Origin of the sequence: Paucisalibacillus globulus DSM 18846 (genome assembly GCF_000482485.1) — a bacterium.
GTDB lineage: Bacteria > Bacillota > Bacilli > Bacillales > Amphibacillaceae > Ornithinibacillus > Ornithinibacillus globulus.
In genome coordinates, this window is the sequence record NZ_AXVK01000026.1 from 1 (window position 1) to 57671 (window position 57671).

Genomic DNA, 57671 nt, shown 5'->3' on the forward strand with positions numbered 1-57671 from the left:
ACGATTAAACGGCCTTAGCCCTAATGAATACAGAGCTAAAGCCGCTTAAGTCCTTTTTTATTATTTCCACTGTCTACTTGACAGGGGGCAGTTCATCTCGGACCACCTTTTTTAAGAATTGCACCGTTTGTTTTAAGATTCATTCTTTTTCTTATCTTCAAATGCCATTTCTAATAAAGTAATTAAAATTGCAATTATAATCCCTGTTTCCCAAGATAATGTGATACTACTCATAAATTCATCAACTATAAAAAGGCATAACCAGTTGGTTAGACTTTGTAAACTAGATTGGATAAACAAAGCTTCAAATTTCCCGGTTATTTTTTCTGTTAGTAATTCAGAAATTGGCTTAGAAAACAATTCAACAATGGAACCCAAAATAAAAAAACTAACAACAAAAATAATCAATGACCAAAACGATGTATATTGAACACCAAGTAATTCAAAAATACCTATCATCCCAAACAGGTAAATCCCTATAATAAATCCTAATATCAAAACTATGAAAATTGTTATTCCTACAATTGTTCCTAGCTTTTGTTTCATATTCATATCACGAAATGAATCATGATTATCTTCAGGCATTTAAATACAACCCTCCTTAACCCAAACAGAAACAATCACTATGATTATAGCAAAGCACCATAGTGATCGTGTTATTCGTTTTTGAGTTTCACACTATAAAACCTCATTGCTTTTGGAACACCTTCTATCTCAAAAACACCATTTATGATTAGATGTCTTACTCTATATTCAACATACGAGTCACCTATGTACTGATCTAAATAGCCAATAACTTCACCGATAAGACGTGCTGATTTCATAAATTCATTATTTTTTCTCACTTTATGTAGATTTTTAGCTTTATTGATTATATAGTTATCATAATAGGCTTCATCTACACTCTTTATTTCATTATTTTCCCATACCCTTAAAACCTCTTGTGTAGAAGATAACTCTTGCCATTCCTCCTCCAACTTTTTACGTTGTTCTTTACTTATTGGTGGAACCTTTTTACCCTTCTCATAAATTAACCTTAATTTTTCAGAGACAATTTCTCCAGTGTGTAAAGGGTAGCAATCAGTATCTGAAATATCGAATTGACTTTTATATTGCTTAATTGTATTCATTAAGAAAATATCTAAATTTTTATCTTTTAATAAATACAGAACATATCTTAAAGCTGTTTGTTCGTGAGAGTTTTCTCCAACCCAAATTATTATTGTTGTATTTTTAGGAATAGCATGTATCATCGAGGTTGTATTATTAAAATTATGTTGATATTCATCCAAATAATCATCATCAAAGATTAGATGATTTTTTATCCATTCATACCTTTGGTTAAGCCCCAGCTTATCATGCAATTGCCAAACTGGACCAATAGAAAACATATCCGAAAATGAGATAACCTTCTCTATGTCTTGCAATTCCATTTCTTTTAATGCTCCTTTTAAACTACCCGATGCTGAATCACCAAAAAGAATATGTACAACCTTATAGCTTTTATTATTTTCTACAGCTGTTTGGTTTCTTTTATAATTCAGAAAATCATGATATGTTTTTTTCAAGTCAGTCACAAATTGCCCCTCAGTATATCGGTCAGTTTCTTCAAGCATATTGAGTCGCAAAAGAATTTGAAATAAGAGTGATTTCACTTCATCGTCAGTTGAATCTTTTAGGATTCTCTTTAAATCATCAATCAATTTATTGCCCCCTTACCAGATAATATTACTGCAACAATCTAGCACATCTTATTAATCTCTTATACCTCGCTAGGTCAAGTAAGTTTTTCTCAATCCTCTTTTAATTATACCATTCTTGAAATTACGTAACTCATTATTCTGAAAACACATTTAAAAAGGGTCCCTACACTTCTAATGATGACTAATTTAATCTCCATGTAATATGTTATTTTCAGTTAGATATTTAGCTTTGAATGCGATTCTGATTGCTAATCATCATTTACACTTATCAGCAAAGTTACTTTTTAGAAATCATTAGAGGTAACCACCTAAAATTTAAGCACGAAACAATTTCTCTTAACTACACTAAAAACTGGGTAAACCAAGCAATATACTTTGCACCTGGAATAAATAATAGTTGTGCTAAAAGTGTTCCTAATAATCTTGATGTCACCATCATAATAGATGCACTTTTTAAACTGACATAGTTTCCTTTTTGGTTAATTACATCATCTGCAAGGATTGAAATTTTTGGATCAATAAAGACAATTAATAAGATTGTAGCTATCCCATTAATTAAACCTGAAGCCATAATCGCTGTCGCTTCTCTTTCAGGTACAAGTAACGATGCATATAATGCAGATAAAACTCCTATAGTATAAATTGCTGTGATCAACATATTTATACAAAATAATTTAATTGGTATATCTCGCCAGCTCATATCTTTTAAATAACGATACCTAGGTAAATGTATATGTTTTTTAGCACGTTTAATATAATGTATAGTAAACCCTTTCTTTAATAAGGATGGTATAGACCCTCGTTCCTCTGCTAAATAAAGGATTGCCCTCGAAAAAATAGCAATAAATGTTGGCAACAAAAGAATACCGATAATAGTTCCTACTGTAGCAGATCCAATAAGAATTCGGTATTGACTAGCAACTAATTCTAAAGCATTTTCCTTTGGTGCATTATCTATTAAACTTCCTGTAATAGGCTGTTGCATCATATTCGCTAATCTTGAAACCATTACCATCACATTAAATAGAGATAGAGCAGAAGCTAATAGTTTCACCCTTGCACCTGATAAACGTACTGAATATGCTAAGGTTTCGATTGAATGAATGATCAAGGTAAATAATGCAATAATTATTAATTGAGCTGTGAAATAATCCATAGTTATGCCTACTTTAAATTTATTTTTTAAAAGACTTCCTTATCTCAGTGCCTAATTTTCATCCAGAATAACTTTCTTTCTAAATACTAACATAATATTCCAAATGTAAAATTAGAATTTTAACCAAGAGGGGCAAGGTGCCCCTATTGGAACACCTTGTTTAACTATAGCACCCTCCACTTTAGCAGATTTATCAACATTTATATTCCATCTTTAGAAACTCAAATGTGCTACCATTTGTATCTTGCAAAAATGTCTCTACATCTTTAAATCCAACTTTTCTATATAATTTTATAGCCCTTTGATTAAAAGTTGCCACTGATAATGTGATCTTCTCAGGTTTAAATTCTGTTTGAATAAAGTTAATACCTGCTATTAAAAATTCTAATCCTCTACCTTTTCCAGTTAAATCTGGTCTCATTCCTAAACCAATATCAAAAGTTCCTTCCTCAAATTCACTAAAACTAAAAAAACCAACCATTTCATTTTCTTTAGTTACAGCAAATGTCGAATTCCCTCGTTCTTCTGGATTTAAAAATTCGTCTAAATCCTCTATATCAGCTTCCATATCATAAAAAGAATATTCACCATCATAATGCCAATTAAATACAATTTCTTTTGCTTGTTCTTGTGTTAAAACACTAAAATTATAAGCCATATAAATCTCCCTAATAAATCTTTCTTACTTCACATTCCTGCCCCGTTAGTGCGTCTATCCTTATTGAAGTAATACACCCACTAGTTGAAGATGTTATTCCCATACTTTTTGTACTGATAGGAGGTTTTCCCCTGAGAATACCAATTTATAAATGTCTGGTTTAGAAGTGTTCTTCCAAAACTCATATCCAAATTCCTTTTTGAAATAATTCATAATAATGGTCATAACATTTCCGTGTGTTCCTATTATAATAGTCTTTGCTTGATAATTATTTAAAAGATCTTTAATTACAGGGATAGCTCGATTCTGTACATCTCTAATTGACTCTCCACCTGATAAGTAAAAATCAATATCTTCATAAGAAGACTTAATTGCTTGCAGTATCTCTTCTTCAGGCAATTTATAAGCACCTTTTAACTGCCTTTCCCTTAATTCTTCATACACCCTTATTTCTATATCTTTAGTATTGGCAATTCCTTCAATAGTTTGGAGTGATCTCATATAAGGGCTTGAAACAATCAAATCAATTTTCTTAGTATTCATTATAGCAGTCACTTTTTTTGCATCTATTTCACCTTGTTGGGATAGTCTTCTCTTCCGCTCTTGACCAAAAACAAATGGTGATTTTGCGTGTCTTATCATATAAATAGCGGTATCCACTATTAACTTCCCCCTACCTCCAAATTATTTATTTTTAAGGTTATAATATCAAGAATCTTATTTGAGAAAGTTTCACTCTCTACAAGATTAAATGTTTTTTTATCAGCTGTTACTATAATTGAAATCCTTTCCTTGGGATATATAAGGATTTGCTGCCCTCCTGAACCTAAAGCTCGATAAAATGCTTTCCCATTATAAGTTTTTATCCACCATCCAAATCCATAATCACCGTAACTAAAATTTGTTGGTATGCCATTTGAAGTAGATATTTTCAACCAATCATTTGAAATAATTTCATTTTTATTTTCAAAACCATTATTGATAAGCATTTGAGACAGCTTTATTAAACTATCAAACGAAATCCTTAAGCCTGTACTCCCTACTGTTACACCCTGTGGGTCACTTTCCCACTCAAAATCAATTATTCCGAGCGGTGAAAATAACTTATTCTGAGCAAAACTGGACATCGTTAAACCCGTTGACTTACTAATAATTGCAGACAAAAGGTGATAATCAACGGCTTTATACCTAAAATCCCCTTTTTCTAATACAGGAAGTCTTAATATATCCTTCACCCAATTATTACTTTTTAGAATAAGTCCATATAAATCTTTGTCATCTATATCAAATCCCGAACTCATTGTAAGCAATTCTCTAATTACAATATGATTGGGAGCATTGGGTAAATAATAATTTATAGGGGTTTCAAGAGACTTTATATATCCTTCTTTTAAAGCAATCCCGATCAAAAGTGAAACGATGCTTTTTGTCATTGAACGAATGTTTATTAAGTCAGAAACATTCGTTTGTTGAGAATTAATTACTTCTTTGTTTGAAATAGAGACATATAAATTATGGATTGATTTATTTTGTTCATATGACCTAAGAATATATTTACTCATGCGCCTCTTCCCCCTAAACCATATTATTTTTACACTCTAATGCCCTATGTATTACTTCTCCTTGCCGAATGATTGTCCGCATTATTGAAGTAATGACTAGTTAAATGAAATTAACCTTTTTGTGAGTTCAGACATAGTAAATACAATTTAATGTTCTAGTTTAAATATAATCCTATCTAATTCTACTCCTTGAAACCAATACATAGATATTCTATGTATAATACTATAATAATTTAATTTTAAATTCAATACAGTTCAGAAAATTGTATATTTACTTGGAATAAATTAATACATACCAAACTATTCCAAATATAAAACTAGATATTAAACACAAAAGAAGGTGATCACATTAGAATCACCTTCTTTAAGAATTGCACTAGTTACTCCCATAAGCAACTTCCTCTAGTTTATTGGAAGAATACCCTTAGTAATTTTTTGTAATACTTTATTTAAAATGCTTATACATAAATAAAGTGCTATACAAACGACTATAAGGAAAATTACATACTTAAAGAATATATTTGAAAAATAACCCGCAACCCAATTTCCACCGTAGTATATAAAAATAAAGGCTATAAAGACTGTAATAAGATAGGATATCACTACACCAAAAATCTGGTATTTTGTCAGTTCCTTTAAAATACTTCTATTTTTCAAGATAGCACGAATCAGTATTAAAATGGACAAAGTCGTTATTAAAATATCTATCATGTTCAGATGATCCCTCCTATACCACACAAACATAATATAAACACCTATATCTTATTCCATAATCCTGCCACTTTCATACAATAGGAGCCGCCATATCGACAACTCCTTGTTCCACTCTTGCACCCTATAGAATAAGAATTATTTATCATGTTTAATAAAGCATCCAACTATTGAGACTATTAAACCTAAAATTGAAATTCCAAATCCTATTATTGTTCCACTTGTATACCCAAGACCCGTTGAACTATATACTGATATAAATGCAATACCAAAGAGTATAATTGCTATTCCCAAAAGAATAATTCTCATATATTATCACCTCATCACTTTTCAACAATTAAGCCCAACAAATGGTACAGCTTTTATTTTGCTAACGCACCATTGGCTTAACAATGAAGATATTTAGTAAGGTAATTCATTTAATTTTATCGGAGTAATTTCATTGTTTTCCCAATCACTTCTAATAAATGCATAGCAAATTGAGTCTGAAATACTACCATCCATATTCTCCCAAGCATTTCGTAAATATCCTTCTTTAACAAACCCACATTTACTAAATGTTTTTCTCATCGCTATGTTGTCGCTCCGAGTATATGCTTCTATCCTAATCTTTTTATCAGGTAAACAAAATATATAATCTATAATCCAATTAACAGCTTTCGTTCCAACACCTTTTCCTCTAACACTGTTGTCTAAACGAATATCAAACGAAGGGATAGAGTCGCTTATATCGTGTATAATAATTAATCCAATTTTTCTATTGTCTTTTTCTATCCAAAAAGTTTCCCTATCCTCTTGATACCAACCCTTATGGTATGCTTTTCTAACTTGCTCGACTGAAGGTTTTGGGTCTGGGTGAAAATCCCAAGTATTATTCGTCATTAAAGAGACCAAATAATTTAACTCATTTTCTAATTTTATTATATTAATTTCTCTCATTATTCTCTCCCCTAAATTCTATCTTTTAACTTCGATATGCAGAGGTATAAGTTTTCCTCTTCTTCAACTCTTCTCCCTTTAGTACAATAAGTTCTACAAAAAAGCGCTAATCCTTCTTGAATTGACGCACCCATAGGTTCAATAATATATTGAATTAATTTAGATAATATTTAATCTTTCAATGTTGATGCCCAAATTAAAAGATAAATGGGTGCAATAAAACAAATAGCAAAAAGCGTGATTGAGATTATTAAAGGTAGACTAGAATCGATTCCGACTGAATACCTTAGCAATGCTTCATTAGCTAGTATAAAGGATATAAAACTAAGATTTTGAATCAGTATCATTACTTTTTCAGTTCTTGAAAACTGTATTTCTTTATTTGCCTCAGTTAAATTGATATAGTTTAATTTTTCTGGCTTTCTAACTAATAAACCAATAAGGAACCAAATGAAAATCCCCAAAATAGGCATTATATACAGGATGTATTTCGGACCCCAGTTATCTGGAGTGTCGTTAGTAAAGTGTATTGCAATACGCTCGGGAACATCTGCCCAAAGGTAGAATAACTTATAAATATGGTAGCTAAGGATAGAAATTGAGATTATAACAAGAATTGTTTTAAAATGTTTCTTTTTCATTTTATCACCTTTCAGTTAAAACTTTATTGCACAATCCTGCTCCTTTACTTTAATACGTTTGGCACGTATTAAGGTTCCAATATTTAGTACATTATTCAATAAAGCGAATCTGTAATGAGTATGAAATGTTAATGGTACATGTTGAGAGTTTAAACGATATGCAATCAAGGATTATTCGGATTGGAACATTTTCGAGTGTGGCAACGCATTGGCTACCAAATATTATTAGCCAATTTAAGAAGGATTTTCCCAAAATTGATTTTGAATTGCTTTTAGGGGATTATACGGAAATTGAAAAGTGGATTAGTGAAGGCCGTGTTGACTTTGGATTTTTGCGACTGCCAACAATAACATGATTGGAAACAATTCCATTAGAGAAAGAGCGTTTATTGGTAGTAATACCACACGACCATCCTCTTGCTGATTGCGATCAGTTTCCTATCGACGAATTAGTAAACAGTCCATTTATGCTTTTGGAAAAAGGAGCAAAGGCAGAAATATCCGAGATTTTTAAGAGACATGAAATTACACCCACACTTTTGCGCTCGAGTTTAGTTGAACCAGAGATGCTATCCCCTAACTGCTAGTATATTAGTTCAGAAGGGGATAAATCCTCTTACAGAAATGTATCCGTTCGTTGATTAAGAAGGTTTTATCAATTAACGGTAAACCTGTCTTCGTTCAAAGCGATATTTACAAGTTCCTCTAACTCAGCATCATTATTATCAAGCATAAGCTCATCTGGAAAATAATTTGAATTAAAATCTTTAACAATTTGTCTAATTCTTTCTTCTCCTACATACGCAACTCCACTTCGTAGCCTATCCCTATTAATTAGGGTATTTATATCACTATTAATGACTATTATCTTAATGTTAATATCTAAATGTTTTATTCTATCTATAACAGAAAATATCTGCTCTTTAGAAAAAACATAATCAGTAACTACATTCATATTACTGTTTGTAAAGTTTTCAACTAGAGAAACTATATTGTCCCATAAGACATTCAGAAAAAAATTATCGTGATCATCACAAGGATGTACCCATCCTTTCTTAACCAAATTGTACAACCAATCCCCCTCTATATGTACACACAATCCGTCCATACTTTTACATATCTTATTAGCCAATGTACTCTTTCCAGCCCCAGGGGGACCACTTATCAAATAGACTGTTCTTTTTGAATTCAAAAAATCACGTCCTTTGAAATGAATTTTATAGATGTTTATCCCATTTCCCCTAAACTATCTAACTTTAATATATTCAATAAAAGCGTGCTATAATGTTGTATCGTAATGAATTACGATATATTAATCTTCTAATTCCATTTCTTCTACCTCTATACGTAACACTTCGGCTTCTATTTCTTCTTTTCTAAAAATGCTCATTTTTATCATTCCATTATATTGGCATGAGCAGCAATATGACAAAGATAGCAATAATTAACATAGTGAATGACGAATCATAATCTGGAGCGAAAGTAGCTGTCAATGCCGACAATAACGGTAGCAGATATCCCCAAACCATAGCTTTAAATGGACTTCACACTAACTACAACCCTATCTTTATTCATTTAGGCCCTTTAGCTTCAGCACTCTTGTAAGAGTATAAGATTATAAACCAAAATCGTTTACCAACTCAGCAGTTAAATGTTTCTTTAACGTATTTGCCACTTGAATCGGGTTGGTAATAGGTAGAAAATGATGTCCGTTTGGAATTAGTGTTACTGATAAATTCATTTGCGTTTTCTTAAATGCTTCTACTTTTTCTTTACTAAAATCATCCATACTTTGCTCTGCTACAAGCAGTAAGAAGGGCTTATCAACCTTTTTCTTTAAACAAAAGTCTGTTCTCGATATCTCTTTCGAAAGACTATTTAATGCTACTTCTATACTATGGTGTTTATAAACAAAAATATTACTGTAAATTCGACCAAAAGAAAAAGGCGAACTTGAACTATCACCTTATTTCAATTTCACCCCCGATAGCTTAATAAGTAGGTGAGTATATTCTATCTGTATCCGTATCAATAACAAAATCGACTATTAAGTCACAATCAAAAGGTATTTTTTCAAAGTTGTAAAGTCTGCAAAACAGATTAGGAAGGTCATTTATCTGATTGGTTAACTCTTTTACTAGTAGATACTTTTGTCTTAACTGTTGTTTCGTACACTTTTTACCTATAAGTAGAACTTGATGGAAATAACCGTCCATTTCAATAATCACTATTATCACGACTGGTTGCTAATCAGTCATATAGCTTTAATTTAAATCACCTTATTTTACCATAATTTCTTCTTCCACTAACTCACAGAGTTAGCGCGACATTCTGTATGTTTATTTTAAAAATAAAGACCATCCGTATGACGATCACTTGTAACATTAACGCACCAATTAATGTTACAAGTGATTAGGCACTATTTTTCTTTTTGTTCCACAGTATAATCCTCAAAAATCCATCTATAATTAATATCAATCCCCATATAACAGTTATTAGATTAAACTGCGGTTTGTTGTATACGTGAAACCATTCCCAAATGGGACTTAATTTAGATATAGCCCACTCTCCAACATCGTTAAGGTTGAATATATTTTTCCAACCAGTTACATCATCAAATACGAAGAATAAAACTTGTACAATTACAAAAGTCAAAAGGTGTATGTACCAACCGTATGATTTCAATGCTGTCTGAGTACGACTTTTGTTTTCATTTATAGACATACAATTTCCCCCCAAGTGTGAAATAAGTTTTGGAAAACGTCTCTTCAAGAAAAATGTCCCAATAGTTTAATAGGTGTATCTTCCCTTCTTGGTAATGCCCAGTTAGCTGAATTGTATTTTTTCAACATTTCCATTAGGAACTCCCGTTTCTATGTAACTTCTTATCAATTTCCAATCATCGTTTTCTTGCTTTTTAAACGTTTGAAAAAATAAGCTAACATTCTCTAACTTCTTTCCACCAATAATTAATGTAGCAGACAAGATAGCCATAGCTTCATCTTCTCGTAAAGGAACTATTGAAACTTCATTTAAATCCCATTTACATTCTTTTTCTTTTGCGAAAGTAAAGCCTTGTTACCAACCAGTTATCGACTCTTCATAACCAAAGTCTACTATTTCGCCATCTGAAATCTCTCTTGCTTTATAATCCTTGGAAATTATATTTTTCAAGTCTATTAATGATGAATTTCTCCAAACATCTAAATACGAATCAAGAAAATTGCGAAATGAATTATTTCCCATAATAAGAAAGTCCTCCTAATATTCTACCTCTCCATCAATTCCCCCGTACCCAATAGTACAGTGATTAGCCGCTATTTTTCGCTTTGTGCCACAGTATACTGAAAGTCCTAAAAATCCATTAAAGTTTAATGAAATTATCAAATACCTATTTTTATTATTTTATGCTATGAAAAATAAAGGATTTAGTATCTTCAGTTGCCTTCCTATATTTCCAATCACCATACACTTGGATTTGCGAAAATCCTACTTGTTGCAATGAGTTATGTATTTCTTCTTTTGTTCGAAATTTTAATTGGATTTTTTCACGAATTAGCATTTCATCTGTATTTGCATTTTTCACCGTTTCATAAAACGTAAAAATATCTCCTACAAACCCATCGTATTCTGTCCAAATTTCAAGCGGCTCACCAGTCTCCTGATGTATTGCAACATCAGGTGTCCTATCTTTTTCCCACTGTTCCCACACTCTTGCTAATGGGTTACGTGTATCAAAAATAAAATGTCCTCCTGGTTTTAATGCTCGAAATGCGTCCGAAATAACTTGTTGCCAACTCTGATCTGTAAGAAATACTTGTGCAACATTTGCTGTCATTATAACAGTATCAAAAGCATCTGTTTGCAAATTTGAACTATCACCAACAATCCAAGTCACCTCGCCTGGATACTCTTTATTTTTCGCATATTCGATTGCTTCTTTATTCGGGTCAACGGCCGTAATACGATAACCCAATTTCGCAAATTGAGAGGTTAACCTTCCTGTTCCACAGCCCAAATCAGCTATTTTTTTTACATTTGCTTTTTTTAATAATGATAAAAAGAATTCATCGTCTTTTCCCCAATGATTAATTTGATCATATACTAAAGGAATCATTTATTTGCCTACTCTCTATTTTACTTATATCTCTATTTCAGCAATCTATCAATCTTTTTCTGATTGTTTCGAACAGAATCTTCCACTAAACTAAATTGCCCCGATAACTAAATAACTTCTACATAAATACTAACATAATATTCCAAATATAAAACTAGAATTAAAACACAAAAGAAGGTGATCACATTAGAATCACCTTCTTTAAGTATTGCATCCTATAGTTTAGATACATTTTCTACATAATTGTCTTTAATTTTAGTATACGTTTTTAATAATAGTGGACGCCAAAGATATAAAGCTAAATTTTATCTACCCGTTTATACTAGTGCCAACAAACGTTTCAGATTGTCATCAATAATTTTATTATCGGTAATGTTGATTCCGCGACCTGCAAAATGGCCCCAAATCGAATCGATAGGATTATAAACAGCATTAGGCATAAGATTTGCCTCGTATTCGTTTTCATCCGCAGTACAGAAGAGATCTGTACTTCCAGGCATAATGGTAGCAAACGCATTAATACTTCTAAGAGCCTCATCGAAATCCCCGTTATAGGCGTGGTTTGCACTAATATCTGCAAATTGGCCAGTCCATAACATAGATAGGAAATTGTGCGGATCCATTTTAATAAAGCTATTTTCAAAGACTCCAGACACAAAATCTTCCAATGAATCAAATCCCATTTCTCGATAGAGTTTCTCTCTATAATAGGCTTGTGATAATCCCCATCCTGCATAAACTCGGCCAACAGCGCGCATGTTTTCAGTAGTTAATTGGTTTAGTTTACTCGAATCAAAGCCAATGGAAGCCATGAGAGCAGCTTTCATTCCATCCAAGACCACATACGTTTGCGGCCAGGTCTTTGCACCCCCGCAGAAAGGTGCAATTCTTTCCACCATGTCGGGATAACTTGCCCCCCATTGGAAAGATTGAATTCCTCCCATTGACCATCCAACCACGAGTGCAATTTTTTGAATGCCAAATTTTTCAGTCACCAGCCGATATTGAAATTTCACATTATCATAGATGGTTACCTGCGGAAAATTTGCCTTGTCAAATGGAGCAGGTGTGTTACTAGGTGAGGAAGATAATCCGTTTCCCAGTAAATTGGGAATGATAATAAAATATTCTCTCGGATCTAGTGCCCTGCCATTTCCTATCAGCCATTCATTCTGAATATGTTGGTCACCAAAAGCAGTTGGATAGATGATAACATTGTCTTTCTTATCATTTAATTTTCCATAAGTCTTATATGCAAGAAAAGCGTTCGGTAAAGTCATTCCTGATTGCAGGGTTACGTCACCTAAGTTATAAATCTCATAATCCATTGTTTTGTCACTCCTTTCAAAATGAAACACATACATTAGAATGCATTTCTTGTTATTAAGTATAAAGCTGTGATACTCTCAAGAAAAGTGAACATAATTCACAATAGTATTCAATAATATTGAAAGCAAAAGGGTGAAGCATAATGGAATTACGCCAACTGATTACGTTCCGCACGGTTGCATCAACTTTAAATTTCAGTCGGGCTGCGGAAGTGCTGAACTACGTCCCCTCCAACGTCACAATGCAAATAAAGTCATTAGAGGACGAGCTTGGTGTTCGTCTCTTTGACCGCCTGAGCAAGCAACTTGTTCTCACAACTGCGGGTAAACGTTTTTTAACTCATATTCAAGTGGTTCTAGACAAATTAGACGAAGCTAGTAGTGTCGTTCACGACAATAAAAGTCTAAGCGGTACTTTAACGATAAGTGCCAATGAGGTTCTCTGCGCTTACCGGCTCCCAGCTGTCTTTCGACTATTTCGTTCGCTCCATCCAGGAGTGCGTATCATCTTCCGTTCAGTTCCAAATCAGCATCTGAAGCAAACGCTCTTTGAAGGAACTGCAGATGTGGTCTTTATGCTAGACGAACCAATACTTTCAACAGGGCTTACAGTGGAACCGTTACTAGAAGAAACTTTCCGCTTTTTCGTCGCTCCAAACCATCCTCTCGCGAAACTTACTGTACTACAGCTTGAAGACTTTCACGGGGAAGTGTTCCTGGTCAATGAAAAGGGTTGTACCTATCGAACCATGTTTGATCGGTCATTTGAGAAAAAGGGCATTGATGATATTACTTATTTAGAGTTTCAAAATGCCGAAGCTATTAAACAATGTGCCATGACTGAAATCGGTATTGCCTTTCTTCCAGAAGTAACAGTAGAGGCCGAAGTTGAACGGGGTGAGCTAGTTGCTCTTCCATGGCAAATTCCGGATTTACACGTATATACACATATGGCATGGCATAAAGACAAGTGGCTTTCACCAATCATATTATCTTTCATAAAAGCAGCAAAGGAAGTTATAGCTATAGAGGAACATTCCTGTTAGAAGGATTTTCGGGGCTGAAAGAACTTTCTCTATACTATTTTAAAAAAGTGAATCAAATGTAGAAGATAGACGAGTAAATTCGTCACCGGTATACAGGAGGATGAAATGTATAAACTATTAATCGTTGAAGATGAAATGAATATTGCGAACACATTAAAGAATCATTTTGAAAAATATAATTATGATTGCCATATTGTGGAGGATTTTGAAAGGGTCCTTGATACTTTCCAGGAATTCCAACCACACCTAGTCATCATGGATATTAATCTTCCTGCCTTTGATGGCTATTATTGGTCTCGAAAAATTAGGCAAGTATCAAATTGTCCCATTACGATACTTTCTGCCCGGATGAGTGAATTAGATCAAGTGTATGGTATTGAAAATGGAGCAGATGATTTCATAACAAAACCTTTTTTAATGGATGTCGTTCTAGCAAAAGTAAATGGTCAAATTCGTCGAGTATATGGGGAATATGCGCAGGATTTGAATAATCGAACGTTGAAAAAAGGAAATACAACTTTAAATTTGGATACTTTTCGATTATTTACACATGAACAAGAGACGACATTGACTATAAAGGAACTACAGTTAAGCTCCGTACTTTTTGAAGCATTACCGAATGTTGTGACGAGGCAGCAGCTGCTGGCAGCCATTTGGGATGATGAGACCTTCGTTGAAGAAAATACACTAACAGTCAATATTGTTCGATTACGTAAAAAGTTAGAAGCTATTCAATCATCATTGGAAATAACAACTATTCGTGGGATTGGCTATCAATTAACGGAGAAAAGCTTATGAAACTTTTTATTCGTGATCATATAAGCTTTATTACTCTCTACATTATAACGATGATTTGTTTACCAATTATTATTCATCGATTAGACGACTTTAACAATCACTATGCATACTTTATCTTTTTAGCAATAATTTTATTAGCCATTCTTCTTTTATTTCGATTTCTCAGACGCAAAAAAATGTATACACATTTGAATGGAAAGGGATTAGGGACAACTGATTTTTTGATTCACTATCCGTTAGCTCCAGTTGAAAAGGCATATGCAGATCAAATGCGGTTCATTCAGTCTCTTTTTCTTTCAAAAGAGGATGAACACAAAGATTTCTTCCATGAACAGCAACTAATGATTTCCCAAACTGTTCACCAAATGAAAACACCACTTTCCGTCATTCAATTACTCATACAAACGAATCAATTAAAAGAACCTAATTTACTCTTGGAATGGCAAAAGATAAAAAAAGAATGCGATAAAGTGAATTTCTCTTTAAATCAACTATTAACGTATAGCCGATCATCCCAATTATTAGCTGATTTAAAGATTGAACAGATATCGTTAAAGAGTATCGTCCAAGAAGTGGCCAAAGATTTAAAAGATTACTTTATTGAGATGGAAATATACCCTAAAAGTACAATCGATGAAAATATCTTCATTTATTCTGATCGGAAATGGATTAAAGTTGTTATCTACCAGCTATTAAGTAATGCTGTCAAATATGGTGAAAAGAACTCCTACATTCTCATTCATTATGAAGATGGTCAGTTATGGATCAGGAACAAAGGCGAAACAATACCAGAAAGTGAAATTAACCGTGTATTTGAATTGTTTTACACTGGAACAAAGGGACGCATCCAAGGTGAAGCAACTGGTATCGGACTATACTTAGTCAAGAAAATACTTTCTACGCTGCATCATCCATATAGGTTATCCTCTGCTAATAATGAAACTACTTTTATGATTGATTTTTCCAGAAGTATAACGGCTGCCAATTAAGGTAGCCGTTTTAAAATATGACAAATTTGTCATATTGCCGTCATGTTCAAAGATTTTATGGCGAGAACGGTTTGTATATACTAAACGTAACAAAGAACACCAAGGAGTGAAACCGTAATGACAGATACAATTTTAAATGTAAATCAACTACAAAAAGAATATTCGGGAGAAATCACATATAAGGCACTAAAAGGCATCGATTTTAAATTAAAGGAGAAAGAATTTGTTGCGGTGATGGGCCCTTCTGGCAGTGGAAAAACGACTTTCCTTAACTGCATTTCCACCATCGATCGCCCGTCTAATGGTTCCATAATAATTAATTCCCATGATCCGTATAACTTAAATGATGATGAATTAGCAAAGTTTAGGCGTACAGAATTAGGATTTGTATTTCAAGATTTTAACCTGGTCCACACATTAACAGTGGAGGAGAATATATTACTTCCATTAACACTTGATTCTATATCTGAGAAAGAAATGAAAAGGCGTTTAGAGGAAACCGTGGACTTTTTAGGGATTAAGGAATTATTAAAAAAGCGAACGTTTGAAATTTCTGGTGGACAGAAGCAACGTGTAGCGATTGCAAGAGCTGTTATTCATAAACCGACATTACTATTAGCAGATGAACCGACTGGAAATTTGGATTCCAAATCTGTGAATAGTGTTATGACGTTATTTGAATCGATAAATAAAACCTTTAATACAGCCATTTTAATGGTAACACATGATGCCTACGTTGCTAGTTTTGCTCAGCGTGTCATCTTTATACAAGACGGTATTCTTTATAATGAGATACATCGAGGCAAAAACAAACAGCAATTTTATCAAGAAATTATGGACACACTCACATTTTTAGGTGGAGGTCAGCATGAATTTTAATCACATTGTTATTCAAAATATTTTACGGGATAAGGCGACATATATTTCTTATTTTCTAAGCAGCGTATTTTCCATAGTGATTTTTTTCCTGTTTTCAACTATCGCTATTCATCCAATGTTGGCGAAATTAGATCCAACAAGTACATTAGGAGTAACAATGGTGCTTGCTAGCTTCTTTATTTATATCTTTTCTTTTGTCTTTATCATCTATTCGTTGTTCGCTTTTTTGAAAAAGAAATCAAAAACGCTAGGCACCTTTATGATGATGGGTGCTTCTATGAAGCAAATCCGCAAAATGGTTTTCAGAGAAAATATGATCATTGCTGGTGTTGCAATTCTCACAGCTATTGTATGTGGGCTGATTATCGCACCATTATTTTTAATGGCTGCCAAAAAGATATTACGTGCGGAAATCTTTGGCATGTATATTCCAATTCAAGCCATCCTAATAACATTTGTTTTATTTTCTCTTCTATTCTTGATTGTAACTAAATTAATGACTCGTATGATAAAAAAGGAAGAAATTGCTCAACTATTAAAAGCAGATATTACACAGGAAAAGCTGATTAAACCAGCGCCATTTAAACTCATAGCATCCATCATCGTGAGTGTATTCCTCCTCTTTTCTATGATAAAGGAAATGAATTGGGTAGAATCTTTTGGAATTATCTCTTACGTTGCGCTATTTATTATTCTGTTATTAGCCATTTATTTTACAGTCACACAAGGATTGTTATTAGCCGTTCGAGTATGGCAAAAACAGCCTTCTTATTTTAGAAAAACCAATATGCTTTTTGTCTCAAACTTAAAGGCAAAAGAGCGTTCACATGCGCATATCATTTATTTATTAACAATCTTACTATTAGGCGTCTTTGTATGTACAAGCGTACTATACAGCTCTTACTACAATGTGGAGGAAAAAACAGAAAGTTTATATCCGTATAGTTTTCAATATACTTCATACCCCGGCAACGAATTACAAGCTCAGAAAGATATAGCGTTTATTGAAGAGACCTTAGACAAAACAGGTCATTATGAAGCATACTATTCATCCTTCAAATCTGATGATAAACGTAGGATTGGTTTTATGTCCGTTACGAATTTCAATCAACTAGGCCAACATACGCCTATAACTTTAATCGATAATGAGTATTTTGTTGCAGCTGGTCATGAAGGTGTTCTACCTAACAAAGAATCCATTCATGATTACCCACTTGGAAACCTTGAATATACGGGTATGGAAAAAAGTAATATTTTAACATCCGGGTTACAAAATGTATATTATATTGTTCCTGATAAAGTATATGAAACGATTGGGTATCCAGATTATAAAATATTTGCTTATGAATTGGATGATTGGACAAACAAGGTTCATGTGGCTCAAACTATTTCAACAAAAATCACTATAGAACCCGATATACGCTTAATAGCATCAAAAATTGAATTATATGAAGCAGAGAAGTTCGTAAAAAGTATTATGTTCTTCATTGGTTTTATGCTTAGTTTGATTTTTATGAGTGCAGCAATGAGTATTCTTTATTTTTACATTCAAACATCGCTTGAACAAGAAAGAGAAAAGTTTTCAGGCATTAGGAAAGTTGGTTTTTCCATTAAAGAATTAACATCTATAGTGACAAAAGAGCTGGCAACCTTAATTTTTATTCCTTTTGCTGTTGCAACTTTGATTTTATTTGCAACATTGCTCGGTATGCATAACCATATCTCATTGGCATTTTATCAACTAACAGCAATTGGCTTAAGCTTATTTTTACTGCTGTTTATTATAAGCTTTTTCTTTATTCGAAGAGGTTATTTAAATAAACTTTTGAATTAACGCTATCCGGTTTTGACCAGCAAGTAAGTATAATGATTGTCTGACAGGAATTATTTTAAGTAGAGTAATTCTCTGTCAGTCCGTAAATTATTTATCTCTAATTGGGGCCCTTCAGGAAATGCACTCTATTGGCGGGCCCCTCTTTTTAAGAAGTTATGGTTTAAAACTATATCTTTAATAAACGAGACAGAAACGATCAAATTTTTTTAATTTTTTCAAGACCTAAATCGTAAAAACTCATAAAATTTTAGAGAACCATCGAACTTCAATTAAACTACCTTAATAGTTTAAGTACGTTTTTTTACAATCTATTTTAAATTTACCATTCTTAAAATTATACAACTCACTATTCTGAAAAAACAAAAAGAGTCCCGCCACCTCTAATGACGAAACTCTTACTAATTTAGTCTCCATATAATATGTTATTTCCAATACGATTCTAATTGCTAATTGTCATTTTATACTTCACAACAGAACCCTTTAATTATCTCACTAACTGGGATTTTCTTATGATTAATTCAGTAGTACTTGCTGTCCGGTACGAATCGATTGATAACAAGCATCCATAACACGCATCGCACGGATGGATTCATCCATCTTATTCCTCATCCTGTCTGAAGCACCACTTAATATAGCATCAGAAAGATATTCCACTTCGTTCCGGTATTGGTCGCCATTCCATGTTTCTACTCTACTGACTCCCGCAATATTTACGATTACTAACCCATCACCACCATGTAAATCTGGTCGGTAGGCTCTTGGAACCACAATACTTCCCTTTGTTCCAATTACTTCATACTCATGCCGCATCGCATAATTAAAACTTGCATCAAACGTTGCCCGTATACCATCAGGAAAAGTTACATGCACAACAACATCAGTGTCCACGTTATAATCCGGATCTACTTTTGCATGAACATGCACGGTTTCAGGCTCTGAGCGAAGAATATGACGAATCGAATGTATCGGATAACAGCCAATATCATATAAACTGCCCCCACCTTTTTGAACATCCATTCGAATATTATTACCCTTATTCGTCAACAAAAATGAAAAACCAGCTCTCATGTATTGCACTGTACCAATCTCACCCGAATCAATAATCTGTCTAACCCTTTCATGCTGTGGATGAAATTGGTACATAAACGCCTCCATGAAAATCACATGGTTTTCTTCACACACCTGTTTCATTTCTAACAGTTCATCTGTATGGAGCGCTGCAGGCTTTTCACATAAAATATGCTTTCCCCTTAGAGCCGCTTCCAGTACCCATTTTTTATGTAAATGATTGGGAAGCGGTATGTAAACAGCATCAATGTAGGGATCATCCAATAACTTTTCATAGCTATCGTAAGCATGTTTTATATCATACTTTTCAGCTACTGCCCTTGCTTTATGCATCCCACTCTCACTTGCTATAGCAACAACCTCAGCATTGGTTGATCGCTGAAAAGCTGGAATTAAAGCTTGCTGAGCAATACCCGCCGTACTTAATATCCCAAATTTTACTTTCGTCATGGTTTAAAGCCCCTTTTTTTAGTATCCACCACGAATAGACGCATGTACCTCTTCCTTATAAAACATTACTAATTTTTCCATCTCGTCCTCGGAAAAGCTTTTTACCTCTGTTGCACGTAAATTATCTTCTACTTGCTTTTCATTTTTAAATCCAGGTATAACCGTAGATATTGCTTCATGATCTAGAATCCACCGCAATGCTGCTCGTGTCATATTTTCTCTACCTTCAGCTATCCAGGACACATGCCTACTTAATTCCACACCCTTTTTGAACTCTAGTCCACTAAATGTCTCCCCAACGTTAAAAGCCTCACCATTTCGATTAAAATGACGATGATCATCATTTTCAAACTTAGAATCCGCTTGAAACTTACCCGTTAATAATCCACTAGCAAGGGGAACTCGCGCTATAATTCCTACACCTTTTTCTAAAGCACGAGGGAATAATGTATCGATCGGCTTTTGACGTAACACATTAAAGATAACCTGCAATGTACTCACATTCGGTTGTTCAAGGCAAATTAACCCTTCTTCCACTGTTTCTACACTAACACCGTAATAACGAATTTTCCCCTGTTCTTTTAATCTATCGAGTACGTCAAACACCGCTCCTTGCTGTAGAATTTCCATAGGTGGACAATGGATTTGAAATAAGTCTAGGTACTCTCTATTTAACCGTTTCAAACTATCCTCACAGAATTTCGTTACACTTTCCATGGAATACGTTTCTGGATCATGAATATCCCCAGCACGACAAAACTTTGTCGCTATATGTATTTGTGCTTCTTTCCCTTTTATTGCTTTTGCTAAAAGCTCCTCACTATGACCATTCCCATAAACATCCGCCGTATCAAAAAAGTTAACTCCTCGGTCAATAGCGGTATCAATAGCCCTTAACGACTCTTGGTCATCTTTACTCCCCCACTCTCCACCAATTCCCCATGTTCCAAAACTCAACTCACTTACAAGTAAATTGGTAGTACCTAGCTTACGATATTTCATTCAAACCACTCCTTTTCACATGAAGAAAGAAAGCTAAACACAACTTATGATTAGCTTTCTTTGCAGTATTTTATTTATTTTTATTTAATACATCAAATGCAACTGCGCCAAGTAATACAAGGCCTTTTATCGCCTGTTGCCAATCAATACCAATACCCATTAAGGACATTCCATTATTAAGAACACCCATTACTAAGGCACCAATAACAGCACCAAACACGGTACCTACCCCACCAGTAAAGGAAGCTCCGCCAATTACAGCAGCAGCAATCGCGTCAAGTTCAAATAGATTACCAGCTTGCGGGGTTGCAGCATTTAAACGTCCAGCAAAAATAAGACCGGATAATGCAGCCAAAACACCCATATTAACAAACACCCAGAACTTCATTTTCTTCGTCTTAACACCTGAAAGCTGAGCAGCATTTATATTACCACCCAAAGCATAAATATGGCGTCCTACAACCGTTTTACCCATAAGGAATGTATAGCCAATAACTAATAACGTTAATATAATTAACACATACGGTATTCCTTCATACTGTGCCAACACAAATGTGAACACATTGATGATAAGCGTTATTAGAACGAGTTTTGCGACAAATAACGGTAATGTAGTGGTATTAAAATTATATTTAATATCTGATCTACGGCCCCTTATTTCAAAAAGGATATAGATGACGGATAATAAAACACCAATGACAATTGTGAATAATTGAAGTTCTCCTCCACCAAATATATCAGGCAAGAAGGAGGAACTTAAACTGCGGAAACCATCAGGAAATGGAGCAATGGTCCGACCTTCTAATACGACTAACGTCAACCCTCGGAAAATCAACATCCCAGCAAGGGTTACAATAAATGATGGAATATTAAAATAGGACACCCAAAATCCTTGCCAAGCACCAATCAATGCCCCTAATAATAAACAAAGCAAAATTCCAACAATTACAGGTAAATCCCATGATACTAATAGAACCCCTGCAACAGCACCAACAAATGCGGCAACAGACCCAACGGATAAATCAATTTCTCCCGTTATGATGATCAACATCATACCTATTGCTAACACGATAATATAACTATTTTGCATAATAATATTCGTTACATTTAAAGGTGTTAATAAAATTCCATCCGTTAATATTTGAAATAAAATAACAATACCAACTAAAGCAATTACCATCCCAAATTTTCTTATATTACTACTTATGAGATTCTTCATTCCATCCACAGTTTTACGACCCCCAACTCTGTGTCATATATGTCATTAACGTTTCTTGATTTGCTTCACTCTTGTCTAAGTTAGCTGTGATTCTTCCCTCGCTCAGTGCGTATATCCGGTCACACATACCTAGTAGTTCTGGTAATTCTGATGAAATCATAATGATGCTTTTTCCTTGTTCAGCTAGTTCATTTATTAACTTATATATTTCAAACTTTGCCCCTACATCGATTCCTCGTGTCGGTTCGTCCAAAATTAATACATCCGGATTAGTAAACATCCATTTCCCTAAAACAACTTTCTGTTGATTTCCACCGCTAAGGTTAATCGTCCTTTGATGAATGGTTGGAGCTTTAATATTAATTTTTGTTTTTAATGATTCTGCTTCCACTACTTCCTTACTTGTATCAAGAATATTATTCTTCGCCACTTCCTGTAAATTCGCGAGTGTCAGATTGTTTTTTACACTATCTATTAAAATTAACCCATACTCTTTACGATTCTCAGAAACATAAGCAACACCATTCTTAACGGCATCATTTACATTTTTAAATGTAACTTCTTCTCCGTCCTTGAATAGTTGTCCTGTTATTTTTTTACCATAAGATTTACCAAAAATACTCATGGCAAGTTCTGTTCGTCCTGCGCCCATTAATCCCGCAATACCTACAATCTCACCTTGCTTTACATGGATTTGAATATCATGTAAAATTTGCTTTTCCGTATCTAATGGATGGTGTACAGACCAGTTTTTCACTTCAAAAACTACTCTATCTTGAATATTGTAGTTTCGCTCTGGAAATAGATTGGCTAGCTCCCGACCAACCATGTCCTTAATGATGGTAGCCTCCGTTAACTTATCTCCCTTAACACTATAAGTTTCAATGGTTTGACCGTCACGTAAAACCGTAATACTATCAGAAACCTTTAATAGTTCCTTTAGTTTATGAGATATTAATATAGATGTCATACCTTGTTTCTTAAATTCTAGTAAAAGATTTAATAGATTTTCACTATCCTCTTCATTTAATGCAGAAGTCGGTTCATCTAATATTAATAGCTTAACTTTTTTCGATAGTGCCTTAGCAATTTCCACCAGCTGTTGCTGACCAACGCCTATGTTTTTAATCTTTTCTTCTGGATCAAGTTTAAGACCTACCTTTTCCAGTAATTGTCTTGTCTCAATGATTGTTTTTTTCCAATTAATAATGCCATTTTTTGCTTGCTCATTTCCTAGAAAGATATTCTCTGCAATGGATAGTTCAGGAATTAATGCTAACTCCTGATGAATAATAACAATCCCAAGCTTTTCACTTTCATTAATATCTTTAAACTGGCATTCTGTTTCTTCAAATATAATATCGCCTTCATATGTACCGAACGGGTGAACACCACTTAAGACCTTCATTAGCGTAGATTTACCAGCGCCATTTTCGCCTATAAGTGCATGTATCTCGCCTTGCTCAACCTTAAGGTTTACATTATCTAATGCTTTAACACCTGGAAATGTCTTAGAAATACCTTTCATTTCCAATATTGTTTCAGCCATCTCTTTCACCCCTTTAACCTGAAAATAAGTAAGATGATTTAGCAATTAGAAAGTGCATTGCTAAATCATCTAGAAATCTTTAAATTATTGTAATTCGTCCTCCGTATAATACTCTGTATCTACTAGCGCTTCTTTGTAGTTATCAATATCAACGGAGATAGGTTCTAATAGATAAGAAGGAACTACTTTCTTCCCATTATCATATGTTTCCTCATCATTTATTTCTGGCTCTTCATCTTTTAGTACAGAGTCAGCCATATTAACCGCCTTGGCAGCTAATTCTCTCGTATCTTTAAAAATGGTTTGCGTTTGTTCGCCAGCAATGATTGATTTTACAGAAGCAAGTTCTGCATCCTGACCAGTGACAATCGGCATTGGATTATCAGCTGAGCCATATCCAACAGCCTTTAGTGATGAAATAACTCCACGGCTAATTCCATCAAATGGTGATAATACAACATCTACCTTTTCGCCAGAGTAATGAGCACTTAACAAGTTATCCATACGTTCTTGTGCTTTTGCACCGTCCCAACGTAATGTTGCACCTTGTTCAAATTCAGTTTGACCACTTTTAACAACTAATTGACCATTATCAATATATGGTTGAAGAATAGAAATAGCTCCATCCCAGAAGAAATATGCGTTGTTATCATCAGGTGAACCAGCAAATAATTCAATATTAAATGGACCTTCACCATCAGCTAACCCTAATTTTTCTTCAATATACTTTGCTTGTAAAACACCAACCTGGAAGTTATCGAATGTAGCGTAATAACTTACATGGTCACTATTCATGATTAAACGATCATACGCAATAACAGGTATATCTTGATTCTTTGCCTTTTCAAGTACATCTGTAAGCGCCTCACCATCAATTGAAGCGATTACAAGAATGTCCACACCTTTTGTAATCATGTTTTCAATTTGGGATAATTGATTCTCCACAACATCCTCTGCATATTGCAGATCAACGTCATATCCTAGCTTTTCAAACTCTGCTTTCATATTGTCGCCATCATATACCCATCTTTCAGAAGACTTCGTTGGCATCGCAATTCCAACCGTTTTTGAATCACCGTCTCCTCCCGCATCTTTACCACAAGCAACCAAGGCTAAGGTAAGAAGGAATATACCTAAAATTAACGTAAACTTCTTCATTCTTTTTTCCCCCTATTTCTATTAAATAATTTTTTATTAAACAGAGTCTGTCAGGATAGCGCTTTCATAATGTTTTAAAAAAATATGTACTCTGTAAAATAATGATTAATCTTCTTTCCAAATTGTTCGTACAATCAATTTATAAATTACTAATCTTGTACGTACATTTATTATAAATTACACAGACTATTAATGCAATATAAAATTTATAATGTTTTCTATATTTAGGTAAAAAAAATAAAAGACCTGGATTTAAGCATTTTAATCCAAATCTTTTACAAATTATCGTTATTCATTTATATCTTTTGTAGATGTTCTAACTACTAATTCTGGTGAATAGACAATCGAATTTCTATTAAACGCATCATTGTTTTTATTCTTTTTTGAATTTATTAGATCGAGTATTGTATTAGCCGCTTCTTCCCCCATAAGACTTTTGGGATGTACAATAGAAGTTAATTTCACTTCTGATATTTCTGCTAAAAAGGAATCGTCATAGCCTACCATCGAGAAATCATCTGGTATAATGATGTTTTTTTCCCTTAATACATTCAGTAATTTCATGGCAATTTCGTCATTATAACAAACTAGCCCTGTAAGCCCGTGATTTGGTGCAGATAGTAGTTTATCAAGTTCTTGAACTGGTTTCGTTTCTTTTCCTTCTGTTGTATAGGTAATAATATTCCTAGGATTAATTGGGACATTATTTTTCCTGTGAGCTTTTAAGAACCCTTTCATACGTTGAGCCCCTTGCATATCATCGGTCTTAAAACAGCCAATGATATTCCGGTGCCCCAGATTAATTAGATGCTCTGTTTGAATAAAGCCACCTTTTTCATCATCCATGACAATGCTTATTGGCTCTAGTTCATCATAGTAGGCATTTATCATAATATAGGGAATAGACTGTTGCTCTAGCTCCAAATAATAAGCTAGATTTGGATTGGAATAAGCACTTTTGGTCGGTTCTACGATTACACCATCAAATTTTTGATTAAGCAGTTTCCCTAGAATCAGCCGTTCATTCTCATGATTATTATTTGTACTGAAAATACTAACTTGATACCCCGCTTCACTTAAGCGTGCTTCAGCTCCTCTAATGATAGAGGTAAAAATATAGTCGGATATATACGTCGTAACAATCGCAATGCTTTTCTGGTTTTCTCGATGTTCACTCTTTTTTTCAACCGTTCTATCCGCACAAAATGTACCTGAACCTTGCTCCCGGTACAACCAACCCGTTGTTACTAATTCACCAATTGCTTGCCTTACCGTATGGCGACTAACACCGAATTCTTTCATCAACTCACTTTCCGAGCTAATTTTTTGGTGTGCTGTATATGTTCCATCTGTTATTTTCGATTGAATTGCATTTTTAACCATATTATATTTTGTCATGTAATCACCCTTAATGCGTACTTCAAACATATTCGTATAAGTTAAGCATATCATATAGGATGTCTTATTTACATCTTATATGATGATATGAAAAAAATAGAGATTTGCTCGGGTTGCAAATCTCATGTACTACGTTTATTTCCAAACTGCCTCACCAAACTTTAATTCGGTCCGTAGTTGTCTAACATTCGTATGTTTATCAATGACAACACATTCAATATTTGTCATGTCGGCAAAATCATACAAGGCATCTGTTGTGACTTCGTAAGAAAATACGGTATGATGGGCGCCACCTGCATAAATCCACGATTCGGTAGCTTCACTTAAAGAAGGTTCCGGTTTCCATAAAACCTTTGCCACTGGAAGATTTGGCGTTTCTTCTCCTGGCTGTTCGGCTTTGACTTCGTTAACTACAAGACGATATCTTCCTCCAAGTTCAACAAGTGAAGCAACTACTGCATTGCCACTTTGGCCATCAAATACAAGGCGAGCAGGGTCCTCCTTACCACCGATACCAAGCGGATTGACAACAATCTTAGGTTTTGAAGCGGCTATAGTTGGACAGATTTCCAACATATGCGATCCTAAAATCATTTCATTACCAGGCTCAAGGTGGTACGTATAATCTTCCATGAATGATGTCCCTTTATTACCTGCAATTACCTTCATCATCCGTAATAATGCTGCAGTTCTCCAATCACCTTCACCAGCAAATCCATACCCCTCCGCCATTAAACGTTGCGCAGCTAAGCCCGGAAGTTGTTTCATACCATGAAGATCTTCAAAGTTAGTTGTAAATGCATGATAGCCATGTTTCGTTAAAAATGCTTTCAACCCTAATTCAATTCGTGCCTGTTCTAGAATGGAGTCTTTAATTGGTCCAGCTTCATTTGCTTCAACAGGTAATTCATAAAGCTTACGGTATTCCTCATATAAATGATTAATTTCATCTTCCGTGATGGTTGACATTTCTTCTACTAAATCACCGATTCCATAGTAATCTACCGTCCACCCAAATTTAATTTGTGCTTCTACTTTATCTCCATCAGTTACTGCGACATGACGCATATTGTCCCCAAAACGAGCAACGCGTATATTGGTACCTTCCGTAACTGCTACAGCTGTCTTCATCCAATTTCCAATCTTTTCCTTTACATCACGGTTGTCCCAATGCCCAACAACAACTTTCCTTGGGACATGCATACGGGTTCCAATAAATCCATACTCACGGTCACCATGTGCAGATTGGTTTAAGTTCATAAAATCCATATCAATAGATTGCCATGGAATATCACGATTAAACTGTGTATGCAAATGCAGTAATGGCTTTTGCAATGCTTTTAAACCATGAATCCACATTTTTGCAGGTGAAAATGTATGCATCCAAGTGATTAATCCAGCACAATTTTCATCACTATTCGCAGCATGCATTAATTTACTAATATCATTTGAATTCGTTAGCACCGTTTTGAAAATAATCTTATATGGTAGATTACCAGCTTCATTGAGTGATTCCGTCATATGCTTAGAATGATCTTCTACCTCTTGAAGTGCCTCTTCACCGTATAAGTGCTGACTTCCTGTTACGAACCAAAATTCATAAGGTTTAATAGTTAACATATGTATTCCCCCTGTTTAGTTTCTGGTAGCTGTTCTTATATCTCTCAATCTCTTCATCACATCGTTTTCCCCACGACCGAAGTAATCATGTAGCATGGAATATTCTTGGTAGATTTTTTCATAGATTGCAACGTGTTCCGGAATAGGCTGAATTACTTCATCCTTTACACGAGCCATATTCTTCGTTGCATCTAAAATAGTGTCATAGCCGCCACGACTTTCTCCTGCAGCAACCGCCCCAAACATCGCGGCACCTAAAGCAGGTGTATGATATGAATCAGCAATTTTAATCGTCCGATTCGTAACGTCTGCATAGATTTGCATGAGCAATTTATTTTTATGTGGCAATCCACCACATGCATATAACTCATTCACTTCGATACCATTACTTTCAAAAGCATCAACAATTTTTCGAGTACCAAATGCCGTTGACTCCAGTAGTGCACGATATAGTTCCTCTGGTCTCGTTTGTAATGTCATACCGACTATAAGCCCACTTAGATCCGTATCAACTAATACAGAACGGTTACCATTCCACCAGTCCAGCGCCAATAATCCAGTTTCACCCGGCTTGTAATCCGCTGCCTTTTTCTCTAAATAGTGGTGGATATTTACTCCTTCTTCCTCTGCAGCCTCTTTTACGTATTCTGGAACTGCTTGATTGACAAACCAGGCAAAAATATCCCCAACAGCGGACTGTCCTGCTTCATAGCCATAGAATCCAGGAATGATCCCGTCTTCCACTACACCACACATACCTTCTACTTGTTTTTCTTCGTTCCCTAAAAGCATGTGACAAATAGAAGTTCCCATGGCCATAACTAATTTCCCTGGCTCAACCACACCCATAGCAGGTACTGCAGCATGTGCATCAACATTCCCTACAGCTATAGCTATTCCAGCATGTAAACCGGTAAGCTTTGCCATTTCTGGTGTTAACTCACCAGCTTTCGTCCCCAAAGGAAGTACATCACCACGTAATTTAGTTTCCACTAGATTTTCCAACCGGGCATCAAGTGATTGGAAAAACTCCTTACTTGGATAACCATCTCGCTTATGCCAGATTGCTTTATAGCCTGCTGTACAGCTATTTCTCACTAAATTATTAGTCAGTTTTGAAATAACCCAATCGGTCGCTTCCACAAATTGATTCGTTTTTTCATAAATATCTGGTGCTTCATTTAAGATTTGCCATATCTTTGCAATCATCCATTCAGATGATATTTTACCGCCGTATCTAGGCAAAAAGGCTTCACCCATTTTTTCAGCAATATCATTTAATTTATTTGCCTCATCCTGTGCAGCATGATGTTTCCACAGTTTCACCCAACTATGCGGATTATCCTTTAACTCGGAATGAAAGCATAGTGGTACGCCATGTTCATCAATCGGCAACATGGTACATGCCGTAAAATCAATCCCTAGTCCAATAATGTCATTTGGATCAACTCCGGATTGTTTAATGACTTGGGGAATTGCCTCCACTAAGACTTCGATATAATCACTTGGGTGTTGCAGGGCCCATTCATACCCCAATTTAACACCTGATTCTGGTAACTTGTCGTCAATCACACCATGTCTGTACGGTGTAACATGATCTGCAATTTCTTTACCACTTTTTAATGAAACTAAAACAGCCCTTCCTGATTCCGTACCGAAGTCAACCCCAATTGAATACTTCCCCGCCATGTTCACTGCCCCCTTCGTTAATTTTGGCCATAATACGCTTTTTTCCCATGTTTTCTTAAATAATGTTTATCCAATAGCACTTGACTCATCGGGCGAATAGCTGGATTCAACTGATAGGTTTGCAGTGCCATTTTGGCAATTTCCTCTAAAACTACTGAATGATGGACTGCCTCATCAGGGTCCTTTCCCCAAGTAAATGATGCATGACTGTTTACGAGCACCCCAGGCATTTGATTCGGATCTATCGCTTTCTCATGAAACGTTTCAACTATTACATGACCGGTCTCGAGCTCATATTCACCCTTTATTTCTGCCTCCGTCATTGCCCGAGTGCAAGGTACTTCTCCATAAAAGTAGTCACCATGTGTCGTACCTAAAGCTGGTATACTTATACCTGCCTGGGCCCAACTTGTGGAACCTGGTGCATGTGTATGTACAATTCCACCAATTTCAGGGAAGTTTTTATATAGAACAAGATGTGTTGGTGTATCAGAAGAAGGTTTTAAATTTCCCTCCACAATATTCCCATCAAAATCAACAACAACCATATCGTCACGCGTTAACTTTTCATACGGAACACCACTCGGCTTAATAACCATAAGATTATCCTCTCTACTGACACCGCTTACATTTCCCCAAGTAAAAGTTACTAAATTATATTTTGGCAATGCTAAATTAGCCTCAAGCACCTTCTGTTTCAAATCATCTAACATTTCTCCCACCCTCCCCAATCAAAAAACATCATGTACGTATAACATATACATTATACCTATATATTAATACAAATTGTACGTACATGCAATTGAAGAATTAAATATTTCAAAAAAAGACCATGGGGACAGGTACATCGGCACAATCAATTCATATAGGTTGTACAATGGATTTTGATAAATTCTGATCATCCTTTATTTTTATTAGTCGTGTATTGCCATATTTGGCTGGAGGAATTTTATTTATAAAAAGAGGGGAGCCAGTGGACCTGTCCCCATGGTTCTTTCTACTTCCTTTTAATTGCCTTAATACCTAATAACAAGTATGGTGGAATCATAAAAGGAGTTGAGTTACATGTTAGAAATAATTGCTACAAACCTGACAGATGTCAAAGATGCGGAGAGATATGGTGCGGATCGTATCGAACTTAGCCCTGCTATGTCAGAATTGGGCATAACACCAAGCTATGGACTTATTCAAGCCGCGGTAGAATCAGTTCGAATTCCTATTAATGTTATCATTAGACCTCATAGCCAATCTTTTGTTTACAATGCAGACGATTTAGAAGTTATGAAAAGAGATATTAAAATGGTTAAAAAGTTAGGGGCTAACGGGATAGTCGTAGGTGCACTTACTAAAGAGGGTGCAGTAGATATAGAATTCATTTCAAATTTACTAGAAGTTGCAGATGGTTTAGAAGTTACCATTCACCGGGCATTTGACTTTTCACGCAATCAAATAGAGGCACTAGAAAGTTTAAAACAGGTTCCAGAAATAACCACCATACTAACGGCAGGTGGTAACTACAATGCTCCTGAAGCAGTGGAACAAATAAATGAATTAATCGATATGGCTAGTAGGACACATTTATCTATTATGGTAGGACATGGACTTCGTGTAGATTCATTTGAGAAGTTTTTCCAATCTACAAAACCGGATTTTGTACATTTTGGCTCAGGTGCACGAAAGAATGATAGTTTCGATTATGGACTAGATGAAACTAAGATTAAGACAATAAAAGAAATTATTGCTAGTACATAAAACCCGTCTTATAAATCAAGATCCGTAGAAGAATTTCTTCTACGGATCTTGATTCTACTATATTACAATTTCACACGGTCACTGTATTTATCGATTAATTTCTGATTATGATTATCTGCACCTTCAATATTGCCACTTAGGAATACCGGAGGCTCAAAGCCATTCTCAGCCATTATTTTAATTGCTTCTCCAAGTATGGCATTTAAAATTGTTGCACCAATAACTGTTGAGCTAGGTGAAAAACTAACCTCTACCTTTTCGTGGGATAATAGTGCATCTCCAACTGGAGCATGATTATTTATCACAATGTCAACTGCATCATATAAATGCTTCCCACTAGTATGACGAGAAGGCTGGCTAGAGGAATATTCAATAGAAGTGATCCCAATAACATAAGCACCTTTCTCTTTTGCAATATTAGCTACATCAACTGGAACAGGATTTCTTCCAGATGTGGAAATTACGAAAATAACGTCACCTGTTTGAATATCCTCATCCATCATAAAGTCCTTCGCATAATCATTTTTTCGCTCAAGAGTCGATGAACGTACTGCACCTTCGTGTAGCATTAGTGGCTCATGCAATATAGGATGAATAGGAACTAGTCCTCCAGCACGATAATACACTTCTTCTGTTAAAATGTGAGAGTGTCCACAACCGAAAAGATGGACAATACCATCATTTTGAATGGTTTCAGCAACTTTATGCGCTGCCTTCTCTAATGCGCTTTTTTCCTCTTTTTCTACTAATGATAATAATTCAGTGATTTTCCCAAAATATTGTTGAATCAAACTTATCCCTCCACTGCTAAATAAATTTCTTTTACTTTACTTGGAATGGTTAAACCAGTTTCTTTATCTATTGTTGAACCAAAAATATGCGGCATAAAGAACTCAATATCAATATCCCGAACACCTTTAACAATATCAAGGATGTTGGATTCATCGATTCCACCAGCAGGTTCCACTCCTCGGATACCTTTTTCGGCGGCTACTTTTGTTAAATAAATTAATTCATCAAGGTGTTGTGTTCCTTTTACTGGCATCATTTTGATACTTTCGATACCAAGACTAACAGCAATTTCTAAAAACGCTTCTACCTTATAAATTTGTCCTGTAGTTGCTAGCTTAATTTTACCCACTTCACCTGTCGGTTGGACTAGTGCATTAACTAGTTGATTAGTAACCCCTTTGCCTTCTAAAAAGCCTGTTGTAAACGTAGCTGATTCAAATGGTTGATTGAGATGACCCGGTTTAGAAGCTACTGCAATATCCAATACTCGCTTCCAATTATCTGTATTTCCTCCACCACCAAGCCCAATACTTACTATATCTGCAACAGTCTTTAATTCCGTAACGACAGAAGCAGCCTCTTCGGTCGTATTAAATTTATCAGATACAATTCCTGGTACAACATAGCCATTTGCCGCTTCCATAACATCGGATGCATTCTTAGCATCCTTTGCTAAGAAGTTAAATAAAAATTTATCATACAATTTTTCCTGCAACATCACTTATTCACCTTCCATCTATTCAGTAATCAATTTCACCATATTTTCTAATGCGATATCTATAATATATTTACCTTTTTCCTCCGTAGCGAGCTTTGCATCACCGAGTACAGCTGTACTTGTAAAATCCTCCCATGGAGTTGGAGTTACATCCGCACTCATTGGAATATCTGGAATATCTGTAATTGCCCTATCCATATCAACATACTCAGGAGCCAAATAAAGCATATAAGATGTTTCAATTTCACACGCGTGGAAATACGTACCATGGGAAGATTTCGTTTCCCTAACTTCTGCAGCAGCTTTATTCATTCCAGGATAGAAAAGATATAAGACCTTCATCCCTGGACAAGTTTCAAACAACTCGCGCGCAGCTTCCTTCATTGCGGTTGCATTACCAAGGTGGCCGTTCACCATTGCAAAGGTTGTAAAACCCTGTTTATACAGACTCTCCCCAATATCAACAATGAAACGAATGAGCGAATTATTACTTATATTAATGCTCCCAGGGAAATTACGCAGACTCCAAACCTGACCATAGGGTAAGGTAGGTAAAACAAAGCCATTTACACGTTCTGCAAGCTTTTCAGATAATCGTTCTGCAAGTATATTATCCGTACCAAGTGGTAAATGAGCTCCATGTGCTTCCACAGCACCGATTGGCAAAATAGCTATTTTTGACTTGTTTATTTTCTCTTTTACATCAAATGAGTTTTCAAATTGAAATTGCACCGTACACCTACTCCATTCCTGAAATTATTTCTTAAAGGTAAAGCATCTTGCTGGATTTTGAATAAAGAATTTGTCAATTAATGCTTCTCCATCGTATCCTTTTTGATTAGCTTCTTCGATAAATCGAGGCACCCATTTTCCAAGAATATTTTCTAAACCTAAACCGTGATCGTAGTGTTTATAATAACTCTTTCTTGCTGTGTCTCCACTGATAAGAATCTGATCTTCATACCCTTTATCTACTAAATCCAAAATATTTTGTATCCTAGTACTTTCTGGTGCATATTTAATTTTAGAAATACCATCAAAAGAAAGTAATGCCCCAGTACTAGCAATTTTTGCATGATAGAATGGATCTGGGTTACGGTCCATGTGACCGAAGCTAATGTATTCTAAATTAACTCCTTCACTTTTCAACAATTCAATTTGTTCTAGACCCATAGTCCCTGCTTCCGTATGGGAATGAAGTGGTGCTTTTGTTTCATGATGGGCACGTGCAACTGCGCGCAATGTTTTTTCTTCTAATGGTGTAATGCGGTTGTATCCTGTTCCAAATTTTACTTGTCCACCTTTTACTTCAGTTCCTTCTAAACCTTCCTCAATTTCCCTAATTACAAAATCAGCTAGTTCATTAATGGATTTCGCTTCGATCCACTCATGGAATGTACGGTAGTCACCTGTAACTTTTTTTAGATGTTCTGGAATTGTAGCATCCCATAGAAAACTTTTATTGAATCCCGCTGTCCCAATTATCGTTATTCCAGTTTCCTCAGATATTTCCTTTACCGCTAAAACATCTCGTCCATAATCAATGGCAGTTGCGTCAACAATAGCTTGTCCACCGAGGTTTTTAAAATCTAATACATCTAGTTTCGACTTTTCCTTATCATCAAGAAGGAGATCATCTGCTTCTCTTTCTACCCAGTATTGTGGTCTACATACAATATGCTCATGTGAATACGTAATACCTAATTTATCTGGCTCAATATCACCATGAAATGTTCGAATAAAACTCATTAAAATCAACTCCTATTGTATAATCTTGGTTGTGCTCCAATATAAAAAGGGAGAAATAACTTCTCCCAAAATATTTATAACTTAAAAGAATAGTTGAGCTAGGAAACGAATAATTGGACCTAGGATAAACATATCTGAATCTGCTGCCCACATCGCAGTGTCAGGAATTGTATCGGATAGTAAAAACTTAACCATGATAAATTGTCCCCATGCAACAACTGTTGACGTAATGAATCCTGCTAATAGTGCACCTCGCACACCACCAGTAGCATTACCAAATACACCGGCAGTTGCAGCGTGGAAGAATAATACGATCATCGTTGGAACAAATACATATCCTACAGTATTTCCTAATACTACTAACCAGATTAATGCTCCAACAAAGGCACCTAAGAATCCTAAGATAACAGCATTCGGTGCGAATGGGAATACAACCGGGCTATCTAATGCAGGTTTAGCACCAGGTACAATCTTAGTTGCAATCCCTTTAAATGCAGGAACCATTTCACCGATGAACATACGTACCCCAAGTAACACTACCGCAATACCCGCAGCAAAAGTTAGTGATTGAATAAGTGCATAGATAATAAAGTTTTTATCTCCAGCAGCTGCAACTAATGCTTCTGCTCCTGGTGTATCTTTGAAAGATATAATTATGGCACCAACTAGGAATAATAATCCCATTGTTAGAGCAGTAATAACGTTTGAATCCCTTAGGAACTCTAATCCCTTAGGTAATTTAATCTTTTCAGAATCATTTTCTTTGTTACCTAAATATTTACCAGCTACAGCACCTAGTAATGCAACAGATGCAGAGGTGTGACCAAGTGCGATGTTATCATTCCCCATGATTTTACGCATAAATGGTTGTGTTAATGCTGGTTGAATTGTCCAATATAGACCCATGAACACTGCAAGGAAAATAACTAATTTACCAAATGAAATATCGCCAACAGCTTGAACGACAACCCCTGCAAAGATCGTTGTTGTCCAGAACATCATATGACCTGTTAAATAGATAAATTTAAATCGTGTAAAACGAGCTAATAATACGTTAATAACAAAACCTAATGTCATTGCTAATGTAACTGCACTACCATATTTTGCATTAAATCCTTCTTGACCCATAAAGTCCCCAAGCGGCTGGTCAGATAGATTAAATACTTCCTTCCATAACGGTTCAAAGACAACTAATGCATTAACGATTACTCCTGAACCTGCACTGATGATTAAAAACCCAATAACCGCTTTAAATGTTCCACTAATGGTTTGACTAGCGGACTTCTTCTGTAAAAGTAATCCTAAAAGAACAATAAAGCCTAAAAGAATTGCCGCCTCTCCGAAGACATTTGTTGCAATCCAAATAATAGTATCCATTAAAAAACCTCCCCATAATAATTATCTATTTTTACTTTCTACTTACTGATATTTTCATCAATTGCTTGATTGATTTCGTCCATATCAAAGTAGTTATTAACAATAAATACCTTCGCACTATGGCCTACTAAACCTTCTGAAAGCTCGTTACTTGTAATGATATAATCCGCTTGCATGCTAGATGCTGTAGAAACATCTGTATGTTCCACATCTGCTTGAATTCCCTTTTCATTAAGTGCTTGTTCAACATTCATCTTTAAAATTAAACTTGTACCCTGTCCTAATCCACAAACTGTTAAAACTTTAATCATCACTATCTCTCCATTTCTAATATGTTTTTTATTTCTTCCTCAGTTGTTGCATTCAATAGCTTGGTTACATTTTCTGAATTATTAAGAAGCCCTGTTAGTTTTTGAAGAAGTATTAAATGCTCATCACTAGATGATGCTCCTAATCCAAACACTAGACGGACTGGATCATTCATTGCATGACCAAAGACAACTGGCTCTTTTAATTGCAAGAACGAAACCGATGCTTCATTCACACCATCCTCAGGTCTAGCATGAGGAATAGCGATATGTGGCGCTAATACAAAATATGGTCCATTTTTACGATAGGCATTTTTCATTGCTTCAATATAAGACTCCTCAACAAGCCCTTCATTAGCTAGAAGTTGCCCCGCAGCATGGATAGCTTCTTCTGCATCAGCTACCTCAACACCTACCTTAACAATACTTGGTTCTAAAAACTTCATTACCAATTCACCTCTCATGATGTTATCTATTCTCTTGAATAATCTTCAATTAATTTCATAATTTTTCTTTTTTCTTTCGTTTGCATTACCGTATCTTGATTTGTTTTATCGGTAAACAACTTCGTCAATTGAGAGATTGCTTTTAAATGTCTTTCATTATCAATGGATGCCAGTACAACAATTATATTTACTTCTTTCCCAAGCATATCCACTGGTTCTTCAAGCTTTAACATACTTAATCCAGTCTTATGAACGCCATCATCTGGACTTCCATGTGGTAAGGCAAAACGATCCGCTATAACAATATATGGCCCCTTCTCATGAACAGCATGGATCATTCTATCAACATAGGAAGACTCTATATATCCTTGTTCAAGTAAAGGCTTTGCCGCTACTTCTATTGCCTTTTCCCAATTATCAATGCTCTTCTTGATAGCAACTCTTTCCCCTGGTAAAAGTTCGAATAAACTTTGCTTCATCACCTTACTCTCCACATTATGTGGAGAGTGAAGATACCTTCGTAATTCTTGGCGCAATGCTCCTTCATCATCAATTGTCCCGTAACGACTTATCAAATCGATTAAAGCATCAACTGAATATGTTTGCGGTTGCATAGAATCTGAAAACAAGCTATTTACCTTTCGAAATAATTGTTCCTTATCTTCATTACTTAAAACAGGATTAACTACGAAAATTGGAACGCCTCGGTCATTTAAGGGAATGGTAGATATTATGAAATCTATAAAAAGTTCCATTCTTTCATATTCCCTTAAGGAAGTAACACCATGGATTTCAACATCTGTAAAAAGGCCTTGTAGTTGGCTTTCTAGTAATCTAGATGTTCCTAAGCCATTTGTACAAACAATGAGTAACCGCTTCTTCCTCTGTTCAATAACCATTCCCTCTTTACGTAACCAGCCACCAAAATGCATTGCAATATAGGCAATTTCATTATCGTCAATAGACTGTTCTAGTAAATTTTCGAAATGATGAATGACCTGTTTCGTAATATGAAATACTTCCGGATGGTTTTGTTTCACCATATCCCGTAGTTCATTCTCCACTTTAATCCCATATTTAATTCGAAAATATGCGGGTTTAAGGTGTAGTAAGAGATTTTGCATTAGATGCTCTAAATTATCAAAGTTAATTGCCGCTAACGCTTCAAACTCAATAACCATCTTCCCAATAACTTCTTTTAATTCCTTCATTTCTTGGCTTTCTTTTTGCAAGCTTTGATCATAATTAACTTTGGCACTTAATAAATACTTCGCAAAATAACAGACTTCATCATGAGAGAAGGGCGTATGGATCACATTAGATATACTCTTGCAAATTGTTTTAGCACCACAATACTCTTCTGTTATTTGAATAATTTCTTTCTCAACCGGATCTACCTGAACCGCTTCTTGTTGCATGATACGCTGTACAAAGAAATAGAACAATATCACTAGTTTATTTAGGATTTCGTCCGTCATCTCTACCTTAACCTGACGCTCATAGCTATAAAGAAACGTTTGTAACTCCAAAAGTAAACTAGTATTAAAAATTAAATAAGGTTTAAACACCGTTTCAATCGATGAGGGGGTATCCATTGAAATATTAGTTAGTAAACCATGCCATCCATCCTTAGGAACAACCATCGATAGATAATGGATAAACATTCTTCTTATATCACTTTCAATACCTTTTAATCGATAGCCATACCCTCGTTCTGAATAAAGGCTTAAATCATACTGTTGGATTTCTTCCTTTAACCTTTTGATATCCTCGAGAACCGTATTCCTACTAACTTGAAAAAGCTCACGAATATCATCTAGGTAGTATGGTTTCTCACTCGCAAAAACATGAATATAAATCCATGCCTTTCTTTCCACTGGGGAAAATTCATAATAAAAGCTTTCTAAAAAATTCTCTATCGCAAGAATTCCTTTTTTGGTTTCCTTTTCAAGATATAATCCTTCAGACCTAACCTGCTGGATTTCAACTAACCCATTATCTCGCAACCAATCATTTATTTTATCTATGTCGTTATAAATCGTTCGTCGCGATACATTAAACAATGTTGCAAGCTGCTGGATAGAAAGATAGGAGTCTTCCTGTATAAGCTGATTTACAATTGCCATACTACGTTGATCCATCTTAATCCCCCTAATCAAAATTTATGAGTAGTATGTCCTATATATACTATATAAAAATATATTACCCAGGGTAAGACCAAATAGGTAACAGCTATATGTGCAAAATTGGACTTCTACTAGACTGATGTTGTACCTGATTGCTGAAATACAGCTCTGAAATATAGTAACACTCCATTATCACCCTAACATCTGAGTTATTGCATGTTGGAGGATCTATTGATGACGATTCACGTTAAGGTAGATTAGAAAGTCTCTCTTCAAACATTGCCGATGTTATTGAAGCAAATGATACCTCATCCATGTTTCCCATAAAAAAAGGCGTGAACTTTATCGCTGTTAATCAATAAAGTTCACGCCTTTAGGCTATCACTTGAACAAACCACCTTAAAAATTCATCTATCACCACCAGTACCAACAATGGAGCCATGGGGACAGGTACATTGGTTGTTCCATCTACTATTTCTTTTTAATCTCTAAATTCTCAAGCCCATTTTCCATAAATTCTTCTACATACTTTTCCTCAAGCTCAAAAATTCTACTTAAATAACTTTCCTGATTATCGTTTCTTGTATTCTCTTCCCTTGCATAGTCACGCTTTGCCAAATGTGTAGGTAACTCTTCAAAAAAGGTGTAATCATCATATTCCTGTGCTAAATCCGTCATTTCTTCCTCTACACCTGGGGTAAGGAAATACTTAGCTAGCCCCTTATCGTAAATGACCTCTTCCAATCCCATTTTATATGCGGATTCAAGAATGTATTGATTTATTTCCTCGTACTCTTTTATTTCATCATCACGATGGGAATTTATTAACCAACTTCCAGCTTCGCCAATTCTGATTAAATGCTGCATCTGTTTTTTTGTAAAGTTTATTTTCATTATTGTTTCCTTTCGCTAAAGTATTCTACTACAAATTGATAACGACTTCATGTATAGTTCTTGTCATTCTTTAAGGACCCTAATCATTATCACAATTTCTTTAAGCATCTGGACATTTCCTATTTTAGCTAGATAGATAGCTTCGCTGTGGGAAAATAGCCATTTATAAAATGATAATCTTTTTCTACATTTGGGTAAAGTACAAAACAGAATTTTTCTCATCCTTTTTGTAGCAACTAATTATCAAAAAACTCTCTTCCTTCACTCAGCCAAACTACCAAGTTTAAACCTATGTACCATATTGCATACTTAAAAACAGCCAAGGAACCTGTCCCCATGGATCATTTACATGGTCGTTATATCCTTACTAAAACAACCGTATATTGGAATTGGAATAATATTGGTTGCATTTGTTGCCGTTTCTTTATTGGAACTCAAAAGACATAGAAAACAAGTATTAAATAGCTAAAGAGACAGGTGGAAACAGGTATTTTGGTGTAATAATTCAAGATACCTGTCTCCATAGCTTTGCCGAATAATAGAATGTTCATCACATTTCACAAATTCGTTCCTTTTCTCTTTAGCAAACGTTTTATTGCTTCAACTTCAAGCACTTCGCCACAATTTAAGCTAAGGAAATACTCAGCTAGTCCCTTATTCCAAATGACTTCTTTCAATCCCATTTATGTGCAGATTCAAGTATTTATTGATTTATTTATTCGTACGCTTATAAATCATCATCAAGATGGAAATTAATTAATCAACTAAGTATTTCATTCCTAAAAACAGCCAAGGAACCTGTCCCCATGGATCATTTACAATCACTTTACCAATCTATCAAAAGGTGTTTCTATCACGGCCAGTACCAGTATTGTGCTCCGTATGCATATTCGATTCTACTATCTAAGTGAGTATAGGAACTTCCATTATATACTCCACTAAAGCCTGATGATCTAGCAACGTTTCTAAGGGTTGTTAAGGATACACCAGATGATTTAATATCTGCTGCAATTCCGTATGTGTGTTGGCTGTTTGGTGAGCTTCCTGGAGTGTTGTTATTATGGGAAACACTTCTGAATCCCGAGTTGATGGTAATTGGTTTATTTCCTATTTTCACACGAACTGCCTCTAGCTTATACATCATTCTACGCACATTCTCTTTAACAACAGCCGATGAAACTCTTCCTCCACTAAAACCACTGCCATCTTTTGAATAAAATTCACTATAATTAAAGTGTTTTGTTCCATTTGAACGTTCTAAGTCATTTAGTTTTGCTTGTGTAGCAGAGCCAACAATTCCATCAGCTGCTAGTCCATATGCTCGTTGAAAACGAATGACAGCAGCTTTTGTCGCAGGACCAAACTGGCCATCGGTAGTAAGATAAGTCTGTGTAGGAGAATCAGCAACCCAGCCAGCCACTCTAATTTGTAATTCCCTGACATCCGAGCCACTAGAACCTTCACTTAATGTGCGAGTCCAATTATAGGCAGATGCTTCATCTGTACTGATAATGAACAAAGCAAGGGTAAACATTAGCGTTAAACCAACTACAGTAATCATTTGTTTAAAAACGTTTTTCAATTTACTTACCTCCTATGATAGATTTTTTGTGTGAAATCTAGGAGTCAAAAATATTATTAAACTAGTAAACTCTATATAACACCCCCTAACCCATAATGGAATGAAGGAATCCTAGGTGTCTATCAATAGGGTATCACGCAACAGACAAGGAAGATATTCGTCAAAGGTGCTAAAAACAGTAAGGACTTCTGCATGATTGACATTACTTGGGTAAGTAAAGTGAACTAAGTTTTTAGGGGCAATTGGACTAGGCTGGATTGGAGAAGAATAGTTGTGCCAGTGAGCACCTCCTCCCTATCAGTTTTTATCTAATGGAATATATTGAATCCTGTAAAAAACATGGATATGAACTCTATTCCTTTTAAATAAAGAGAGTGAAGTAACCTCATCCGTTACTTCACTCCTTAGGATTCATTTCAATAATCTCATAGTATAACGTCATACTTTGATAATTTAGATCATTTGCAAGCTCATTATATTTCATTGCCATATTCTTCATAGAAGTTTTTGAAGCATCATAATAGAGCTGATTTTCATTCGTATTTTTATCCGAAACTTCATGGATTTTATCGACTATCTTTCCACTACTTTTTGCTAGTTCATCTTTAATCAACTGTTGCATGTTCATAGAAAGTGCCTCTAACTGATTTAAGGAAGCTATAAAACTGTCTGCTTTATGTGTCACATTCTCATAGGTGAGGAACTGATGAAATAAACGTTGCTGACCAGTAGCCATTATAGTGCCCCCAATCGATTTGCGATTTTCTGATCTACCTCAAAAAACTTTTCAATCGAATCTTTAACATCGTCAAGAAAAGCTCTATCTTTTAAAATATCACTCTCCATATAAGCAAATAGATTGTCAAAGACTGCCTGGAATCCATTATAAGGTAGTGCACCAATATCCTCATGAACATTGATATTCGTTAATCGATAAAATAGTTGTGTGTCGTAGGTGAATTTGCCAAGGAGATATTGATAATTAGATGGAGAGGATTCCATATCGTTTATCTTTTGAAGTAAATTTGATTTTCTTTCTTTGTAATGCTCCAAATATTCTTCTTCGTAATATGATTTCATCTGATTAAGGAGAGCTAATTTTGCATCTACAAAAGCAGTACCTGTCATAAAAATTCTTGTTGCAGATGATATATTAACAGAAATGTCCACCCCATTAATACTTTTCGCGATGATTAGATCACCTTGATGAAAATGCCTTCCTTTACCGCCTAACGCGTCAATAACCCGTGCAAGACCATGGGCATCACCACCGTAATGGATTAGTTCACGAAGGACTTTTGTATTCTCAAAAATAGCATCAACCCGGTTAGAAATTCGGTTTAAAATGTCCTCTATACCACCGAAAAGTTTTATAATTCTACCGATACTGCCGAGATCAAATTTAAATGCATTTCTAACTAGAGTCGCTAGTTCCTCCACATCATTTTCCAACCCATCTATCTCAGTTATGACTGTGTTCTTTTCCTTCTCCGTCATATAGCCTAGCTCAATAAAGGTATCCAAAATTGGTTCCACATTTTCACGAAGCGCATTAATATGACCGAGTAGGATTGGAACTTTTACCTGCATGTCTTTAATCATGTTGTACCCTTCTTTAATTAGATGAGGAGAATTTTTCACATAATCAAAACCTTCGTAGCCAAGAAAGTCGTCTATTAACTGACCATTTACACCTGTTAACTCTCGTAAAAACCCATCAAACCCTTCTTCATTGTATACTTCTGAAAGATTCGTAGCTAAATAGACCTGAATAGCTTGTAGGACATCATCAGGTAATTTGTCAAATAGGGGCTTTAAGGAATCAATATTCTTTCCAGGATATGCATCGATGAAATCGACATTCCCAACTTTAATAAATCCACGTACATTACTGATTGCATATAGAATATCTTGATTGGCAATGGTGATATCGATGTTTTTACCTGCATCTTTGTAGTATTTTTCTGCAAAGGTTTTAAGTTCATCTTTGTTAATTTCGTAGATTGCGTTTGAGTCAAAAGGATTTATATTGAATTCTACTTGTAACGCCTCTTTAAAACCTCTATCTATATTTGCTAACTGATAATATGATGGCGGGGCTGGATTTGTTGCATAGACAGAGTCATACCAATTAGTTGTAAGTTGTAAAATGATGATTAAGTTTCCACCCAGTGAGTGTCCTAACCCCATTTTTTTTAATTCAATATTGCTGGTAACTTTCTGGTCTATCTTTTTAGTAACTTGTTGGTCAAATTTTATTGCGGCTTCATACTGCCCTGCATTTTTGCCGACAAAGATGCCCATCAAATTGTAGATCCAATCACTTGGTTTCCAGGATTTTTCTTCGTACTTTTCACTACCTCTAGTTATAGTATATGCTTGGTTAATACCCTTTACTTCGTCGAAGAAGTGTATTATTGTTCCATCAAAACCATACGAATCGGAGTCTTCGATAAATTCATCTGAGTAATATACATCAATAGATGCAGGTAGTTCCTGCCCAGTTTCTTCTAAAAATATTTGTCTAATTTCCCACTCTGTTAACTTACCATATTCTAATTTCATGATCCTATTTCTAATAACTTCACTCAGTAATATTTCAGTTTTCACTTCAGAATTTACCATCCAAATCACCACTCATTCAACTAATTATTGGCTGAGATAAATGTAACAGACTCCATAATTTTTTTTACTTTGTTCTCTATCTCACTATAATTGGAGGAGCACTCCTTCTCATTATCACAAATCACGTGATATTCATACCTTACAGCCTGGTTACTGTCTGTTGATTGAACAAGACCAAAAAATCTATATGTTGTCGATTTTTTATTGGTATCATTAATTTCCTTTTTGGTTGCAAAATAAATTGTTTTATCTTCCCTTTCAATCTTATCGTAATCACCATCATATTTTAATAAGGTTGAAAGTAAGTCCAAATATATTTCAGCATCGTTAGTATCATTTTTCTTATCATAGGTTGCAATTGAATAGTATAAGTAGTCGTTAGTTTCCTTATCCTCACCAAATTGTACTGTTTCAAATGTTTCCCCATGTTTCTCATAGTAAGGTGGGTCTAGTTTTGCATTTTCAGGAAATAACATTGTATATCCACCTAATTTGGATTTAAACTGAAGATAGCCTTTCTCAGCTTCTACAGAGGTATCAATAAACTCACTAGTAAATTCATCTTGAAGCGCAGCAGCATCTGATTGTTCAACCGAGCCTTTCTTTGTTTCATCTTTATTCTGCATTCCACCACATCCTCCGATCATTAATATAAAAATTAAGACAAATAATACCACTTTTTTCATGAACGGGAAGCACCTCACAGCGATTGAAAATTTTGCCAATAGTATACCATATGTAGAGATATTTTATTATGTTTTATATTTGATATTTCAGAAAACGGTGATTAAGTACTAGTCGATAAGTTGTGAGAGTGGGTTTGCTTGTGAAAAAGTATTAGTTTTAGAAATCAATGCTTTTGACTTTTCATGAGTCTTTTCTATTCATTAGGCGTGATAAACGTAATCGATTCCATCAATTTGAATGCCCCATTTAGAATTTCAGTTTCATCATAGTTACAACCTTTTTGTTCTTCGTAGCAAATTTGATTATATTCATATCTCACAGCTTGATTAGTATCTTTAAACTGAACTAGTCCTAAAACACTAAAATTACTTAAGCCATTTTTTTGGTGAAGTACTTCTTACTTGCATAGTAAATATTTCTATCCTCTTGTTCATTCATTTCGAACTCACCATCATACTTGTATTAACTTGACAACAAATATAATTGCGTTTCAGTATACTTAGTATCTTTACTAAATTCATAAGTCGAAAAAACAGTGAAAGATACATTATTTTTCTTTTTATTGCCGTATTTAATAAGTTCAAATGTGTCTCCACTAGTTTCATAGGTCATTGGGTCAGCCATTGCGTCACTTGGATACAACATCATATACCCACCCGTTTTCGACCTAAACTGAAGATACCCTTCCTCAACTTCTACAGATGTATCAATAAATTCACTTGTAAATTCATCCTGAAGTGCAGCAGCATCTGATGGCTAAACCGACCCCTTCTTTGTTACTTCCTTATTCTGCATTCCACCACATCCTCCGAGCATTAAAGTAAAAGTTAATACAATTAAAACTATTTTTTTCATGAAGGAGAAGCACCTCTCAACGATTGAAAATTTTGCCAATAGTATACCACATGTGAAAGTAACTTGTTATATTTTGTATTGATATTTCAGAAAACAACTATTAAATACTATGATGCAAATTATACAAAGCTATGGGGACAAATCGTTTCGGTGAAGCGAGTAATTGCAAATGGTCTTCGGTGGGACGAGTAACCGCATTCCCAGTCCCAGGTACCTCGTATCTACTAAAACGATAGAAAATTAGTTTCACTAGTGTTTATTGAGTCCACCTAATAATCCATATTTAACTGTTTTTATAAACGAAAGTAAATCCTTGGATTTGTAGATAACTGTATTTCAAAAGGATTAATATAAAGAATGTCCCATTTAATGAAATTCCCCTTTAATAGTCCTAATTCAAGGACAAGCTACATACATTGTTTTTAAAAGAAACACCCTTAGAAGTAATTAGCAAGACATCAATCAACGGAGGTATTCCATGTACAAACGAACTAGTTTACTAATCATTTGTCTAGTCATCCTTAGTGGATGCATGAACGCAGCAGCGTATAACGACGAAGATGTTGCAGCAATTGTAAGAGGAGAAGAAATTACAGTTGGTTACATGCGTTTGCTGTACCCTGATGAAGAAATTGCGAATATGGTTGAAGAGGCTGTGAAAGCTAAATTAGCTGAACAAGAAGTTAAAAAGATGAAAGTTGATGTTTCCAAGCAGATTGAACAATTAGTAGAGTCCTATGGCCAGTATCCAAAAGAAGAAACACAAAGTATAGAAGCTCAATCCATACGCGCGTTTGCCGATCCACAGGCTGAGAAACTTGGAATGGATCCGAATGAATACTATAAGAAGTACACCGAGATATCCACCGAAATGGTTGGCTATATTAATGCCTACACTACAGCATTATTAGGTGAACTAGAGGAAGACCAATTCGGTATTGAAGAATATGCCGAACACGCAAATCAACTCTTTGAAGATTTAGTAGAACAAAACCAAGATAGCATTGAAATCAAAATTAAATAAAGCCGTGGGGACAGGTACCTCGGCTCAATCGAGCCGAGGTACCTGTCCCCACGGACTTTTCTTACTCTTCTAAAACTCGTATAAATTCTTCATAGTTTTTTGCTTTAACCAATTTTCCGACGATGTTGGTGTCGTCTATAATCCTACCTAGCATTTCATACATTGCCTGTAAGTCTTCTTGACTATTTTTCTTTACACACAGCATGGAGACGAACTGGACTGATTTATCTGACCATAGGATAGGTTTCTCCAAAGTACAGACTACTAGAAAGGTTTTTTCAGTTTTTGGTGTTATTGGATGTGGTATCGCTACTAAGTTACCATAGGAAGTAGGTGCGACTTTTTCTCTTTCATAAACCGCTTCTAGAAACGTCTCATCTACCAAGCCTTTCTTCACCAATTCATCATTCATAAAATTCAAAACCTCATCCATCGTTTTGAATTTTTTCTGAAGAAACATTAAACCCTTTTCAAAATAGGAATTCACGGAATGATTCTTATCCCCTACAAAATGACTAATCTTACCTAAATCACTATCTCCTAAAATAGCATTCACCTGAATAACTGGTATAGGAACATCCTCTGGAATTGGTATGGAACTCACAATAAAATCAATATCATTTAAATTGTAATCTCGTAATTTGTAATACTCTGTCGTCCCAACAACGTCCAGTTCATTACTAAATTTATTTTTCAATTTATAATAAATTAATTGTGCGGTACCAAACCCTGATGCACAAACAATTAAACACCGCTTTGGTCCAGCCCTAAACTTTCTCCGTTCCATCGCTGCACCGATATGAAGTGCAATATAGCCAACTTCATTTTCATCTATTTCCGATCCTGTTTCCTTACCAATTATTATCCCCGCAAAAACGGCCACTTCAAATGCCAACGGATAATTCTTTTTAATATCCATTATCATTGGATTACGTATATTCATCCCATACTTATATCGATTAACAGCTGGTTTTAAATGAAGACCTAAACCGATGATTAACTCCTTATCATTGCTAATCCCAAGATTAAATTCCTGTTCAATTTGGTCCAACACCATGGTAACAAGATGTAAAATCTCCTCATCCATCACGCCTTCTACAACATCATTCGCCTGAGAAAGCAATTTGGTCCCTAGTAAATGAAGCGCAATATAAGCTACTTCGGATGGTGGAAATTCTACTTGATACGTTTCTTCTATTTCCTTTACAATTTCCTGTGCGACGGTATATTCCTTTTGATTGATAATATCCTGAATATCCATATGATATAATGTCACATGATTTCCACTTATAATCCGCTTATAAGCAATCACCAGATGCACCAGTAAATTATTTATTGCAATGTCTGATAATGTGATTGTATGCGCATTAATTTGATTCATAATAATCTCATATAAACTATCCTGCACTTTTTGGTCAAAAGCAACAAGATGTGGGTCAATCCATTGTTCTCCGCTCGCTTCATTCCGGTCAAAGACATACTCCGATATGCAAAAACGAAGCTTCATTTCATCCCCTTTTACCTTTAACCCATAATTTGGACGTACATCTAAAGTAAGATCATAGCTCGCCAATATTTCCTTCACATGTTTCAAATCATTTTGAACGGTTGACTTACTAATATACATTTCCTCTGCTAAATCATCTAATTTCATGTATTCCTCATGAAGTAAAAGTCGAGTGATGATATATTTTGTTCGTTCCTCAGGTGTCCTCGGTACATAGGCATCATCTGGATTTTCTTGGCTGGATATATCTTTTAGAAAGTTACGAAAAGACTGCTCATCCGTAACTTCTAGCCGGTATCCCTTTCCCATCAAGGAATCAATCTTTGCACCATGTTTTTCTAAAGTGGTTGAGAGGTGTTTAACATCTTCTCGTGTCGTACGCGCTGTTACTTGGTTCATCGTAGCAAGATATTTACCTGTAATAGGTGATGTTGCGGCCATTAATTCGCGTAATATGGATTTCATTCTGTTTTCTAACATTTTCTACTATCACCTTACTTTCGGTGTGAAAATTAGAATCACCATAGCTTCTTCTAATGTTATCATTAAACTATATTTTAACATGAAGAGGTCCTGATTCATAAGTAGAATCAGAACCTATACTAAAATATCAAAAAATCATCCTTCTGAACTTCAAGCACCACACTCGAGCGCTCAACTAAACTTAAAATCCATTATTCTCCGATACTTCTTTAATCCAATGTGCACTCTTCTTCGGTGTGCGTTCCTTCGTTTCCACATCAACTGAGAAGAATCCGTAACGGTTTTTGTAGGCGTTCATCCAAGACCAGTTATCCATCGTTGTCCAAAGATGGTATCCTTTTGTGTTACATCCTTCTTGAATCGATTTGTGCAACCATTTTAGATGTTCACGGATAAAATCAATACGGTAATCATCTTGAATTTCTCCGTCTTTTAGGAAACGGTCTTCATCTTGGACACCCATACCATTTTCAGAAATGAAGGATTCAATATTTCCATAGTTTTCTTTAAGATTAATCATAATATCATAGATGCCTTTTTCATAGATTTCCCATCCACGATATTGGTTCATTTTACGACCTGGCATTTCATAATTATCAAAGAACCAATCTGGCATGAATGGACCATATGGATTTGGTAAATGTTCTTTTGCTTTTACACGACGTGGTTGATAATAGTTTACACCTAGGATATCTGCCGTATTTGCTTTAATTAATTCACGATCGCCTTTTTCCGTTACTGGTAACTGACTATGCTCACGAAGAACTTCAATTAACTCTTCAGGGTATTCCCCTAGAACTGCCGGGTCTAGGAAACTACGGTTAAAGAATAAATCTGCCATACGTGATGCTTTTAAGTCAGCAGGATGTTGGCTACGTGGATAAGATGGTGTTAAGTTTAAGATGATACCAATTTTCCCATTATTAATATCAAATGTACGGAACGCTTCAACCGCTTTTGCATGAGCAATCATCGTATGATAGGCAACCTGCACCGCACGTCTTCCATCCACTACATTCGGGTAATGGAAGTCATACAGATAGCCACCTTCTACTGGTACAATTGGCTCGTTGAATGTAAACCATTTAGTAACACGGTCACCGAATAGACGGAATGCTTCCTTAGCATAGGCTTCATACGCGTCGACAACTGCTCTACTCTCCCAGCCGCCCTCTTCTTGTAATTCAAATGGCATATCAAAGTGGTATAGGTTTACAAAAGGCTCAATACCATTCGCAAGTAATTCATCAATTACATTATTGTAAAATTTTACAGCCTCTTGGTTTACTTCCCCACGTCCACCAGGGATTAGGCGAGACCAAGAAATAGATAGGCGGAATGTATTATGACCGATTCCCTTCATTAATTGAATATCATCTTTATAACGATGGTAAAAGTCAGAAGTAGACTCTGGACCTACCCCATCAAAAAAGCGATTAGGTTCTGTTTCATACCAATGATCCCAAATGTTTTTCCCTTTTCCACCTTCACCTGCTGCACCTTCAATTTGTGTAGCTGATGTTGCACTTCCCCACCAAAATCCTTCTGGAAATTTATACTGTAATGTCATTTGATGTACCTCCCAATTATTTGTTACGATAGATTTCAATGATTTCTGTAGCTAAATCACGAACCGTCATGGCATTCATTAAATGGTCCTGTGAATGGATCAAAATAATATTCACGTTAGCACCTTCACCACTAGCTTCGTCCTGAAGTAACTTTGTTTGGAAACCATGTGCCTTCGTTAACTCTTCGCCTGCTTCAACTAACTTCCGATCAGCCTCATCAAAATTTCCCTCTTTAGCTTCTTGAATAGCTTCCATTGCGCTTGAACGACCATTTCCTGCATATAAAATGATTTGAAATGCGATTTCAGTTATATTATCCAATACCTTTCACCTCTCTAAGTTGCTGATCCATGATTAATAAATAGGACGGCCCCGCATTTTCAATTGGGGCCATTAAATCATTAGCTTGCTTTTTTCTCATTTTCATAATAGTTTTTATCAAGAATCTTAAGGAACGGCCACCATATGATCATGACAACCATTAAGTTAAATAGCTGAAGTGCGGCACCTTGCCATGCATTACCTGTTGCTAAGAATCCACTTAGAAGTGGTGGTGTAGTCCATGGCACAATAATACCCGCTGGTTTTGGTACAATTCCAGTTGACATTGCAAAGTACGTCACAAGCGTTACAACTACTGGAGCAATGATCCAAGGAATGATAACTAATGGATTCATCACAATCGGTAATCCAAAGATAATTGGTTCGTTTACGTTAAATACACCCGCTGGAGCACCCAGTTTACCTAATTCCTTTAGTTGCCTGCTTCGACCAATCATAAAGATAAGAAGGATAACCGCAAGCGTCATACCAGTTCCACCCATACCAACTAAGAATGTATCGATAAACTGTTTTGTTACAACGTTTGGTAATTCCGTACCTGCTTGGAACGCTTGTAGGTTTTCATCATTTAATGTGTACCAAATTGGGTCAAATACAGAGTTTACGATAATTTGACCATGTAAACCAAAGAACCAGAAAACTTGAATTAAAAGAACCGCAATAATTGTTGCTGTTAAACCACTACCTAGAGTAGTTAATGGTTGTTGAATAATCGTATAGATAAAGTTCTGTACTGTATCAAATGGCGTATAGCTAAAGATAATACGAATAATCAAGAACAATGTTAATGTCAATGTGACAGGTATTAATGCACTAAATGATTTAGAAACACCCTCCGGAACTCCAGGAGGCATTTTAATTGTCCAATTCTTTTGCGTAAAGAATCGATATAACTCAGCTGACACAAATGCAGTAATAATTCCTAAGAACATACCTTGCGCACCTAAGCTAGCTGTTGGAATAACACCTGATAATCCTTCAAGAACTTGTGGTGTTAAGATTAAGAATGATGCTAAGGCAACTGCACCACCATAAATTGCATCCAGTCCATATTGCTGTGTTAGCTTATATCCAATACCAATAATGACAAACAAGCCCATAATACTTAATGTTGCTGCTGATGCTGGTCCTAATGCATTTTGGTATGTTGCAAACGCGTCTTCCCCAATCAGCTTATCTAAGAATGGTAAGTTTGCTAAAACGACAAATATGGAACCGAAAATGATAAATGGTAATGAAACCATGAAACCGTCACGTAAAGCGGTTAAATATTTGTTGTTGTTTAACTTATCCGCAATTGGTAATAGGAAATTTTCTAGAAACTCCATAAACTTATTCATTTTTTTTGTTCCCCCTTTATGACGATTATTCGCCAATTAACTCTAACGCTTTATCTAATACTGCTCCTCCATCCACACGGCCATATGCCATTGGATCGATAACATCTAACGGAATTCCAACTTGCTCTGCTACAACAGAGAATTTCTTTTTCATAAATCTCATTTGTGGACCGATTAAAAGAACGTCTGCTTTTTCCATTTCAGATGGAGCTTTGTCCTGTGCCACAGCCCAGATATTAACTTCGATTCCTCTAGAGACAGCTACCTCCTCCATTTTTTTAACTAATAAACTTGTAGACATACCTGCTGAACATGCTAATAAAATATTTTTCATCTATAATACCCCCAAGGTGTTGTAATGTGTTTTGATTCTATATTTAGATTAATACTAAAACGCTTACAACTAAACATATTGTTTTTCCTCCATGTGGCGGAAATTGTTAATCCATGTCACTTTTTGCTGATTTTCAGGACAAGGATAGAAGCTAATTCCCTACATTCAAGTACAGAGCTGAATGATTTATTTCTTGGCAGTTAGCAATTCTTTTTTCCTTTACGCGCTTTCATGTTATTTTATAATGGAGAAGTAAACATGTACTTAGGAGATGAACAACATGCTTATAGGTGGAATAGAGGCAGGCGGTACAAAGTTTGTATGTGCAGTCGGTGATGAATTTGGCAATATTATCGACAAAACAACATTCCCTACGGAAGACCCTGATAAAACATTGGATGCTACGAAGGCGTTCTTCAGCAAACATGCTATCCAATCACTTGGTGTGGGAAGCTTCGGTCCTGTCGACTTAAATAAAGACAGTGAAACATATGGATACATATTAAATACTCCGAAACTAAAATGGAAACAATACAATCTGTTAGGTCGATTAAAGCAAGACTTCGATATTCCAATCACTCTAGATACAGATGTTAATGCTGCGGCTCTAGGGGAATACAAATATGGAGTAGCAAAGAATGCTAAAAGTGTGCTTTATATTACAGTAGGAACTGGTATCGGAGCAGGATTTGTGAAAGATGGCCAAACATTTATTGGCAAAAGTCATCCCGAAATGGGTCATATTATTATCCAGCAAAGAAAGAATGATGACTTCGAAGGAATTTGCCCCTATCACGGGAATTGTTTAGAAGGCTTGGCTTCAGGACCAGCAATTGAACAACGTTATGGGAAAAAAGGACATCTTTTAGGAACAGATCATGCAGCTTGGGAATTAGAAGCTGACTACTTAGCACAAGCAATCACAAATTATCTACTCATTCTTTCCCCGGAAAAGGTGATTATTGGTGGTGGAGTGATGAAGCAGGAACAGCTTTACCCACTTATTCGTAAGCGAGTAAGTGAACTGTCGAATGGGTATATGGAGCTTAATAATTTGGAAGAGATAATTGTAGCACCTACTCTAAATGATGAGCAGGGAATTAAGGGTGCTATTGCATTGACATTATAGAGGTCAATGAAAAAGCTGTTGCAGTGGTAGGTTGCAACAGCTTTTTTTGTTTGGGTTTATTAACTACTTATCCAATTTTAACTTTTAGTACAATAAGGGCTTTTCAAATTGTTTTTCTAGGGGTTTTACTTACATTGCTTTTAATACTTCATCTACAGAATTGCTAAACATTTTTGGGTCTTCACTTTTTATGTCTCTTAATAAGTTTATTATTATCTCTTTTGTCTTTTTATCTAGCTTAGATAGTACACTACCGTATATGCTTCTTACTTGTTCATGATTTAAAATTCTGTAGTGTAAAACTTCCATCCATTCTCTTGCCCTATCAATAACACTAGGGACAGTTAAAGCGATTAAATATAATCCTTCTTCAATATTTTCTTTATAGAGATGCTCTATGCCATGTACTAATCCGAACATTATTTCATATTGTTCGGTATCATCATCAAATCCCATACATAATCCTGTAATAACTGACATATCCCCTAAACCAATGAGATTACCTAATGCTTCTTCAAATAAGGATATTTCTTTTTGAGATTGTAAAAGTCTATTTGTGTAAACTTTCTTTAATTCTGATTTCATATCCATACACTCCGCCCCCACTTCCTTATTAAATAATTCAGGATATAATTCTCTATTCTTTCTAATCGTATTTAAAAGCCCCGCTCTTATTTCAGGTGTGTAGACACCACCCTTCATGTATATCATTCTTGCGTCTAATATATCATTAGTAAGGGCATCACGGTAACTTAGGTTTAAGTAATCTTCTAATTTATTGCCACTTAAACCATAAGTATATGTTTCTCTATGCCTACCACCTACTCCCGGATGGGGCTGTTCCATATTCATACTAACACCATCATTTCTCTTTACTCCTGCCTGTTTCATCTTAGCAGCAGAAGGCATATGGTGAGGAGTTATATTGTCTCCACGTGTTCCTGCATCTATTAATTCTTCATATGTTCCAACTTTTTTTCACCTGGTAGTAGAGGATTATCTATACCCTTACTACCATCCCTAAACTTCTTCAGATCCAACTTATCCCCGTTTTCAAAAAGCTTGTTTACCTTTCGAAGTTTCAACACTTTCCCAATTGGGATAAAGGAGGCAGTGGCTATTGCCTTATCTGCACCAGAAGCTTCATCATCCATAATGGTATTTATATCATCAAGAAATAGAAAATCTACGACGTCCTTGCCCGCTTTTCCGACAGCTTTTACTGTTTTGCCTGCGCCTGAAACAATGTTATCCCAGACGCTTTGTTTCTTTTCCACTTTAGAAATGGTCGTTTTCTTAAAGCGATGTGGTGGAACCTCATCCACTAGCGCATACAGAAGTCAAAGGTATAGTATTGGAGAATATAGATGGTGGTAACTGATGGTTTTGTGATCACTTCTAATAGCTAGGATACATTAAATAGGCTATACGTTTATAGGTTTTGTACGTACTTTTATAATTTGCTTAAACACCATATGGTGCATAGAATGTTTATCTGTATTCTATAAATAATTAGCGGTTCATTCGGAACTCCACCACCCTGCTGCTTACTAAAAAAGAACCTTAGAGTTTGTTTAATACTCTAAGGTTCAAAAAAGTGTTAGATTACCTTTACCTCAAGGAAGTCACATCCTATTATATTATTTTTAGTGACTAATTCTTTCACTGACTCAGAAACAAATAAAGGTATCTCAAAGCCTTTTAATTTGAATAAATGGTTCATTTTTATTTCGTTTTTATTTAGCGCATACTTTTTTATGGAGTATATTTTCTCATCATCCAAATTTATGACACTATAATCTGAATGATTTAAATTTATTGCGTCAACTACGTTAATAACATTAGCTACGTAATAATTATTTAATACGGTATTATCCTCTGAGTTAATTACTTTTACAGGTAAATACTGTACTCCATCCTCATTTAAATCACATAAAACTTCCTTAAATCTTGTTGATACAATAAACCATCCGAGATTATTAGCTAAATAATCGGTTTGTCTATCTCCTTCCGATGGATTAAATACAAAAGTGATGTCTTTATTCCAGTCTTGTATATATTTACCTTCACTTAATTCATATTGTTCGTAACCATAAGTATTATCACAATGACCGACAACATCATTTTCATTGCTATCATCTAATAATAATTTAAAATATCTCATTTTAACCTCCAATAATCTTTGTAGAGCATATCTGGGTTATTTCTTATTTCGGATTTCAATCCTTCAAACAGCTTAAGGAATTTATTTCTATCCCCTTTTGCTAGATTATCAAAAGTTCTTAAATTATCCAATACATAATCATGATAAGCATTAGGGTGTCTTCCTTGATGAGGGAGATATTCTTTGTTCCATATATCATCTAAATCTAAATCATATTTTTTTGTAATACTCTCTATTTGTGGAGTATATTTCTTGCTTTTATTTGTTGCATAGTGATGATTTTGTAAAGGTTTACCTTTCCCCTTACTACCATCCCTAACCTTCTTCACATCAACCTTATCGCCGTTTTCAAAAAGCTTGTTTACCTTTCTAAGCTTTACCACTTTTCCAATCGGTATAAAAGAGACTCCCGCTAAAGCCTTATCCGTACCAGAAGCTTCATCATCCATAATGGTATTTATATCATCGAGAAATAGAAAATCCACGACGTCCTTGCCCGCTTTTCCGACAGCTTTTACTGTTTTGCCTGCGCCTGAAGCAATGTTATCCCAGACACTTTGTTTCTTTTCCACTTTGGATATGGTCGTTTTCTTAAAGCGATCCACTGATCCACTAGCGCATACTGAAGCCAAAGGTATAGTATTGGAGAATATAGATGGTGGTAACTGATGGTATTGTGATTACTTCTAATAACTAGGATACAATAAATAGGTATACGTTTTATAGGTGTTGTACGTACTTTATAATTTGCTTTAACATCACATGGCGCATACAATGTTTATCTGTATTCTATAAATAATTAGTGGTTCATTCCGCACTAGGTAGCCCCTCAAAAAAGAAACCTTGAAAGGCACTTTGATATGCTCCCCCTAAGGTAGACAGATTTTTTAAAAAAAATCTGTTTTCCTTAGAGGGAGCATATCAAGAGGCATAAGCCAATCAAGGTTTTATAGTTTGTTTATGCGATACTAATCTTTTAGTAAATCGTCGTCTAAGAAGAGTTCGATATCGTTTAAATTGACACTTTTCTTACTTTCATGAAATGAAAATTTTGAAATAAATTCTTCAAATGAGTTTGCTATAAGATAATAATATTCTTTTTCATCTTCACCAGACGTTTCGTCTTCATGATACCAATAATAAATTTTATCCCTGTATTTATCTTTTAAGCCTATACATATTAAATCTCCGCCATCTGCATCTGCGATAGGCATTACAATGTTTCCTAAAGTAGCTTTATAAGTTTGAATGATTGATTCAATATTATATGCATTATTAGTAATACCATAAAAACCACCTATCGAGTCAAAACCATCCTCGGGAGTTACAGGGGTAGCTTCAATTGGCTGATACATTCTATTTTCTTTAATAAAACTTCCCCCAAATTCAAGTAAAAACTCTTTATAGTCTAATGGTAAATCTACTCCATACAATCTTTCAATCGTTTCAATTGACTTATATGCATTTTCTTTTTTTGATACAACCATTTCCCTATCAATTATTTCATCTAACTTTTGCTTTATCATTTTATTCATTTTTATTTTCCTCCTCTTAAATCTGATGCTGAACCTATATGTGGTATATTAGAATGTAAATCTGTTGGAATTAACTCAATTTCAGTAGAACTCTTATGATGAGGCGTTATGCCTTTTTCTTTTAACCAGGCCATTGCTTGATTTTGTGACTTAAAACCTTTTAATTGCATAATTTTTTCATACACTAAATTAAAATCATTTTTAGAGCCATCTAACATACCTTTTTTAAATTTAATAGAACCTTTACTCCAAGGTGTAAAGTTAGGTCTACCATCAATAAATTCTACACCTTTGCCATTCGTTACACTCTTAACTTCAGGTTTATCAGAATACCATTTCCCTTTACCAGGTTCTCCTTACCATTTACCATTTGTTCTTGGTAACCTTGTTTTGGGATTAACTATACCCTTACCACCATCCCTAACCTTCTTCACATCAACCTTATCGCCGTTTTCAAAAAGCTTGTTTACCTTTCGAAGCTTTAACACTTTTCCAATCGGTATAAAGGAGACACCAGCTAAAACCTTATCCGCACCGGATGCTTCCTCATCCATTATGGTATTTATATCATCGAGGAATAGAAAATCTGCAGCTTCCTTGCCCGCTTTTCCGACAACTTTTAATGTTTTTCCTGCGCCTGAAACAATGCTATCCCAGGCGCTTTGTTTCTTTTCTACTTGGGAAATAGTAATTTGCGATATCTATGGATTTCTGTTGGAACAAATCAGTAATCTTGGAGATATAGTTCTGCATGACAGCTATATCGCTCTTTAACGGTTCCAATCGTGCCGTACTATTCGTATCAAATGTATGTAGG

Annotated in this window: 61 protein-coding genes and 1 pseudogene (1 of these 62 running past the window's edge); 9 read left to right on the plus strand and 53 right to left on the minus strand. The window is 35.2% G+C overall.

Going from position 1 to position 57671, the window contains the following annotated elements; all coding sequences use genetic code 11:
* Window positions 1–132 precede the first annotated feature (132 nt).
* The 9 genes from K332_RS0107310 to K332_RS0107355 form a co-directional block, all read right to left on the minus strand.
* Window positions 133–585 (minus strand): YrvL family regulatory protein, encoded by a 453-nt coding sequence (locus K332_RS0107310; protein ID WP_026906853.1) that lies wholly within the window; start codon window positions 583–585, stop codon window positions 133–135.
* Window positions 586–656: 71 nt separating this feature from the next.
* Complete coding sequence (locus K332_RS0107315; protein WP_026906854.1) at window positions 657–1703, minus strand: DUF1835 domain-containing protein; 1047 nt, start codon at window positions 1701–1703, stop codon at window positions 657–659.
* Between the two features lie 340 nt (window positions 1704–2043).
* Window positions 2044–2859, minus strand: a complete 816-nt coding sequence (locus K332_RS0107320) for a lipid II flippase Amj family protein (RefSeq protein WP_026906855.1) — start codon at window positions 2857–2859, stop codon at window positions 2044–2046.
* A 193-nt stretch (window positions 2860–3052) separates the two neighbouring features.
* Window positions 3053–3517 (minus strand): GNAT family N-acetyltransferase, encoded by a 465-nt coding sequence (locus tag K332_RS0107325; protein WP_026906856.1) that lies wholly within the window; start codon window positions 3515–3517, stop codon window positions 3053–3055.
* 93 nt (window positions 3518–3610) lie between these two features.
* The gene (locus K332_RS0107330; protein ID WP_026906857.1) at window positions 3611–4177 is read right to left on the minus strand and encodes a histidine phosphatase family protein; all 567 of its coding nucleotides are present in this window, start codon (window positions 4175–4177) and stop codon (window positions 3611–3613) included.
* Window positions 4178–4179: 2 nt separating this feature from the next.
* A complete protein-coding gene (locus K332_RS0107335; RefSeq protein WP_026906858.1) occupies window positions 4180–5079 on the minus strand; it encodes a serine hydrolase domain-containing protein in 900 nt (299 codons plus the stop codon).
* Window positions 5080–5928: 849 nt separating this feature from the next.
* Complete coding sequence (locus K332_RS23915; protein ID WP_156914162.1) at window positions 5929–6099, minus strand: hypothetical protein; 171 nt, start codon at window positions 6097–6099, stop codon at window positions 5929–5931.
* A 93-nt stretch (window positions 6100–6192) separates the two neighbouring features.
* Window positions 6193–6729, minus strand: a complete 537-nt coding sequence (locus K332_RS0107350; protein WP_026906860.1) for a GNAT family N-acetyltransferase — start codon at window positions 6727–6729, stop codon at window positions 6193–6195.
* Between the two features lie 170 nt (window positions 6730–6899).
* On the minus strand, window positions 6900–7370 hold the full coding sequence (locus tag K332_RS0107355) for a DUF1648 domain-containing protein (protein ID WP_026906861.1): 471 nt from the start codon (window positions 7368–7370) through the stop codon (window positions 6900–6902).
* Window positions 7371–7468: 98 nt separating this feature from the next.
* Between K332_RS0107355 and K332_RS22125 the strand changes: the two are divergent.
* Window positions 7469–7903, plus strand: a pseudogene (locus K332_RS22125) (LysR family transcriptional regulator substrate-binding protein); the annotation flags it as partial.
* A gap of 122 nt (window positions 7904–8025) precedes the next feature.
* Here the strand turns inward: K332_RS22125 and K332_RS0107370 are convergent.
* The 8 genes from K332_RS0107370 to K332_RS0107400 all read right to left on the minus strand — a co-directional run bounded on the left by K332_RS0107370 (window position 8026) and on the right by K332_RS0107400 (window position 12815).
* On the minus strand, window positions 8026–8562 hold the full coding sequence (locus K332_RS0107370) for an AAA family ATPase (RefSeq protein WP_026906864.1): 537 nt from the start codon (window positions 8560–8562) through the stop codon (window positions 8026–8028).
* A gap of 423 nt (window positions 8563–8985) precedes the next feature.
* On the minus strand, window positions 8986–9159 hold the full coding sequence (locus tag K332_RS23920) for a hypothetical protein (RefSeq protein ID WP_156914163.1): 174 nt from the start codon (window positions 9157–9159) through the stop codon (window positions 8986–8988).
* Window positions 9160–9361: 202 nt separating this feature from the next.
* On the minus strand, window positions 9362–9607 hold the full coding sequence (locus K332_RS24280; protein WP_245604643.1) for a hypothetical protein: 246 nt from the start codon (window positions 9605–9607) through the stop codon (window positions 9362–9364).
* 175 nt (window positions 9608–9782) lie between these two features.
* Window positions 9783–10094: a YfzA family protein gene (locus K332_RS0107385; RefSeq protein WP_051359382.1), complete on the minus strand. Its 312-nt coding sequence runs from the start codon at window positions 10092–10094 to the stop codon at window positions 9783–9785.
* Window positions 10095–10196: 102 nt separating this feature from the next.
* Entirely contained in the window at window positions 10197–10364 is a 168-nt protein-coding gene (locus K332_RS24405; protein ID WP_245604644.1) for a hypothetical protein, read from the minus strand.
* A gap of 84 nt (window positions 10365–10448) precedes the next feature.
* On the minus strand, window positions 10449–10616 hold the full coding sequence (locus K332_RS24410) for a hypothetical protein (protein WP_245604645.1): 168 nt from the start codon (window positions 10614–10616) through the stop codon (window positions 10449–10451).
* Between the two features lie 154 nt (window positions 10617–10770).
* Entirely contained in the window at window positions 10771–11487 is a 717-nt protein-coding gene (locus K332_RS0107395) for a class I SAM-dependent methyltransferase (RefSeq protein WP_026906867.1), read from the minus strand.
* Between the two features lie 317 nt (window positions 11488–11804).
* Window positions 11805–12815, minus strand: a complete 1011-nt coding sequence (locus tag K332_RS0107400; RefSeq protein WP_026906868.1) for an alpha/beta fold hydrolase — start codon at window positions 12813–12815, stop codon at window positions 11805–11807.
* Window positions 12816–12958: 143 nt separating this feature from the next.
* Here K332_RS0107400 and K332_RS0107405 point away from each other — a divergent pair, with 143 nt between their 5' ends.
* From K332_RS0107405 to K332_RS0107425, 5 genes are all read left to right on the plus strand, one after another.
* A complete protein-coding gene (locus K332_RS0107405; protein ID WP_026906869.1) occupies window positions 12959–13861 on the plus strand; it encodes a LysR family transcriptional regulator in 903 nt (300 codons plus the stop codon).
* Window positions 13862–13966: 105 nt separating this feature from the next.
* Window positions 13967–14659 carry a response regulator transcription factor gene (locus K332_RS0107410; RefSeq protein WP_026906870.1) on the plus strand — a complete coding sequence of 231 codons (693 nt, stop codon included), beginning with the start codon at window positions 13967–13969 and terminating at the stop codon, window positions 14657–14659.
* Complete coding sequence (locus tag K332_RS0107415) at window positions 14656–15648, plus strand: sensor histidine kinase (protein WP_026906871.1); 993 nt, start codon at window positions 14656–14658, stop codon at window positions 15646–15648. Before K332_RS0107410 ends, K332_RS0107415 begins: the two co-directional genes overlap by 4 nt.
* Before the next feature lie 117 nt (window positions 15649–15765).
* The gene (locus K332_RS0107420; protein ID WP_026906872.1) at window positions 15766–16527 is read left to right on the plus strand and encodes an ABC transporter ATP-binding protein; all 762 of its coding nucleotides are present in this window, start codon (window positions 15766–15768) and stop codon (window positions 16525–16527) included.
* On the plus strand, window positions 16517–18361 hold the full coding sequence (locus K332_RS0107425; RefSeq protein WP_026906873.1) for an FtsX-like permease family protein: 1845 nt from the start codon (window positions 16517–16519) through the stop codon (window positions 18359–18361). The genes K332_RS0107420 and K332_RS0107425 overlap by 11 nt, the downstream gene beginning before the upstream one ends.
* A gap of 513 nt (window positions 18362–18874) precedes the next feature.
* On the opposite strand, the gene K332_RS0107430 is transcribed toward K332_RS0107425, so the two are convergent.
* The 9 genes from K332_RS0107430 to araD form a co-directional block, all read right to left on the minus strand.
* Complete coding sequence (locus tag K332_RS0107430; RefSeq protein WP_026906874.1) at window positions 18875–19879, minus strand: Gfo/Idh/MocA family protein; 1005 nt, start codon at window positions 19877–19879, stop codon at window positions 18875–18877.
* 18 nt (window positions 19880–19897) lie between these two features.
* Window positions 19898–20881 carry an aldo/keto reductase gene (locus K332_RS0107435; protein WP_026906875.1) on the minus strand — a complete coding sequence of 328 codons (984 nt, stop codon included), beginning with the start codon at window positions 20879–20881 and terminating at the stop codon, window positions 19898–19900.
* 70 nt (window positions 20882–20951) lie between these two features.
* Window positions 20952–22109 carry a multiple monosaccharide ABC transporter permease gene (mmsB, locus tag K332_RS0107440; protein ID WP_026906876.1) on the minus strand — a complete coding sequence of 386 codons (1158 nt, stop codon included), beginning with the start codon at window positions 22107–22109 and terminating at the stop codon, window positions 20952–20954.
* A gap of 4 nt (window positions 22110–22113) precedes the next feature.
* Window positions 22114–23649, minus strand: a complete 1536-nt coding sequence (gene mmsA, locus K332_RS0107445; RefSeq protein WP_026906877.1) for a multiple monosaccharide ABC transporter ATP-binding protein — start codon at window positions 23647–23649, stop codon at window positions 22114–22116.
* Window positions 23650–23733: 84 nt separating this feature from the next.
* Window positions 23734–24807: a multiple monosaccharide ABC transporter substrate-binding protein gene (gene chvE / locus K332_RS0107450; protein WP_026906878.1), complete on the minus strand. Its 1074-nt coding sequence runs from the start codon at window positions 24805–24807 to the stop codon at window positions 23734–23736.
* A gap of 288 nt (window positions 24808–25095) precedes the next feature.
* On the minus strand, window positions 25096–26205 hold the full coding sequence (locus K332_RS0107455; protein WP_026906879.1) for a GntR family transcriptional regulator: 1110 nt from the start codon (window positions 26203–26205) through the stop codon (window positions 25096–25098).
* A 135-nt stretch (window positions 26206–26340) separates the two neighbouring features.
* Window positions 26341–27825, minus strand: coding sequence for an L-arabinose isomerase (gene araA, locus K332_RS0107460; RefSeq protein WP_026906880.1), 1485 nt, complete (start codon window positions 27823–27825; stop codon window positions 26341–26343).
* A gap of 15 nt (window positions 27826–27840) precedes the next feature.
* Window positions 27841–29514, minus strand: a complete 1674-nt coding sequence (locus K332_RS0107465) for a ribulokinase (RefSeq protein WP_026906881.1) — start codon at window positions 29512–29514, stop codon at window positions 27841–27843.
* A 17-nt stretch (window positions 29515–29531) separates the two neighbouring features.
* On the minus strand, window positions 29532–30227 hold the full coding sequence (araD, locus tag K332_RS0107470) for an L-ribulose-5-phosphate 4-epimerase (RefSeq protein WP_026906882.1): 696 nt from the start codon (window positions 30225–30227) through the stop codon (window positions 29532–29534).
* Window positions 30228–30579: 352 nt separating this feature from the next.
* Here araD and K332_RS0107475 point away from each other — a divergent pair, with 352 nt between their 5' ends.
* Window positions 30580–31266 (plus strand): copper homeostasis protein CutC, encoded by a 687-nt coding sequence (locus K332_RS0107475; RefSeq protein ID WP_036688375.1) that lies wholly within the window; start codon window positions 30580–30582, stop codon window positions 31264–31266.
* A gap of 62 nt (window positions 31267–31328) precedes the next feature.
* Here the strand turns inward: K332_RS0107475 and K332_RS0107480 are convergent, their stop codons facing one another.
* The 14 genes from K332_RS0107480 to K332_RS0107545 form a co-directional block, all read right to left on the minus strand.
* The gene (locus tag K332_RS0107480; protein WP_026906884.1) at window positions 31329–32057 is read right to left on the minus strand and encodes an SIS domain-containing protein; all 729 of its coding nucleotides are present in this window, start codon (window positions 32055–32057) and stop codon (window positions 31329–31331) included.
* Window positions 32058–32059: 2 nt separating this feature from the next.
* Window positions 32060–32776, minus strand: coding sequence for a KDGP aldolase (locus K332_RS0107485; RefSeq protein WP_026906885.1), 717 nt, complete (start codon window positions 32774–32776; stop codon window positions 32060–32062).
* A gap of 18 nt (window positions 32777–32794) precedes the next feature.
* Window positions 32795–33508 (minus strand): creatininase family protein, encoded by a 714-nt coding sequence (locus K332_RS0107490; protein ID WP_026906886.1) that lies wholly within the window; start codon window positions 33506–33508, stop codon window positions 32795–32797.
* Window positions 33509–33532: 24 nt separating this feature from the next.
* Window positions 33533–34525: a phosphotriesterase family protein gene (locus K332_RS0107495; protein ID WP_026906887.1), complete on the minus strand. Its 993-nt coding sequence runs from the start codon at window positions 34523–34525 to the stop codon at window positions 33533–33535.
* Window positions 34526–34606: 81 nt separating this feature from the next.
* Entirely contained in the window at window positions 34607–35902 is a 1296-nt protein-coding gene (locus K332_RS0107500; protein WP_026906888.1) for a PTS ascorbate transporter subunit IIC, read from the minus strand.
* A gap of 38 nt (window positions 35903–35940) precedes the next feature.
* Entirely contained in the window at window positions 35941–36210 is a 270-nt protein-coding gene (locus K332_RS0107505) for a PTS sugar transporter subunit IIB (RefSeq protein ID WP_026906889.1), read from the minus strand.
* Window positions 36211–36215: 5 nt separating this feature from the next.
* A complete protein-coding gene (locus K332_RS0107510) occupies window positions 36216–36656 on the minus strand; it encodes a PTS sugar transporter subunit IIA (RefSeq protein WP_026906890.1) in 441 nt (146 codons plus the stop codon).
* A gap of 26 nt (window positions 36657–36682) precedes the next feature.
* Complete coding sequence (locus K332_RS22135; RefSeq protein ID WP_051359383.1) at window positions 36683–38797, minus strand: BglG family transcription antiterminator; 2115 nt, start codon at window positions 38795–38797, stop codon at window positions 36683–36685.
* Between the two features lie 456 nt (window positions 38798–39253).
* Window positions 39254–39676 (minus strand): hypothetical protein, encoded by a 423-nt coding sequence (locus K332_RS0107520; protein WP_026906891.1) that lies wholly within the window; start codon window positions 39674–39676, stop codon window positions 39254–39256.
* A gap of 853 nt (window positions 39677–40529) precedes the next feature.
* A complete protein-coding gene (locus K332_RS0107525) occupies window positions 40530–41258 on the minus strand; it encodes a D-Ala-D-Ala carboxypeptidase family metallohydrolase (RefSeq protein ID WP_026906892.1) in 729 nt (242 codons plus the stop codon).
* Window positions 41259–41655: 397 nt separating this feature from the next.
* On the minus strand, window positions 41656–41994 hold the full coding sequence (locus K332_RS0107530; protein WP_026906893.1) for a hypothetical protein: 339 nt from the start codon (window positions 41992–41994) through the stop codon (window positions 41656–41658).
* Window positions 41994–43883 (minus strand): DUF6792 domain-containing protein, encoded by a 1890-nt coding sequence (locus K332_RS0107535; protein WP_026906894.1) that lies wholly within the window; start codon window positions 43881–43883, stop codon window positions 41994–41996. Before K332_RS0107535 ends, K332_RS0107530 begins: the two co-directional genes overlap by 1 nt.
* A gap of 20 nt (window positions 43884–43903) precedes the next feature.
* Window positions 43904–44569, minus strand: coding sequence for a hypothetical protein (locus K332_RS0107540; RefSeq protein ID WP_026906895.1), 666 nt, complete (start codon window positions 44567–44569; stop codon window positions 43904–43906).
* Between the two features lie 463 nt (window positions 44570–45032).
* The gene (locus tag K332_RS0107545; protein ID WP_026906896.1) at window positions 45033–45215 is read right to left on the minus strand and encodes a hypothetical protein; all 183 of its coding nucleotides are present in this window, start codon (window positions 45213–45215) and stop codon (window positions 45033–45035) included.
* Window positions 45216–45903: 688 nt separating this feature from the next.
* On the opposite strand from K332_RS0107545, the gene K332_RS0107555 reads away from it, so the two are divergent.
* Complete coding sequence (locus K332_RS0107555) at window positions 45904–46449, plus strand: hypothetical protein (RefSeq protein ID WP_026906897.1); 546 nt, start codon at window positions 45904–45906, stop codon at window positions 46447–46449.
* A 61-nt stretch (window positions 46450–46510) separates the two neighbouring features.
* Here K332_RS0107555 and K332_RS0107560 read toward each other — a convergent pair whose 3' ends face one another.
* The 5 genes from K332_RS0107560 to K332_RS0107585 all read right to left on the minus strand — a co-directional run bounded on the left by K332_RS0107560 (window position 46511) and on the right by K332_RS0107585 (window position 52026).
* Window positions 46511–48436, minus strand: coding sequence for a BglG family transcription antiterminator (locus K332_RS0107560; protein ID WP_026906898.1), 1926 nt, complete (start codon window positions 48434–48436; stop codon window positions 46511–46513).
* 184 nt (window positions 48437–48620) lie between these two features.
* Entirely contained in the window at window positions 48621–50009 is a 1389-nt protein-coding gene (locus K332_RS0107565) for a glycoside hydrolase family 1 protein (protein WP_026906899.1), read from the minus strand.
* A gap of 16 nt (window positions 50010–50025) precedes the next feature.
* Window positions 50026–50331 carry a PTS sugar transporter subunit IIA gene (locus tag K332_RS0107570; RefSeq protein WP_026906900.1) on the minus strand — a complete coding sequence of 102 codons (306 nt, stop codon included), beginning with the start codon at window positions 50329–50331 and terminating at the stop codon, window positions 50026–50028.
* Between the two features lie 80 nt (window positions 50332–50411).
* Complete coding sequence (celB, locus tag K332_RS0107580; protein WP_026906901.1) at window positions 50412–51692, minus strand: PTS cellobiose transporter subunit IIC; 1281 nt, start codon at window positions 51690–51692, stop codon at window positions 50412–50414.
* Window positions 51693–51717: 25 nt separating this feature from the next.
* Complete coding sequence (locus tag K332_RS0107585) at window positions 51718–52026, minus strand: PTS sugar transporter subunit IIB (RefSeq protein WP_026906902.1); 309 nt, start codon at window positions 52024–52026, stop codon at window positions 51718–51720.
* 280 nt (window positions 52027–52306) lie between these two features.
* On the opposite strand from K332_RS0107585, the gene K332_RS0107590 reads away from it, so the two are divergent.
* Entirely contained in the window at window positions 52307–53155 is an 849-nt protein-coding gene (locus K332_RS0107590) for an ROK family protein (protein WP_026906903.1), read from the plus strand.
* 129 nt (window positions 53156–53284) lie between these two features.
* Here the strand turns inward: K332_RS0107590 and K332_RS24790 are convergent, their stop codons facing one another.
* From K332_RS24790 to K332_RS0107630, 8 genes are all read right to left on the minus strand, one after another.
* Window positions 53285–53746: an Imm30 family immunity protein gene (locus K332_RS24790; RefSeq protein ID WP_026906904.1), complete on the minus strand. Its 462-nt coding sequence runs from the start codon at window positions 53744–53746 to the stop codon at window positions 53285–53287.
* A gap of 359 nt (window positions 53747–54105) precedes the next feature.
* Window positions 54106–54480, minus strand: a complete 375-nt coding sequence (locus tag K332_RS23220) for a hypothetical protein (RefSeq protein ID WP_026906905.1) — start codon at window positions 54478–54480, stop codon at window positions 54106–54108.
* 275 nt (window positions 54481–54755) lie between these two features.
* A complete protein-coding gene (locus tag K332_RS0107605) occupies window positions 54756–55319 on the minus strand; it encodes an imm11 family protein (protein ID WP_026906906.1) in 564 nt (187 codons plus the stop codon).
* Window positions 55316–55891, minus strand: a complete 576-nt coding sequence (locus tag K332_RS22145) for an AHH domain-containing protein (protein WP_211237409.1) — start codon at window positions 55889–55891, stop codon at window positions 55316–55318. Before K332_RS22145 ends, K332_RS0107605 begins: the two co-directional genes overlap by 4 nt.
* A 396-nt stretch (window positions 55892–56287) precedes the next feature.
* Window positions 56288–56854, minus strand: a complete 567-nt coding sequence (locus K332_RS0107615) for an SMI1/KNR4 family protein (RefSeq protein ID WP_026906907.1) — start codon at window positions 56852–56854, stop codon at window positions 56288–56290.
* A 2-nt stretch (window positions 56855–56856) separates the two neighbouring features.
* Window positions 56857–57072, minus strand: a complete 216-nt coding sequence (locus tag K332_RS24420; RefSeq protein ID WP_026906908.1) for an HNH endonuclease — start codon at window positions 57070–57072, stop codon at window positions 56857–56859.
* Window positions 57073–57210: 138 nt separating this feature from the next.
* Window positions 57211–57408, minus strand: coding sequence for a hypothetical protein (locus K332_RS24425; RefSeq protein WP_026906909.1), 198 nt, complete (start codon window positions 57406–57408; stop codon window positions 57211–57213).
* Between the two features lie 94 nt (window positions 57409–57502).
* On the minus strand, window positions 57503–57671 hold the 3' portion of the coding sequence (locus K332_RS0107630; protein ID WP_026906910.1) for a T7SS effector LXG polymorphic toxin. Its footprint extends 38 nt past the window's final position; only the last 169 of its 207 coding nucleotides appear in the window; its start codon lies beyond the right edge, outside the window; the stop codon is at window positions 57503–57505.

What these genes read in the sequence shown, in the direction of transcription:
- K332_RS24420 (WP_026906908.1), bottom strand. Translation starts at nt 57,072, where the DNA reads ATGTTAGATGGCTCTAAAAATGATTTTAATTTAGTGTATGAAAAAATT.
- K332_RS0107555 (WP_026906897.1), top strand. Translation starts at nt 45,904, where the DNA reads ATGTACAAACGAACTAGTTTACTAATCATTTGTCTAGTCATCCTTAGT.
- K332_RS0107455 (WP_026906879.1), bottom strand. Translation starts at nt 26,205, where the DNA reads ATGACAAAATATAATATGGTTAAAAATGCAATTCAATCGAAAATAACA.
- celB (WP_026906901.1), bottom strand. Translation starts at nt 51,692, where the DNA reads ATGAATAAGTTTATGGAGTTTCTAGAAAATTTCCTATTACCAATTGCG.
- K332_RS0107590 (WP_026906903.1), top strand. Translation starts at nt 52,307, where the DNA reads ATGCTTATAGGTGGAATAGAGGCAGGCGGTACAAAGTTTGTATGTGCA.
- K332_RS0107615 (WP_026906907.1), bottom strand. Translation starts at nt 56,854, where the DNA reads ATGAATAAAATGATAAAGCAAAAGTTAGATGAAATAATTGATAGGGAA.
- K332_RS0107385 (WP_051359382.1), bottom strand. Translation starts at nt 10,094, where the DNA reads ATGTCTATAAATGAAAACAAAAGTCGTACTCAGACAGCATTGAAATCA.
- K332_RS0107485 (WP_026906885.1), bottom strand. Translation starts at nt 32,776, where the DNA reads ATGTTGCAGGAAAAATTGTATGATAAATTTTTATTTAACTTCTTAGCA.
- K332_RS0107585 (WP_026906902.1), bottom strand. Translation starts at nt 52,026, where the DNA reads ATGAAAAATATTTTATTAGCATGTTCAGCAGGTATGTCTACAAGTTTA.
- K332_RS0107520 (WP_026906891.1), bottom strand. Translation starts at nt 39,676, where the DNA reads ATGAAAATAAACTTTACAAAAAAACAGATGCAGCATTTAATCAGAATT.
- K332_RS0107350 (WP_026906860.1), bottom strand. Translation starts at nt 6,729, where the DNA reads ATGAGAGAAATTAATATAATAAAATTAGAAAATGAGTTAAATTATTTG.
- K332_RS24790 (WP_026906904.1), bottom strand. Translation starts at nt 53,746, where the DNA reads ATGGATATGAAATCAGAATTAAAGAAAGTTTACACAAATAGACTTTTA.
- K332_RS0107475 (WP_036688375.1), top strand. Translation starts at nt 30,580, where the DNA reads ATGTTAGAAATAATTGCTACAAACCTGACAGATGTCAAAGATGCGGAG.
- K332_RS0107335 (WP_026906858.1), bottom strand. Translation starts at nt 5,079, where the DNA reads ATGAGTAAATATATTCTTAGGTCATATGAACAAAATAAATCAATCCAT.
- K332_RS0107535 (WP_026906894.1), bottom strand. Translation starts at nt 43,883, where the DNA reads ATGGTAAATTCTGAAGTGAAAACTGAAATATTACTGAGTGAAGTTATT.
- K332_RS24410 (WP_245604645.1), bottom strand. Translation starts at nt 10,616, where the DNA reads ATGGGAAATAATTCATTTCGCAATTTTCTTGATTCGTATTTAGATGTT.
- K332_RS0107430 (WP_026906874.1), bottom strand. Translation starts at nt 19,879, where the DNA reads ATGACGAAAGTAAAATTTGGGATATTAAGTACGGCGGGTATTGCTCAG.
- K332_RS0107500 (WP_026906888.1), bottom strand. Translation starts at nt 35,902, where the DNA reads ATGGATACTATTATTTGGATTGCAACAAATGTCTTCGGAGAGGCGGCA.
- mmsA (WP_026906877.1), bottom strand. Translation starts at nt 23,649, where the DNA reads ATGGCTGAAACAATATTGGAAATGAAAGGTATTTCTAAGACATTTCCA.
- K332_RS0107415 (WP_026906871.1), top strand. Translation starts at nt 14,656, where the DNA reads ATGAAACTTTTTATTCGTGATCATATAAGCTTTATTACTCTCTACATT.
- K332_RS0107405 (WP_026906869.1), top strand. Translation starts at nt 12,959, where the DNA reads ATGGAATTACGCCAACTGATTACGTTCCGCACGGTTGCATCAACTTTA.
- K332_RS22135 (WP_051359383.1), bottom strand. Translation starts at nt 38,797, where the DNA reads ATGGATCAACGTAGTATGGCAATTGTAAATCAGCTTATACAGGAAGAC.
- K332_RS0107540 (WP_026906895.1), bottom strand. Translation starts at nt 44,569, where the DNA reads ATGAAAAAAGTGGTATTATTTGTCTTAATTTTTATATTAATGATCGGA.
- K332_RS0107395 (WP_026906867.1), bottom strand. Translation starts at nt 11,487, where the DNA reads ATGATTCCTTTAGTATATGATCAAATTAATCATTGGGGAAAAGACGAT.
- K332_RS24405 (WP_245604644.1), bottom strand. Translation starts at nt 10,364, where the DNA reads ATGGCTATCTTGTCTGCTACATTAATTATTGGTGGAAAGAAGTTAGAG.
- K332_RS23915 (WP_156914162.1), bottom strand. Translation starts at nt 6,099, where the DNA reads ATGAGAATTATTCTTTTGGGAATAGCAATTATACTCTTTGGTATTGCA.
- K332_RS0107310 (WP_026906853.1), bottom strand. Translation starts at nt 585, where the DNA reads ATGCCTGAAGATAATCATGATTCATTTCGTGATATGAATATGAAACAA.
- K332_RS0107530 (WP_026906893.1), bottom strand. Translation starts at nt 41,994, where the DNA reads ATGGCTACTGGTCAGCAACGTTTATTTCATCAGTTCCTCACCTATGAG.
- K332_RS0107510 (WP_026906890.1), bottom strand. Translation starts at nt 36,656, where the DNA reads ATGAAGTTTTTAGAACCAAGTATTGTTAAGGTAGGTGTTGAGGTAGCT.
- K332_RS0107545 (WP_026906896.1), bottom strand. Translation starts at nt 45,215, where the DNA reads ATGTTGTATCCAAGTGACGCAATGGCTGACCCAATGACCTATGAAACT.
- K332_RS0107560 (WP_026906898.1), bottom strand. Translation starts at nt 48,436, where the DNA reads ATGTTAGAAAACAGAATGAAATCCATATTACGCGAATTAATGGCCGCA.
- chvE (WP_026906878.1), bottom strand. Translation starts at nt 24,807, where the DNA reads ATGAAGAAGTTTACGTTAATTTTAGGTATATTCCTTCTTACCTTAGCC.
- K332_RS0107465 (WP_026906881.1), bottom strand. Translation starts at nt 29,514, where the DNA reads ATGGCGGGGAAGTATTCAATTGGGGTTGACTTCGGTACGGAATCAGGA.
- araA (WP_026906880.1), bottom strand. Translation starts at nt 27,825, where the DNA reads ATGTTAACTATTAAACCTTATGAATTTTGGTTCGTAACAGGAAGTCAG.
- K332_RS0107410 (WP_026906870.1), top strand. Translation starts at nt 13,967, where the DNA reads ATGTATAAACTATTAATCGTTGAAGATGAAATGAATATTGCGAACACA.
- K332_RS0107605 (WP_026906906.1), bottom strand. Translation starts at nt 55,319, where the DNA reads ATGAGATATTTTAAATTATTATTAGATGATAGCAATGAAAATGATGTT.
- K332_RS0107420 (WP_026906872.1), top strand. Translation starts at nt 15,766, where the DNA reads ATGACAGATACAATTTTAAATGTAAATCAACTACAAAAAGAATATTCG.
- K332_RS0107355 (WP_026906861.1), bottom strand. Translation starts at nt 7,370, where the DNA reads ATGAAAAAGAAACATTTTAAAACAATTCTTGTTATAATCTCAATTTCT.
- K332_RS24425 (WP_026906909.1), bottom strand. Translation starts at nt 57,408, where the DNA reads ATGGATGAGGAAGCATCCGGTGCGGATAAGGTTTTAGCTGGTGTCTCC.
- K332_RS0107325 (WP_026906856.1), bottom strand. Translation starts at nt 3,517, where the DNA reads ATGGCTTATAATTTTAGTGTTTTAACACAAGAACAAGCAAAAGAAATT.
- K332_RS0107425 (WP_026906873.1), top strand. Translation starts at nt 16,517, where the DNA reads ATGAATTTTAATCACATTGTTATTCAAAATATTTTACGGGATAAGGCG.
- K332_RS0107565 (WP_026906899.1), bottom strand. Translation starts at nt 50,009, where the DNA reads ATGACATTACAGTATAAATTTCCAGAAGGATTTTGGTGGGGAAGTGCA.
- K332_RS0107495 (WP_026906887.1), bottom strand. Translation starts at nt 34,525, where the DNA reads ATGAGTTTTATTCGAACATTTCATGGTGATATTGAGCCAGATAAATTA.
- K332_RS0107320 (WP_026906855.1), bottom strand. Translation starts at nt 2,859, where the DNA reads ATGGATTATTTCACAGCTCAATTAATAATTATTGCATTATTTACCTTG.
- K332_RS0107400 (WP_026906868.1), bottom strand. Translation starts at nt 12,815, where the DNA reads ATGGATTATGAGATTTATAACTTAGGTGACGTAACCCTGCAATCAGGA.
- K332_RS23920 (WP_156914163.1), bottom strand. Translation starts at nt 9,159, where the DNA reads ATGGATGATTTTAGTAAAGAAAAAGTAGAAGCATTTAAGAAAACGCAA.
- K332_RS0107435 (WP_026906875.1), bottom strand. Translation starts at nt 20,881, where the DNA reads ATGAAATATCGTAAGCTAGGTACTACCAATTTACTTGTAAGTGAGTTG.
- araD (WP_026906882.1), bottom strand. Translation starts at nt 30,227, where the DNA reads ATGTTAGATGATTTGAAACAGAAGGTGCTTGAGGCTAATTTAGCATTG.